57 protein-coding genes and 1 pseudogene are annotated in these 53,875 nt (G+C 67.0%); 33 read left to right on the forward strand and 25 right to left on the reverse strand.

The features are described 5' to 3' along the window. Positions 1-134: 134 nt before the first annotated feature. The gene (locus ACGRVM_RS15780; RefSeq protein ID WP_377172925.1) at positions 135-1,313 is read right to left on the reverse strand and encodes a phosphoserine transaminase; all 1,179 of its coding nucleotides are present in this window, start codon (positions 1,311-1,313) and stop codon (positions 135-137) included. 153 nt (positions 1,314-1,466) lie between these two features. On the opposite strand from ACGRVM_RS15780, the gene serB reads away from it, so the two are divergent. After that, positions 1,467-2,333 (forward strand): phosphoserine phosphatase SerB, encoded by an 867-nt coding sequence (gene serB, locus ACGRVM_RS15785; RefSeq protein WP_377172924.1) that lies wholly within the window; start codon positions 1,467-1,469, stop codon positions 2,331-2,333. Here the strand turns inward: serB and ACGRVM_RS15790 are convergent. Next, positions 2,330-3,340 (reverse strand): asparaginase, encoded by a 1,011-nt coding sequence (locus tag ACGRVM_RS15790; protein WP_377172923.1) that lies wholly within the window; start codon positions 3,338-3,340, stop codon positions 2,330-2,332. The genes serB and ACGRVM_RS15790 overlap by 4 nt on opposite strands. A gap of 207 nt (positions 3,341-3,547) precedes the next feature. On the opposite strand from ACGRVM_RS15790, the gene ACGRVM_RS15795 reads away from it, so the two are divergent. Then, on the forward strand, positions 3,548-4,087 hold the full coding sequence (locus ACGRVM_RS15795) for an invasion associated locus B family protein (protein WP_377172922.1): 540 nt from the start codon (positions 3,548-3,550) through the stop codon (positions 4,085-4,087). A gap of 84 nt (positions 4,088-4,171) precedes the next feature. On the opposite strand, the gene ACGRVM_RS15800 is transcribed toward ACGRVM_RS15795, so the two are convergent. After that, a complete protein-coding gene (locus ACGRVM_RS15800) occupies positions 4,172-4,621 on the reverse strand; it encodes a hypothetical protein (protein ID WP_377172921.1) in 450 nt (149 codons plus the stop codon). Positions 4,622-4,856: 235 nt separating this feature from the next. On the opposite strand from ACGRVM_RS15800, the gene rlmN reads away from it, so the two are divergent. The 3 genes from rlmN to ACGRVM_RS15815 all read left to right on the forward strand — a co-directional run bounded on the left by rlmN (position 4,857) and on the right by ACGRVM_RS15815 (position 6,726). Next, positions 4,857-6,035, forward strand: a complete 1,179-nt coding sequence (gene rlmN / locus ACGRVM_RS15805; protein ID WP_377172919.1) for a 23S rRNA (adenine(2503)-C(2))-methyltransferase RlmN — start codon at positions 4,857-4,859, stop codon at positions 6,033-6,035. 93 nt (positions 6,036-6,128) lie between these two features. After that, positions 6,129-6,350, forward strand: a complete 222-nt coding sequence (locus tag ACGRVM_RS15810; RefSeq protein WP_377172918.1) for a hypothetical protein — start codon at positions 6,129-6,131, stop codon at positions 6,348-6,350. A 184-nt stretch (positions 6,351-6,534) separates the two neighbouring features. After that, positions 6,535-6,726, forward strand: coding sequence for a hypothetical protein (locus ACGRVM_RS15815; RefSeq protein ID WP_377172917.1), 192 nt, complete (start codon positions 6,535-6,537; stop codon positions 6,724-6,726). 10 nt (positions 6,727-6,736) lie between these two features. Here the strand turns inward: ACGRVM_RS15815 and ACGRVM_RS15820 are convergent, their stop codons facing one another. Next, positions 6,737-7,564 carry an LOG family protein gene (locus tag ACGRVM_RS15820; RefSeq protein WP_377172916.1) on the reverse strand — a complete coding sequence of 276 codons (828 nt, stop codon included), beginning with the start codon at positions 7,562-7,564 and terminating at the stop codon, positions 6,737-6,739. Between the two features lie 173 nt (positions 7,565-7,737). Between ACGRVM_RS15820 and dapD the strand changes: the two genes are divergently transcribed. The 3 genes from dapD to ACGRVM_RS15835 are packed head-to-tail and all read left to right on the forward strand — an operon-like array spanning position 7,738 to position 10,104. Next, complete coding sequence (dapD, locus tag ACGRVM_RS15825; protein WP_377172915.1) at positions 7,738-8,565, forward strand: 2,3,4,5-tetrahydropyridine-2,6-dicarboxylate N-succinyltransferase; 828 nt, start codon at positions 7,738-7,740, stop codon at positions 8,563-8,565. Between the two features lie 55 nt (positions 8,566-8,620). Beyond that, positions 8,621-9,649 (forward strand): sodium:calcium antiporter, encoded by a 1,029-nt coding sequence (locus ACGRVM_RS15830; RefSeq protein WP_377172914.1) that lies wholly within the window; start codon positions 8,621-8,623, stop codon positions 9,647-9,649. Between the two features lie 47 nt (positions 9,650-9,696). Continuing rightward, the gene (locus ACGRVM_RS15835) at positions 9,697-10,104 is read left to right on the forward strand and encodes a hypothetical protein (RefSeq protein WP_377172913.1); all 408 of its coding nucleotides are present in this window, start codon (positions 9,697-9,699) and stop codon (positions 10,102-10,104) included. Here the strand turns inward: ACGRVM_RS15835 and ACGRVM_RS15840 are convergent. Next, positions 10,101-11,195: a Hint domain-containing protein gene (locus tag ACGRVM_RS15840; protein WP_377172912.1), complete on the reverse strand. Its 1,095-nt coding sequence runs from the start codon at positions 11,193-11,195 to the stop codon at positions 10,101-10,103. The two genes, ACGRVM_RS15835 and ACGRVM_RS15840, sit on opposite strands and share 4 nt — an antisense overlap. Beyond that, positions 11,195-12,796: a Hint domain-containing protein gene (locus ACGRVM_RS15845; RefSeq protein WP_377172911.1), complete on the reverse strand. Its 1,602-nt coding sequence runs from the start codon at positions 12,794-12,796 to the stop codon at positions 11,195-11,197. The genes ACGRVM_RS15840 and ACGRVM_RS15845 overlap by 1 nt, the downstream gene beginning before the upstream one ends. 294 nt (positions 12,797-13,090) lie before the next feature. Between ACGRVM_RS15845 and dapE the strand changes: the two genes are divergently transcribed. Genes dapE through rnr form a run of 3 tightly spaced genes read left to right on the forward strand, consistent with a single transcriptional unit; the run spans position 13,091 to position 17,138 of the window. Continuing rightward, the gene (gene dapE, locus ACGRVM_RS15850) at positions 13,091-14,245 is read left to right on the forward strand and encodes a succinyl-diaminopimelate desuccinylase (protein WP_377172910.1); all 1,155 of its coding nucleotides are present in this window, start codon (positions 13,091-13,093) and stop codon (positions 14,243-14,245) included. Further along, positions 14,245-14,826: a TIGR04282 family arsenosugar biosynthesis glycosyltransferase gene (locus tag ACGRVM_RS15855; RefSeq protein WP_377173078.1), complete on the forward strand. Its 582-nt coding sequence runs from the start codon at positions 14,245-14,247 to the stop codon at positions 14,824-14,826. Before dapE ends, ACGRVM_RS15855 begins: the two co-directional genes overlap by 1 nt. Positions 14,827-14,864: 38 nt before the next feature. Beyond that, positions 14,865-17,138 (forward strand): ribonuclease R, encoded by a 2,274-nt coding sequence (rnr, locus tag ACGRVM_RS15860; RefSeq protein ID WP_377172909.1) that lies wholly within the window; start codon positions 14,865-14,867, stop codon positions 17,136-17,138. A 3-nt stretch (positions 17,139-17,141) separates the two neighbouring features. Here rnr and ACGRVM_RS15865 read toward each other — a convergent pair whose 3' ends face one another. The 3 genes from ACGRVM_RS15865 to ACGRVM_RS15875 all read right to left on the reverse strand — a co-directional run bounded on the left by ACGRVM_RS15865 (position 17,142) and on the right by ACGRVM_RS15875 (position 19,001). Continuing rightward, on the reverse strand, positions 17,142-18,215 hold the full coding sequence (locus tag ACGRVM_RS15865; RefSeq protein WP_377172907.1) for a 5-(carboxyamino)imidazole ribonucleotide synthase: 1,074 nt from the start codon (positions 18,213-18,215) through the stop codon (positions 17,142-17,144). Then, positions 18,208-18,696, reverse strand: coding sequence for a 5-(carboxyamino)imidazole ribonucleotide mutase (purE, locus tag ACGRVM_RS15870; protein WP_377172906.1), 489 nt, complete (start codon positions 18,694-18,696; stop codon positions 18,208-18,210). The genes ACGRVM_RS15865 and purE overlap by 8 nt, the downstream gene beginning before the upstream one ends. Before the next feature lie 83 nt (positions 18,697-18,779). After that, complete coding sequence (locus ACGRVM_RS15875) at positions 18,780-19,001, reverse strand: YdcH family protein (protein WP_377172905.1); 222 nt, start codon at positions 18,999-19,001, stop codon at positions 18,780-18,782. A 170-nt stretch (positions 19,002-19,171) separates the two neighbouring features. On the opposite strand from ACGRVM_RS15875, the gene ACGRVM_RS15880 reads away from it, so the two are divergent. From ACGRVM_RS15880 to ACGRVM_RS15895, 4 genes are all read left to right on the forward strand, one after another. Further along, positions 19,172-19,591 carry an Hsp20 family protein gene (locus ACGRVM_RS15880; RefSeq protein WP_377172904.1) on the forward strand — a complete coding sequence of 140 codons (420 nt, stop codon included), beginning with the start codon at positions 19,172-19,174 and terminating at the stop codon, positions 19,589-19,591. A 23-nt stretch (positions 19,592-19,614) separates the two neighbouring features. Further along, positions 19,615-19,842 carry a DUF1150 family protein gene (locus ACGRVM_RS15885; protein ID WP_377172903.1) on the forward strand — a complete coding sequence of 76 codons (228 nt, stop codon included), beginning with the start codon at positions 19,615-19,617 and terminating at the stop codon, positions 19,840-19,842. A gap of 129 nt (positions 19,843-19,971) precedes the next feature. Continuing rightward, positions 19,972-20,835, forward strand: coding sequence for a hypothetical protein (locus tag ACGRVM_RS15890; RefSeq protein WP_377172902.1), 864 nt, complete (start codon positions 19,972-19,974; stop codon positions 20,833-20,835). Between the two features lie 85 nt (positions 20,836-20,920). Beyond that, positions 20,921-21,379, forward strand: a complete 459-nt coding sequence (locus ACGRVM_RS15895) for a hypothetical protein (RefSeq protein WP_377172901.1) — start codon at positions 20,921-20,923, stop codon at positions 21,377-21,379. 37 nt (positions 21,380-21,416) lie between these two features. On the opposite strand, the gene ACGRVM_RS15900 is transcribed toward ACGRVM_RS15895, so the two are convergent. From ACGRVM_RS15900 to trxB, 4 genes and pseudogenes are all read right to left on the reverse strand, one after another. Further along, a complete protein-coding gene (locus tag ACGRVM_RS15900; protein ID WP_377172900.1) occupies positions 21,417-23,132 on the reverse strand; it encodes a bifunctional sulfate adenylyltransferase/adenylylsulfate kinase in 1,716 nt (571 codons plus the stop codon). 428 nt (positions 23,133-23,560) lie between these two features. Continuing rightward, positions 23,561-24,103 (reverse strand): annotated as a pseudogene (locus ACGRVM_RS15905) (MBL fold metallo-hydrolase); the annotation flags it as partial. Further along, positions 24,100-24,426 carry a hypothetical protein gene (locus tag ACGRVM_RS15910; RefSeq protein WP_377172899.1) on the reverse strand — a complete coding sequence of 109 codons (327 nt, stop codon included), beginning with the start codon at positions 24,424-24,426 and terminating at the stop codon, positions 24,100-24,102. The pseudogene ACGRVM_RS15905 and the gene ACGRVM_RS15910, both read right to left, overlap by 4 nt. After that, positions 24,423-25,406, reverse strand: a complete 984-nt coding sequence (gene trxB / locus ACGRVM_RS15915; RefSeq protein ID WP_377172898.1) for a thioredoxin-disulfide reductase — start codon at positions 25,404-25,406, stop codon at positions 24,423-24,425. Before trxB ends, ACGRVM_RS15910 begins: the two co-directional genes overlap by 4 nt. Before the next feature lie 201 nt (positions 25,407-25,607). Here trxB and ACGRVM_RS15920 point away from each other — a divergent pair, with 201 nt between their 5' ends. Further along, positions 25,608-26,108 carry an Lrp/AsnC family transcriptional regulator gene (locus ACGRVM_RS15920; RefSeq protein ID WP_377172897.1) on the forward strand — a complete coding sequence of 167 codons (501 nt, stop codon included), beginning with the start codon at positions 25,608-25,610 and terminating at the stop codon, positions 26,106-26,108. A gap of 12 nt (positions 26,109-26,120) precedes the next feature. On the opposite strand, the gene ACGRVM_RS15925 is transcribed toward ACGRVM_RS15920, so the two are convergent. From ACGRVM_RS15925 to lgt, 5 genes are all read right to left on the reverse strand, one after another. Further along, the gene (locus ACGRVM_RS15925; RefSeq protein WP_377172896.1) at positions 26,121-26,939 is read right to left on the reverse strand and encodes a Hint domain-containing protein; all 819 of its coding nucleotides are present in this window, start codon (positions 26,937-26,939) and stop codon (positions 26,121-26,123) included. A 28-nt stretch (positions 26,940-26,967) separates the two neighbouring features. Continuing rightward, positions 26,968-27,162: a hypothetical protein gene (locus tag ACGRVM_RS15930; protein ID WP_377172895.1), complete on the reverse strand. Its 195-nt coding sequence runs from the start codon at positions 27,160-27,162 to the stop codon at positions 26,968-26,970. Between the two features lie 190 nt (positions 27,163-27,352). Then, positions 27,353-28,108, reverse strand: a complete 756-nt coding sequence (pgeF, locus tag ACGRVM_RS15935; RefSeq protein ID WP_377172894.1) for a peptidoglycan editing factor PgeF — start codon at positions 28,106-28,108, stop codon at positions 27,353-27,355. A gap of 4 nt (positions 28,109-28,112) precedes the next feature. After that, positions 28,113-29,177 carry a class I SAM-dependent methyltransferase gene (locus tag ACGRVM_RS15940; RefSeq protein WP_377172893.1) on the reverse strand — a complete coding sequence of 355 codons (1,065 nt, stop codon included), beginning with the start codon at positions 29,175-29,177 and terminating at the stop codon, positions 28,113-28,115. Next, positions 29,174-30,058 (reverse strand): prolipoprotein diacylglyceryl transferase, encoded by an 885-nt coding sequence (gene lgt / locus ACGRVM_RS15945; protein WP_377173076.1) that lies wholly within the window; start codon positions 30,056-30,058, stop codon positions 29,174-29,176. The genes ACGRVM_RS15940 and lgt overlap by 4 nt, the downstream gene beginning before the upstream one ends. A 125-nt stretch (positions 30,059-30,183) precedes the next feature. On the opposite strand from lgt, the gene ACGRVM_RS15950 reads away from it, so the two are divergent. The 6 genes from ACGRVM_RS15950 (at position 30,184) to ACGRVM_RS15975 (ending at position 34,681) form a co-directional block, all read left to right on the forward strand. Continuing rightward, entirely contained in the window at positions 30,184-30,435 is a 252-nt protein-coding gene (locus tag ACGRVM_RS15950) for an accessory factor UbiK family protein (RefSeq protein ID WP_377172892.1), read from the forward strand. 482 nt (positions 30,436-30,917) lie between these two features. Then, entirely contained in the window at positions 30,918-31,418 is a 501-nt protein-coding gene (locus ACGRVM_RS15955) for a type III secretion system chaperone family protein (protein ID WP_377172891.1), read from the forward strand. A 41-nt stretch (positions 31,419-31,459) separates the two neighbouring features. Further along, positions 31,460-32,275, forward strand: coding sequence for a pyrroline-5-carboxylate reductase (gene proC / locus ACGRVM_RS15960; RefSeq protein ID WP_377172890.1), 816 nt, complete (start codon positions 31,460-31,462; stop codon positions 32,273-32,275). Continuing rightward, positions 32,268-32,609, forward strand: a complete 342-nt coding sequence (locus ACGRVM_RS15965) for a tRNA-binding protein (RefSeq protein WP_377172889.1) — start codon at positions 32,268-32,270, stop codon at positions 32,607-32,609. Before proC ends, ACGRVM_RS15965 begins: the two co-directional genes overlap by 8 nt. Then, positions 32,606-33,559: a 2-hydroxyacid dehydrogenase gene (locus ACGRVM_RS15970; protein WP_377172888.1), complete on the forward strand. Its 954-nt coding sequence runs from the start codon at positions 32,606-32,608 to the stop codon at positions 33,557-33,559. The genes ACGRVM_RS15965 and ACGRVM_RS15970 overlap by 4 nt, the downstream gene beginning before the upstream one ends. Positions 33,560-33,562: 3 nt before the next feature. Next, positions 33,563-34,681 (forward strand): beta-ketoacyl-ACP synthase III, encoded by a 1,119-nt coding sequence (locus tag ACGRVM_RS15975; protein WP_377172887.1) that lies wholly within the window; start codon positions 33,563-33,565, stop codon positions 34,679-34,681. Here ACGRVM_RS15975 and ACGRVM_RS15980 read toward each other — a convergent pair. Together ACGRVM_RS15980 and ACGRVM_RS15985 are read right to left on the reverse strand one after the other, a co-directional pair. Continuing rightward, complete coding sequence (locus ACGRVM_RS15980; RefSeq protein WP_377172886.1) at positions 34,645-34,872, reverse strand: hypothetical protein; 228 nt, start codon at positions 34,870-34,872, stop codon at positions 34,645-34,647. The two genes, ACGRVM_RS15975 and ACGRVM_RS15980, sit on opposite strands and share 37 nt — an antisense overlap. A 9-nt stretch (positions 34,873-34,881) precedes the next feature. Continuing rightward, positions 34,882-35,853 carry a GlxA family transcriptional regulator gene (locus tag ACGRVM_RS15985; protein WP_377172884.1) on the reverse strand — a complete coding sequence of 324 codons (972 nt, stop codon included), beginning with the start codon at positions 35,851-35,853 and terminating at the stop codon, positions 34,882-34,884. A 123-nt stretch (positions 35,854-35,976) separates the two neighbouring features. Here ACGRVM_RS15985 and ACGRVM_RS15990 point away from each other — a divergent pair, with 123 nt between their 5' ends. The 7 genes from ACGRVM_RS15990 (at position 35,977) to ACGRVM_RS16020 (ending at position 44,442) form a co-directional block, all read left to right on the forward strand. Next, positions 35,977-36,885 carry a BKACE family enzyme gene (locus ACGRVM_RS15990; RefSeq protein WP_377172883.1) on the forward strand — a complete coding sequence of 303 codons (909 nt, stop codon included), beginning with the start codon at positions 35,977-35,979 and terminating at the stop codon, positions 36,883-36,885. Beyond that, positions 36,882-37,646, forward strand: coding sequence for an SDR family oxidoreductase (locus ACGRVM_RS15995; protein WP_377172882.1), 765 nt, complete (start codon positions 36,882-36,884; stop codon positions 37,644-37,646). Before ACGRVM_RS15990 ends, ACGRVM_RS15995 begins: the two co-directional genes overlap by 4 nt. A 21-nt stretch (positions 37,647-37,667) precedes the next feature. Continuing rightward, positions 37,668-39,086 carry a carnitine 3-dehydrogenase gene (locus ACGRVM_RS16000; RefSeq protein WP_377172881.1) on the forward strand — a complete coding sequence of 473 codons (1,419 nt, stop codon included), beginning with the start codon at positions 37,668-37,670 and terminating at the stop codon, positions 39,084-39,086. Position 39,087: 1 nt separating this feature from the next. Next, a complete protein-coding gene (locus ACGRVM_RS16005) occupies positions 39,088-40,215 on the forward strand; it encodes an aromatic ring-hydroxylating oxygenase subunit alpha (RefSeq protein ID WP_377172880.1) in 1,128 nt (375 codons plus the stop codon). Beyond that, positions 40,212-41,372, forward strand: a complete 1,161-nt coding sequence (locus tag ACGRVM_RS16010; protein WP_377172879.1) for an acyl-CoA dehydrogenase family protein — start codon at positions 40,212-40,214, stop codon at positions 41,370-41,372. Before ACGRVM_RS16005 ends, ACGRVM_RS16010 begins: the two co-directional genes overlap by 4 nt. Positions 41,373-41,620: 248 nt before the next feature. Continuing rightward, positions 41,621-43,660, forward strand: a complete 2,040-nt coding sequence (locus ACGRVM_RS16015; RefSeq protein WP_377172878.1) for an acetate--CoA ligase family protein — start codon at positions 41,621-41,623, stop codon at positions 43,658-43,660. Continuing rightward, the gene (locus ACGRVM_RS16020) at positions 43,657-44,442 is read left to right on the forward strand and encodes a carnitinyl-CoA dehydratase (protein WP_377172877.1); all 786 of its coding nucleotides are present in this window, start codon (positions 43,657-43,659) and stop codon (positions 44,440-44,442) included. The genes ACGRVM_RS16015 and ACGRVM_RS16020 overlap by 4 nt, the downstream gene beginning before the upstream one ends. A 33-nt stretch (positions 44,443-44,475) precedes the next feature. On the opposite strand, the gene ACGRVM_RS16025 is transcribed toward ACGRVM_RS16020, so the two are convergent. Together ACGRVM_RS16025 and ACGRVM_RS16030 are read right to left on the reverse strand one after the other, a co-directional pair. Beyond that, complete coding sequence (locus tag ACGRVM_RS16025) at positions 44,476-45,501, reverse strand: ACP S-malonyltransferase (RefSeq protein ID WP_377172876.1); 1,026 nt, start codon at positions 45,499-45,501, stop codon at positions 44,476-44,478. Further along, positions 45,498-47,678: a thiamine pyrophosphate-dependent enzyme gene (locus ACGRVM_RS16030; protein WP_377172875.1), complete on the reverse strand. Its 2,181-nt coding sequence runs from the start codon at positions 47,676-47,678 to the stop codon at positions 45,498-45,500. The genes ACGRVM_RS16025 and ACGRVM_RS16030 overlap by 4 nt, the downstream gene beginning before the upstream one ends. Positions 47,679-47,789: 111 nt before the next feature. Between ACGRVM_RS16030 and ACGRVM_RS16035 the strand changes: the two genes are divergently transcribed. From ACGRVM_RS16035 to ACGRVM_RS16050, 4 genes are all read left to right on the forward strand, one after another. Further along, positions 47,790-48,539 carry an energy-coupling factor ABC transporter ATP-binding protein gene (locus ACGRVM_RS16035; protein WP_377172874.1) on the forward strand — a complete coding sequence of 250 codons (750 nt, stop codon included), beginning with the start codon at positions 47,790-47,792 and terminating at the stop codon, positions 48,537-48,539. After that, positions 48,514-49,110, forward strand: coding sequence for an energy-coupling factor transporter transmembrane protein EcfT (locus ACGRVM_RS16040; RefSeq protein WP_377172872.1), 597 nt, complete (start codon positions 48,514-48,516; stop codon positions 49,108-49,110). Before ACGRVM_RS16035 ends, ACGRVM_RS16040 begins: the two co-directional genes overlap by 26 nt. 83 nt (positions 49,111-49,193) lie before the next feature. Beyond that, a complete protein-coding gene (locus ACGRVM_RS16045; protein WP_377172871.1) occupies positions 49,194-49,736 on the forward strand; it encodes a biotin transporter BioY in 543 nt (180 codons plus the stop codon). A 152-nt stretch (positions 49,737-49,888) separates the two neighbouring features. Then, on the forward strand, positions 49,889-50,974 hold the full coding sequence (locus tag ACGRVM_RS16050; protein WP_377172870.1) for a TRAP transporter substrate-binding protein: 1,086 nt from the start codon (positions 49,889-49,891) through the stop codon (positions 50,972-50,974). 69 nt (positions 50,975-51,043) lie between these two features. Here the strand turns inward: ACGRVM_RS16050 and ACGRVM_RS16055 are convergent, their stop codons facing one another. The 3 genes from ACGRVM_RS16055 to ACGRVM_RS16065 all read right to left on the reverse strand — a co-directional run bounded on the left by ACGRVM_RS16055 (position 51,044) and on the right by ACGRVM_RS16065 (position 53,714). Then, positions 51,044-51,472, reverse strand: coding sequence for a DUF4399 domain-containing protein (locus tag ACGRVM_RS16055; protein WP_377172869.1), 429 nt, complete (start codon positions 51,470-51,472; stop codon positions 51,044-51,046). Positions 51,473-51,738: 266 nt separating this feature from the next. Next, the gene (locus tag ACGRVM_RS16060; RefSeq protein WP_377172868.1) at positions 51,739-53,130 is read right to left on the reverse strand and encodes a TRAP transporter large permease; all 1,392 of its coding nucleotides are present in this window, start codon (positions 53,128-53,130) and stop codon (positions 51,739-51,741) included. Next, positions 53,130-53,714 (reverse strand): TRAP transporter small permease subunit, encoded by a 585-nt coding sequence (locus tag ACGRVM_RS16065; protein WP_377173075.1) that lies wholly within the window; start codon positions 53,712-53,714, stop codon positions 53,130-53,132. The genes ACGRVM_RS16060 and ACGRVM_RS16065 overlap by 1 nt, the downstream gene beginning before the upstream one ends. Positions 53,715-53,875: the final 161 nt, after the last annotated feature.

Consider the following 53,875-nt stretch of genomic DNA (forward strand, 5'->3'; position numbering starts at 1 on the left):
TGCCGCGATCGCGGAAGATCTGGACGGCGGTTTCACTCAGCTTGTCGGAAACGAGTACCTTGGGAGCCATTTTTGGGCGTCCTTCATGCAAATAGGGGAGGGGGCGGGCCATGAGCGGCCCGCCGAAAAAAGGCTCAGAGAGCAGCGCGCTCGGCGTGATAGGCCCAGTCGATCCAGGGCATCAGCGCCTGGATATCGGATGTCTCGACAGTGCCGCCGCACCAGATGCGCAGGCCCGCAGGCGCGTCGCGGTAGGAGCCGATATCATAGGCCACGCCCTCGGCCTCGAGCCTCTTGGCGACCGCCTTGGCGAAGGCCGCGCCGTCCGCGATGCCGGGATCGGTGAACTTGAGGCAAACGGACGTGTTCGAGCGTGTCGCGCGGTCCTTGGCGAGGTTCGCGATCCAGTCGTTCTCGGCCACGAAATCGGCGATCACGCCCGCATTCGCATCGGCCCGGTCCATGAGGCCGGCGAGGCCGCCCACGGACTGCGCCCAGTCGAGTGCCAGCAGGTAATCCTCGACCGCGAGCATGGAGGGCGTGTTGATCGTCTCGCCCTTGAAGATCCCCTCGATCAGCTTGCCGCCCTTGGTGAGGCGGAAGATCTTGGGCAGGGGCCATGCGGGGCTGTAGCTCTCGAGCCGCTCAACGGCGCGGGGCGACAGCACGATCATGCCATGCGCGGCCTCGCCGCCAAGTACCTTCTGCCAGCTGAAGGTGGTGACGTCGAGCTTGTCCCACGGCAGATCCTGCGCGAAGGCGGCGGAGGTCGCGTCGCAAATGGTCAGACCGGCGCGGTCCGCCTTGATCCAGTCGCCGTTCGGCACGCGCACGCCCGAGGTGGTGCCGTTCCAAGTAAAGACGACGTCATTGTCGGTATCGACGGTGCTCAGATCCACGATCTTGCCATAGTCGGCGGTCTTGACCTCGGCATCGAGCTTGAGCTGTTTCACGGCGTCCGTGACCCAGCCCGCGCCGAAGCTCTCCCATGCCAGCATCTCGACGCGGCGCGCGCCCAGCATGGTCCACATGGCCATCTCCACCGCGCCGGTGTCGGAGGCGGGCACGATGCCGATGCGGTAGTCTTCGGGAATGTTCAGGACGGCGCGGGTGCCGTCGATCGCGGCCTGCAGCCGCTCCTTGCCCACGGCGGCGCGGTGGCTGCGTCCCAGCGGGGCGCCGGACAGTTTTTCGAGTGCGAATGCGGGGGGCTTGGCGCAGGGGCCGGAGGAGAAGCGCGGGTTCGCCGGTTTCAGATCGGGCCGCACGCGAGTGTTGCGCGCATCGCTGCGCGCGAGGTCTTCGGTCGTCATATGCTATCCTTCCAGATAAGCGCCCTTCGTTGGGGAAGGGTGTCCCGCCGACAGAGCTAGGCCGGCGCGCGCCCTTTCGCAAGCGAAAAAATGACGCTATAGCGGCGCTTCGTGAATTATTCGCGACGCATTCATCCTTCGGAGCGCCTGGACATGCCTATCGCCACCCTCATCGCGGCCCCGGGCGGGCTGGAGCCCAGTCTGGCCGAGAGCCTGCGCAACGCTTGGGGCGGCGGCGCCGTCCAGTGGCTCGCGCCGGATCAGGCGGCGGAATTCTCTTTGGAGGATGTGCCCGGCAACCTGTGGCAGGTCTGGGAGGATCTGCAAAAGCTGTGCGTCGATCTCGCCGTCCAGCCTGCGGAAGGCCGGCGCAAGCGTCTGCTCATCGCCGATATGGACAGCACCATGATCGGGCAGGAATGCATCGACGAGCTGGCCGAGGCGGCGGGCGTGGGCGCGCATGTGCGCGAGATCACCGCGCGCGCGATGAATGGCGAGCTCGATTTCGAGGGCGCGCTGCTGGAGCGCATGGCGCTGCTCAAGGGGCTGCCGGAGGCGATGATCGCCGAGGTTCTTTCCAGCCGCATCACCCATGCGCCGGGCGGCGCCGCGTTGGTCTCGACGATGCGCGCGCATGGCGCGCATACGGCCCTCGTCTCGGGCGGGTTCACCGCCTTCACCGGCCCCGTCGCCGAGGCGCTCGGCTTCGACGAGCATCGCGCGAACGCGCTCGGCATCGAGAACGGCGTGCTCACGGGCGACGTGGCGCGCCCCATCCTCGGCCGTCAGGCCAAGGTGGATGCGCTCGACGAGATCACCGCGCGGCTCGGCATCACCCCCGCGGAGGCCATCGCGGTCGGAGACGGGGCCAACGATCTGGGCATGCTCGGCCATGCGGGGGCGGGCGTCGCGCTGCACGCCAAGCCCAGCGTCGCCGCCCAATGCGATCTGCGGATCAACCACGGCGATCTGACCGCGTTGCTCTTCCTGCAAGGCTATGCGCTCGACGACTTCGCCTAGCGCAGGAGGCCCGGCGCCGGCCGGATCGCGCCGGTCTCCAGGCCGCGGCAATTGGTGATGACCTCGTTCATGAACATCCGCGCCGAGGGGTGGTCGGCCTCGAGCGCCCCGAGCCGCACCAGCAGCGCCGTGATCGCGCATTCCGCGCCGCGCGTTCCGCCATCCGCGATCTTGACCGCAATGCCCAGCTTGCGCTCGGGCAGGATGGCGATGAAGAACCCCTCGGCCCCGGTCTTGAGCGCCACCGGCTCGGTGCAGGCGCGCATCAGAAGCGTGCAGGCCCGACCCTCGCCGGCGACAAGCTCGGGATGCGCGATCATCGCGTCCCTGAGCCGCGCGGCCGCGCTCCGGCGGGTGTCGCCGCCGTCGCGCGCGGTCGCGAAATAAGACATCGCGCGCCCCATGCCGCGCAAGCTCGTCAAGAAGTTGGGGGCCGAGCAGCCGTCGATGCCGTATCCGGGGCTGCGCTCCTCGGTGACCTCCTCGAAGGCGGCGAGGCAGGCGCGCTGCACCGGATGGGCGGGCTCCACATATTCGGCGTGTCCGCCCAGATGCCGGTTGAGCGTGAGGAACCCCGCATGCTTGCCCGAGCAATTGTTGTGAAGCTGGCAGGGCTTTTCGCCGCTGCGGATCAGCTCATGCGCGGTCTGCTCGCCATAGGGCATGTGGCTGCCGCAGCGAAAATCGCTCTCGCCGAGGCCGAGGCCCGTCACCCATGTCTCGACCCGCTCGGTATGGACCCGGTCGCCCTGATGCGAGGCGCAGGCGAGGGCCAGATGCTCGGAGCCGAGACCCGCCGCCGCGGCCGCGCCGCTTTCGATCAGCGGCAGCGCTTGGATCATCTTGGCCGAAGAGCGCGGATAGACCACCGTATCGGGATCGCCCCAGGCCTCGATCACCTCGCCATCCGCCCCGCAGATCACCGCATGGCCCGTGTGCACGCTCTCGGCGATGGGGCCGCGCCAGATCTCGGTCAGGGGGGCGGGGGCGGTCTTGGGTCGGATCATCTGGGGTGGTCTCCTTGGGGGTCGAACGATGTGCGGGTTTCCGCCAATTCATTCTTTCGTTTCTGGCGCGTTTCGGGCTAAAGTTGCACTGTCGAGAAGATCAGCGCGATTGCCAAGCGGAAATCCCCGGCGACATCATGCCCAAGAGGGCTGGCTGGCGCGCGCGACGAAATTGAGGCTCAAGGACAGCTTGGAGGCTGCACAAGAATGGCATCTTACGCAATGCGCGGCGCGCTCGGCGCAGCGATACTGACCGCAACCACCCTTTTCTCCGGCCCCGCCCTAGCCCAGAGCGAAAGCACCAATCAGGTGGCCGCCAACACGGCCTGGAGCGTCTTCACCGAGGACTCGCCCAAGGAATGCTGGACCGTGTCGGCGCCGACCGAGACGGTCAACACGCGCGGCGGGCAGGTGGTCGCAGTGCGGCGCGGCGAGATCCTCCTGATGACGTTCTTCCGGCCCGATGCGGGCGTGCGCGGCCAGGTCGCCTTCACCGGCGGCTATCCCTTCGCCGACGGCTCGACCGTCGAGCTGGTGGTCGGCACAGATACGTTCGAGCTTTATACCGAGAAGGAATGGGCGTGGCCCGCCAGCGCGGACGAGGACGCCAAGATCATCGCGGCCCTCAAGCGAGGCGCCGATGCGGTGCTGACCGCCCGATCCTCGCGCGGCACGCAGACCAAGGACACCTTCTCGCTGATCGGCTACACGGCGGCGATGGAAGAGGCCGAGAAGCGCTGCCAGTAGGGCGGCGGGTCGCTATGGACAGAAGGCGCTCCGTGTTCGGGGCGCCTTTTCTATGTAGAGCAGGTCGCGGGCGAGCCTTTGCGTCTATTCGAAAATGCTGTCGAGATTTCCGATGATGCTGACCAGCAAGGCGATGCCGCCTATCAGGATCGCCAACCAGAAGACATAGTGCATCACGAATGCCGAAACCCCGATGCCCACGGCCATGTACGGAAGCCTGTAGGGCTCGTGCCGATACAGGCCAACGGCGCCGAGGATGGCCGCAAGGCCCGCAGCGCAAAGCGCGACTATAGAGATGAGGCGTGTGTTGTCGCGTGGGAGCGGAGCGGGTTCCGGAGCTTCCTCACCGGCAAGCGCACGTGATGCCGACAGTTTTATATCTGCCGCGATCTCTCCGATGATCGATCCACTCGTTTTCTCCTGCGGCTCGAAAAACGCGGAGAGCTGCATCAAGATGACGATGAGGCTGGCAACGCCGAGGATGAATCCGATCAAGCCGAAATGCGCAGGCCGTCTTTCAGTTGTCTGTTCCATGCCATGACTCCGTCGTTGGCTGTTGGCGTCGGGGTACATGAAAGATTGGACCGAATTGAGGCGCTGGGTTTCGATCGCAGCGGCCGGGACTGCGTTTCGTTGATATGTCAGAGTGAAACAGCGATCGCTCGATGGGCTGACAGCATCCCAGCCGCCGCTTGTCGCACTCGCCCCCCTTTGGCATTGCCGCGCGAATCCTATATGGGACCATATCCGCAGCGAGAAGGCCCGAGCCATGACCAGCACCGCACCGATCACGCAAGATCTCGTGACCATTCCGCGCAAGGCGCCGGAGGGCAAGCCGAACCTGATCGGCCTCACGCGGGACGCGCTGCGCCAGGCGCTGATCGACCACGGCACGCCGGAAAAGCAGGCCCGGATGCGGGCGGGGCAGATCTGGCAGTGGATCTACCAGTGGGGCGTGCGGGATTTCTCGCGAATGACCAACCTCGCCAAGGCCTATCGGCTCGAGTTGGAAGAGAACTTCCGCCTCGATACGCCCGAGGTGGTCAGCCGCCAGGTGAGCAGCGATGGCACGCGCAAATACCTCGTGCGCATCGCGGGCGGGCATGAGGTCGAGGTCGTCTATATCCCCGAAGAGGGGCGCGGCACGCTCTGCATTTCCTCTCAGGTCGGCTGCACGCTGACCTGTTCCTTCTGCCATACCGGCACGCAGAAACTGGTGCGCAACCTGACGGCGGGCGAGATCGTCGGCCAGATCATGGTCGCGCGCGACGATCTGGGCGAATGGCCCACCCAAGGCGCGCCCAAGGACGAGACGCGCCTTCTGAGCAATATCGTGCTGATGGGCATGGGCGAGCCGCTCTACAATTTCGAGAATGTGCGCGACGCGATGAAGATCGCGATGGACCCCGAGGGTATCCAGCTCAGCCGCCGCCGCATCACGCTTTCGACGTCGGGCATCGTGCCGGAAATCCATCGCACCGCCGCCGAGATCGGCTGCATGCTCGCCGTCAGCTTCCACGCGACGACCGACGAGGTGCGCGACCGCCTCGTGCCGATCAACAAGAAGTGGAACATCGCGGCGCTTCTCGATGCGCTCAAGGCCTATCCGAAGGCCAGCAACTCCGAGCGGATCACCTTCGAATACGTGATGCTGGACGGGGTCAACGACAGCGACGAGGATGCGCGCCGCCTCGTCAAGCTGATCGAGGGTATCCCGGCCAAGATCAACCTCATCCCCTTCAACGAATGGCCCGGCGCGCCCTACAAGCGCTCGAGCAACAACCGCATCCGCGCCTTCGCCGACATCATCTACAAGGCGGGGTATGCCAGCCCAATCCGCACGCCGCGCGGCGAGGACATCATGGCGGCCTGCGGCCAGCTCAAATCCGCGACCGAGCGCGCGCGCAAGTCCCGCGCGCAAATCGAGGCCGAAGCGCGGCAGGGCTGAGCGGCGCGCCGAATACCCCGCTTTCGCTGAATTTGCGTCCCCTTGCCGCCACTTTTTGCGGCCATGCTGAGAAGATCGGCTGAGGAGGCGCGAATGGTCTATGTCCACAAGGATCCATTGATCGAGGCGGATGTGCTCGCGATCGTTCTGGGCGAGGCGCGCCGCGCCCCGGACGCACGCGCCTGGGCCGAGGCCCTTCGCCAGCGCGGCTACGCGCTAAGAGGCAGCGGCGCGGGCGCCATCGTCACCACCATGCCGCACGGCGTCGAGATCTGCCGTCTGCCCTGCGCGCCCAGCTTCGGCCCCGCCGCCTGAGCATCTGCCCGCCGAGGGCGTTTCCATCTTCAACCGTAGTCCAAGCCGCCCCGCGCTCCCGCCGGGCGGCTTTCGCGCGTTTCTGGCGCGAAAAGACCCTGTCTCGGCCCCAATCCGTGCCGATTGTCGCCGCAATGGCCGACTATCCAAAGATCATCGAATTATTGTCAAAAGGCATGAAACAATGAGCAAAGACATTTCCGATATCCTTCTCATCGCCGCGCGCGAGCGCCGCATGGCTGTCTCGGACCGCGAGTGGCAGCACCGGCTGCGCGGCTATGGCTACGGCGTGCGCGATACGGACGAGGGGCGCGTACTGACCTCGCTGGTCAAGAACACGCCGCTCTGCGCGCTTCCGGCCGATCTCGCGGCCTGAGCCGCGAGGCTCAGTCCTCGATGCGGGCGGCGTCCCATTCGTCGATGATGCGTACCGCGTCGGCGGCGGTCTCGACGAACTGGAAGAGGTCCAGATCCTCGTCGCTGATCGTGCCGGCATCGGCGAGCGCTTCCCAGTTAATGATGCGCCGCCAGAATGCTTCGCCGAAGAGCAGGAAGGGCATGCGCTTCATCCGGTCGGTCTGAATCAGCGTCAGCGCCTCGAACATTTCGTCGAGCGTGCCGAACCCGCCGGGAAAGACGCAGACCGCCCGCGCGCGCATCAGAAAGTGCATCTTGCGGATCGCGAAATAGTGGAAGTTGAAGCACATGCCGGGCGTGACGTATTCGTTCGGCGCCTGCTCGTGCGGCAGAACGATGTTGAGGCCGATCGAGGCCCCGCCGGCATCCGCCGCACCGCGGTTGCCCGCCTCCATGACGCCCGGCCCGCCGCCCGTCGCGATCACGTAGTCGCGCCCGTAGGCGGCCAGCGACTTTTCGGTCATCAGCCGGGCGAATTCGCGCGCCTCGTCATAGTATTTCGACAGCTCCGCCAGTGTCTCGGTCCGCGCGCCGGCCTTCTCCTTCGGCTCGGGAATGCGCGCCCCGCCGAAGAGCACGACCGTGCTGCGGATGCCGCGCTCGTTCAGGATCATCTCGGGCTTCAGAAGCTCGAGTTGCAGACGCACCGGGCGCAGCTCGTCGCGCAGCATGAAATCGGTGTCGTTGAAGGCCAGCCGGTAAGCGGGCGCGCGGGTCTGCGGCGTGTCCGGCACCGCCTCGGCGGTGCTGCGGTCCGTGCCCGCGTCGCGAAACTGGCTGGTGCGGTCTTCACTCATCTGGCTGTCCTTCGAGCTGAAATCCAAAGCTGTTCCAGCACTACCCGCTCGCACCATGCTTGACCAGCGCCCGGCGCGCGGCGGCGCGGCGGCGGCAGGCGATCCGGATGGATTGCGCGGCAGGGCGCCACCGCCTATACGGGAGCCCTAACGAATGCGCGAGGAGTGCCGCCATGTCCAATGCCCAGCTTGAGACCGCCATCGAAGCCGCATGGGAGGCGCGCGACACGATCAGCCCCGCCACCGGCGGCGAGACGCGCGAGGCGATCGAAGCGACGCTGAACGCGCTCGACAGCGGCAAGCTGCGCGTGGCCGAGCGGGGCGAGGACGGCACCTGGCATGTCAACCAATGGGCAAAGAAGGCCGTGCTTCTGGGCTTCCGCATCAAGGACATGGAACCTCAATCGGGCGGCCCGCAGGGCGGCGGCTGGTGGGACAAGGTCGACAGCAAGTTCCTCGGCTGGGGCGAGACCGAGTGGAAGGCCGCGGGCTTCCGCGCGGTTCCGAACTGCATCGTGCGCCGCTCGGCCTATATCGCGCCGGGTGTGGTGCTGATGCCGTCCTTCGTCAATCTGGGCGCCCATGTGGATAGCGGCACGATGGTGGACACATGGGCCACGGTCGGAAGCTGTGCGCAGATCGGGAAGAACGTGCACCTGTCGGGCGGCGTCGGCATCGGCGGCGTGCTGGAGCCCATGCAGGCCGGTCCCACGATCATCGAGGACAATTGCTTCATCGGGGCGCGCTCCGAGGTGGTCGAGGGCTGCATCGTCCGCGAGGGCAGCGTCCTCGGGATGGGCGTCTATATCGGCCAGTCCACCAAGATCGTGGACCGCGAAACGGGCGAGGTCATGTATGGCGAGGTGCCCTCCGGCTCGGTCGTCGTGTCGGGCTCGATGCCGTCGAAGAACGGCGTGAACCTGTATTGCGCGGTCATCGTCAAGCGCGTGGACGCGCAGACCCGCTCCAAGACGTCGATCAACGAGCTTCTGCGCACCTGACAGGCTTTTCGCGCGCGCCGGGAACCTGCGGGGCACCGGCGCGCGTTGGGCTCTCATGATCGCCGCCCTGCCGCTGCCTTACCTGCTGATCGCGACGTGCCTTGCAGGGGCCGCGGTGGTGATCGCATCGATCCGCGCGACGCGCCTTGCCGACATCATCGCGGACCGCACCCGGATGGGCGAGGCGCTGATCGGCGGTCTCATCCTCGGGGGCGCCACCTCCATCGCCGGGGTGATCGTGTCGGTCGATGCCGCAGCCTCGGGCGATGCGAGCTATGCCTTCTCGAACGCCGTGGGCGGGATCGCGGCGCAGACGCTCTTCCTCGCGCTCGCCGATCTTCTGCACAAGCGCGCCAATCTCGAGCATGCAGCGGCCGAGCCCGCCAATCTCTTTCAGGCGGTGATGCTGGTCATCCTTCTCAGCATCCCCTTCGCGGCGATGGCCGGGCCGGATATGGCCTATTTCGGCGTGCACCCCGCCTCGATCCTTCTCTTTCTCGCCTATCTTTACGGCGTGCGCCTGTCTTCGGAAGTGCGCGAGCGGCCGATGTGGGAGGCCGTCGATACCGACGAGACCCGCGCCGACGAGCCGGAGGACCCCGCCGAGGCCCGCCGCTCGGCGCGCAAGCCCGCGCTCGCCTTCATCGGCCTCGTGCTGGTGATGGGCGCAGGCGGCTGGGTGATCGGGCAATCGGGGCAGGCGCTGATCGAGGAATACGGCCTCGCCTCGAGCCTCGTGGGCGCGCTCGGCACGGCGGTCATCACGTCGCTGCCCGAATTGGTCACGACCCTCGTCGCGGTCCGGCGCGGGGCGCTGCAACTGGCCGTGGGCGGTATCATCGGCGGCAACACTTTCGACACGCTCTTCCTCGTCGGGGCCGATATCGCCTATCGCGACGGCTCGATCTATCACGCGGTCGAGCCGAACGATCTTTATTGGCTTGCGACCGGCCTGATGATGACCGGCATTCTTCTCGCGGGCCTCATTGTGCGCCAGCGGCAGGGACCGGGACGGATCGGAATGGAGAGCGTGCTGATGATGGCGGTCTACGCGCTCGCGCTCGGCGTCGAGGTGCTGGGCTGAGCGCCTCCGCGATTGACCGCGCGGCGCCGCGTCTCTAAGGCGGGCGCATGAGCGAGACAGACAAATCCCAAGGCGGCAAGAAACCGGCCAAGCCCAAGCGGCAGGAGGTCTTTACCCTTCTGGTCGAGATCGGGCGCAAGAAAGGCGATGGCCTGCCCAAGGGCGCCACGGGCGCCGCGCTTCTGATCTATGCAAGCGGCGTGGACGAGGCCGAGGCCGTGCGCGAGACCGTGGCGATCCTCAAGCAGGCGGATACCGCCCCGCTCGATGTGACGGGCTACGGCACGCTTGCCGAGCGCGAGGCGCAGGGCCATGAGATCGGCGACGAGGACCGCGCCCTGATGCGGCGCGCGCTCGATGAGAACGCGGTGATCGTCGCGCAGATGACGCCCTTCTTCGATGAGGCGGGCCGCAGCGAGGCGCTCGATCTCGATCCCGAGGAGGACGAGGGCTAGGCCGCGCGCTGCATCGCGAGCGTGCGCGCCTCGAAGGGTTTCAGAACCGGCCAGATGGGGCGCGCATGTTCGGGCAGGCGCGAGGCGTCGAGCCCGGCGAGGGGCGAGGCCTCGAGCGCCGCGCGGTTGCGGCGCAGGCGTCCGATATAGAGGCTCTCGACCGGGCAGCCGGCGGCGACGATGGCCTGATGCTCGGGCAGCAGCATATGATGATAGGTCACGAGGTCCGGACCCTTGGCGTGGTAGGCCGAGGAGCCGTTGACGAGGTGGCGCGCCGGGACCAGCACCGCCTCGGTGCCGAACATGTACTCGACCTGGCTTCCGCCGATGACGAGGCGCTGATGCGGGCCGATCACGATGTCGCGCTGAAGCCCGAAGAAGGGCGCGCGCAATCGCACGGGCCTGAGCGAGCCACGGGCGGGCACCGTCTGCGAGATCATCCGCAGGATCGGCACGACCTCGCCCTCGGCGGTCAGCACCGTGTCCCCGCGCCGCAGCCTCGCCACCGGCACCGGGCCGCGCGGCGTCGCGATGGGCGTGGCCGCCGTCAGTCCGGGCATGGCGCCGATGGGTTCGACCGCGTCCGAGACGGCGATGAAACTCACATCCGGGTCCATGACGCGATGCGCGGGAAAGCGGGTGAGCATGCGCAGATCCTCGAGCGCGACGGCGTGGCCGGGCGCCACCGGCGCGCGGCGGATCCGCCCGCTCGACAGATGCTTGAGCGTGAGCGATCCCTCGGCCCCGGCGCGCCACGAATAGCGCACGCGGACCTGTTCGCTGCGCCCGTCCAGATCATGGTTGAGCGCGGCGTGGCGCACATCGCCCGCCTGCGCGTCGATCAGAACGATACCCCCCGTCGGCACGACCTTGAGCGCCAGCATGCCGTCCCCGCTCGCCGCGCGCTGAAAGCTGAGAAGGGTCTGGGGCCGCGCGTCGGGCGACAGGTAGGTGTCGATCAGGATCGTTCCGGCCTCGGCATGGCCTGTCAGCGGCGTCGCGGGATCGGCGCCGCGCGCGGCGCTTCGCCGCCCCAGCCCCTCGGCATCGAAGCGTCCCTCGCTGTGATTGGCGATCCCGATCCAGCCCATCAGGCGGCCTTCGCGGTGGCGAGCAGAAGCTGCGCCTCATAGGATTTCAGCGTCCGGCGCGCGGCGGGGCTGTAGCCCTTGCCCGTCTCGCGGCAGATATGCGGGAAGATCGCGCAGATCTCGTCGACGATCTCGGCCTCGAAGCTGCGGGCGGTCTGCGGGCCGGGCAGGAAGCTTTCGGTCTCGAGCCCCTCGGAATAGACCACCTGGTGACGGTCGAAGAGGATATGGACGTATTCCACCTCCCCGCCCGGCACGCGCCGCACGGAGCGCCCGTTGACCAGATCGCGCGCGGCGACCAGCACCTCGCGCTCGCCGAAAAGAAGTTCGGCCAGACCGTCGCGGATCAGAACGCGGTGCAGCGGCGACAGCGCCAGCGCGCCGTGCGTGCCGAAGGTGTTCGCGTCGATATGGATGGGGGCGAAATCGCCCGCCGCCGCGATGCGCCGCGTGCCGATCCAGCGCAGCGGCTGCGCGCCCTCGTCGCGTGTCACCACCAGATCGCCGGGCGAGAGGCTTTCGACGGGCCGCTGGCCGCCCGGCGTCCGGATCATGGTCCCCGCCACGAAGCAGGGCACGCTGTCCACCAGAACGAAGCCCGTATCGCTCACGCCGCCGCCGTTCTCGGCGGTGTAGGTGAACGAGAATTCCTCCTCGTCGCCGTCGCCCGCAAGGCCGAGCGTTCCATCGGCGTTGAGCTGCACCGTCTGGCCGCTGCGCAGGGTCACGCTGTCGCCGACGCTGACCGACTGCCCGTTGATATGCGTGATCGTCAGGCTGCCCGCGCCGTTATTGGTGTCGTTGGCGAGCACATCGACCGATCTCGAGCCATCCGGGTCGAGCTTGATGACATCGTCATTGGCCAGCACCGTGCTCTGGATGCTGCCCCCGGCGATGATGAGCGTGCTGTCGTAGCGATCGTCCGTCACGTCCGCGATGCCGATACGGATCGAGTTCAGCTGCCCGGAATTCACCGGGATCTTGAGCGTGAGCGCGACGGTGAAGCCGTCCATTTCGGTGTTGTACTGATCGCCGGTGTTGTCGACGAAGAGGTTGCCGTTCGAGCCGGCGTTGAGGTTGTTGGGATCGACGTCGCCGTCGCCGACGCTGAGATTGACCTGCTGCCCGTTGATCCAGACGCCGACGAAATCCTGAAAGGCGCCGATGGCGTATTCGGGATACTCGTCCGACGCGAAAACGAACTGCATCGAGAGCATGTCGCCCGATGGCGTGAAATCCACGTCGATGAAGGACGCATCATACGTGGGCGCGCCCGCCGTGGCATCGAAATCGGAGATCTGATCGGCGTAGCTGTCCGGCCCGCTCGAGGCGGTCGTCTGGCTGTTGCTGGTGTTCGATCCGCCCTGCCACCAGCGCGCGCTGCCCGTGAAGCCGCGCAGATCGCCCGTCGAGAACATGACGCCGGTATCGCCGGGCATGACGCCGGGCGAGATCGCATCGCCGTTGGTGTAGATGCCGGAACTGTCGTTGTCGCCCGTGTAGGAGGCGCGTTCGATCACGACACCGGGGCCGAACATCTCCTGCGCCATCTGCTCGGGCGTCGCATTCCTGTTGATCGGTATCTCGGTGCCTTCGACCATCCGTCTTTCCCTTGCCTTCGCCTCGGACAGGTGCAAACGGCCGCGATCCGCGGGATCCCCTCGGGGAGCCGCGATCGGGCGCGGCGCAAGGGCGCCTCGCCATATGTCGGGGGCCTGCTCGTGCCCCCTTGCCTGTTGCCCTGCCTCGGGTCTGTCTTTTTATGGCCTCAGTTTTACCTATCTTTCGCGCCTGCGCTAACTTTTTTCCCGCGCCTTGCGCAAAATTTGCAAAGGCGTTGCAATAGGGTTAGCCCTTGGCTCCGACCGATATCCCCCGCATTCCGCCGAGGCCCCATGATGCATTCGCCCATCGACCCCGCCGCGCTGACTGCCGCGCTGATCCGTTGCCCTTCCGTCACCCCCGAGGAAGGCGGCGCGCTCGGCATTCTCGAGGACGTGCTGAAGGATGCGGGGTTCACCTGCCGGCGCGTGGATCGGAACGGGATCTGCAATCTCTTCGCGCGCTGGGGCGAGAAGGGCGCGGCGCGCAGTTTCGGCTTCAACGGGCACACGGATGTGGTGCCGCTGGGCGACGAGGCGGCGTGGAGCGTCGCGCCGTTCGGGGCCGAGATCCGGGACGGCATGATGTGGGGACGGGGCGCCACGGACATGAAATCGGGCGTCGCCGCCTTCGCCGCCGCCGCCGTCGATTTCGTGCAGCAGACGCCGCCCGACGGGGCCGTGATCCTCGCCATCACCGGCGACGAGGAGGGCGATGCGCTCGACGGCACGACCGCGCTTCTCGACTGGATGACCGCGACGGGCGAGGCGATGAGCGTCTGCCTCGTGGGCGAGCCGACCTGCCCCGAGGAGATGGGCGACATGATCAAGATCGGGCGGCGCGGCTCGCTGACCGCGTGGCTCACCGTCACCGGCAAGCAGGGCCATTCCGCCTATCCGCACCGCGCGGTCAACCCGCTCCCGGCGATGGCGCGGCTGGTGGACCGGATCAGCGCGCACCGGCTCGACGAGGGGACCGAGCATTTCGATCCGTCGACGCTGGCGGTTGTGACCATCGACACCGGCAATGCCGCGACAAACGTGATCCCTGCCGCCGTGCGCGCGACGGTCAATATCCGATACAACGATCTGCACAGCGGCGGCAGCCTGACCGATTGGCTGAAAGGCCAACTCGATGCGATCTGCGAGGAGATGGGCGTGACGGGCGCGCTTACCGTCAAGAATTCCGGCGAAGCGTTCCTGACGCCGCCGGGCGATTTCTCGGACCTCATCCAGCGCGCGGTCGAGGCCGAGACGGGGCGAACGCCCGTCCTTTCCACCTCGGGCGGCACATCGGATGCGCGCTTCATCAAGGATCATTGCCCGGTCGTGGAATGCGGCCTCGTCGGCAAGACGATGCATCAGGTGGACGAGAATGTGAGCGTCGAGCAGATCCATCAGCTCAAGGCGATCTATGGCCGCATCCTGCGCGACTATTTCGCCGGATGATACGCCCCACGCTGGTCATCATGCTGAAAGAGCCGCGGCCGGGCCGGGTGAAGACGCGTCTTGGCCGCGAGATCGGCATGACCGTCGCCGCGTGGTGGTTCCGCCACCAGACTGCCCGCCTGATCCGGCGGCTCGAGGATCCGCGCTGGCGCCTCGTTCTGGCGGTGGCGCCCGACCGCGCGGGGATGGAGAGCCGCGTCTGGCCTGCGCATCTGCCGCGCGTCGCGCAGGGGCGGGGCGATCTTGGGTTGCGCATGGCGCGCCTCCTGCGCGGGCTGGGGCAAGGGCCGATCTGCATCGTCGGCGGCGATATTCCCGGCATGACGCGCGCGCATGTCGCGCGGGCCTTCGCGGCGCTCGGGCCGCATGACGCGGTATTCGGGCCCGCGCCCGATGGTGGCTATTGGCTGATCGGGCTGAAGCGGAGCGGGGGCATACCGGCTGGATTGCTCGAAGGCGTGCGCTGGTCCAGCGAACATGCATTGAGCGACAGCATGGCGACGCTTCCCGGCGCGCGGATCGCTTATGTCGACACGCTGCGCGACGTGGATACCGCCGCTGATCTGGGCCTCGCGCGATAGCTGTTTCGGCGCGCCCGGCGCCGTGATACGAAACGCGCATGAACCAGATGCCCAGCAAAGCCGAGATCCTGCAATGGATCGCAGATAACCCCACCCTCGGCGCCAAGCGCGAGATCGCGAAGGCGTTCGGTATCAAGGGCGCCGCCCGGATCGAGCTCAAGCGCGTCCTCAAGGAGCTCGAGGCCGAGGGGCATCTGGAAAAGCGCAAGAAGACCTATCGCGATCCGGACCGCCTGCCGCCCGTCTCGGTGCTGCAGATCATGGGCACCACGCCGGATGGTGAGCAACTGGCCAAGCCGCTCGAGTGGCATGGCGAGGGCGTGGAGCCGGTCGTCTTGCTGATCCCGCGCGCCGCCGACCCCGCTCTGGGCCAGGGCGAGCGCATCCTTGCCAAGCTGCAACAAGTCAAGGGCGAGGCGCATCATTACGAGGCGCGGCTGATCCGGCGCATCGGGCATACGCCATTGAAGGCGCTGGGCATCTTCCGCAAGGGCGCCGAAGGGGGCCGCATCCTGCCCATCGACAAGGGACAGGCCAAGGAATGGCAGGTCGAGGCCGCGCAGACGCATGGCGCGCAGGACGGCGAGCTGGTCGAGGCCGAGCAGGCGGGGCCACGGGGCCGCATGGGCCTGCCGCGCGCGCGCATCACGGCCCGGCTGGGCGATCCCTCGGGGCCGCGCGCCGTGTCGCTCATCGCCATTCACCAGCACGGCATCCCCGACGATTTCCCGCCCGAGGTGATCGCCGAGGCGGACAAGCAGAAGCCCGCCGGCCTCAAGGGCCGTGAGGATCTGCGCCACCTGCCGCTGGTCACCATCGATCCATCGGATGCGCGCGATCATGACGATGCCTGCTATGCCCATCCCGACGACACGCCCGGCAACGAGGGCGGTCATGTCATCTGGGTCGCCATCGCGGATGTCGCGCATTACGTGACGCCGGGCAGCGCGCTCGACACCGAGGCGCGGCTGCGCGGCAATTCGAGCTATTTTCCCGACCGCGTCGTGCCGATGTTGCCCGACCGCCTCTCGGGGGATCTCTGCTCGCTCCATGAAGGCGTGCCGCGCGCCTGCATCGCCGTGCGGATGCGCATCGACGAGTTCGGCACGAAACTCGATCAGAGTTTCCATCGCGGCATCATGCGCTCGGGCGCGTCGCTGACCTATCAGGAGGTTCAGGCGGCGATGGACGGCCAGCCGTCCGAGCGCTGCGCCGAGATGATGGACGAGGTGATCCGGCCTCTCTACGCCGCCTATGCCGCCTTGAAGCACGCGCGGGGCACGCGCCAGCCGCTCGACCTGGACCTGCCCGAGCGCAAGGTCGTCCTCAGCGAGGAAGGCAAGGTTCTGAGCGTCAATTTCACCGAGCGGCTCGATGCGCATAAGCTGATCGAGGAATTCATGGTGCTGGCCAATGTCGCGGCCGCCGAAACGCTGAGCGCCAAGAAGTCGCCGCTCCTCTTCCGGGTTCATGAGGAGCCGTCCGAGGAAAAGCTCGACGCGCTGCGCGAGGTGGCCGAGGCGGCAGGGCTGGTGCTGGCGAAGGGGCAGGTTCTGCGCACCTCCCATATCAACGCGCTGCTGCACGGCGCGGCGGGCACCGACCATGCCGAGCAGATCAACATGAGCACCCTGCGCGCCATGACGCAGGCCTATTACGCGCCCGTCAATTTTGGCCATTTCGGGCTGGCGCTGCGCTCCTACGCGCATTTCACCTCGCCGATCCGGCGCTATGCCGACCTCGTCGTGCACCGCGCCCTGATTTCGGCGCATGGCTGGGGCAAGGACGGTCTGACGCCCGACCAGATCGAGGCGCTGGATGCGACGGCCAAGCATATCTCCGACACGGAGCGGCGCTCCATGATGGCCGAGCGGGACACGAACGACCGCTATCTCGCCGCGTTCCTGAGCGAGCGCGTGGGCGAGGAATTCACCGGCCGTATCAGCGGTGTCGCCAAGTTCGGCGCCTTCGTGCGGCTGGACGAAACGGGCGCGGACGGCCTCATCCCGGTGCGCAATATCGGCAACGAGTATTTCCACTTCGACGCCGACAGCGCGACCCTGATGGGATCGGATTCGGGCCGGATCATCACGCTCGGCCAGCGCGTCACCGTGAAGCTGGCCGAAGCGCTGCCCGTGACAGGCGGCATCGCGCTCGAGCTCATCACGGTCGAAGGCAAGGAAATGCCCGAAGGCGGCCGGGGCGGCGGGCGTGGCCGCAGCCGTGGCAAGCCGCCCAAGCGCAAGCTCGGTGCTGCCAAGAAAAAAGCGGCCAAGACCGGGCGCAAGGTGGAACGCAAGCGGCGCGGTTAGGGCTCAGGCCGGGCCGGTCACGCGGTTCACATGGCCCATCTTGCGGCCCGGCTTGACCTCGGCCTTGCCATAGAGGTGCAGCGCGCAGGCGCCATCGCGCGCGAGGTCCGGCACGCGGTCCATGTCGTCCCCGATGAGGTTCTCCATCACGACGTTCGAATGCCGCTTGCCATCGCCGAGGGGCCAGCCCGCGACCGCGCGGATATGCTGCTCGAACTGATCGACCGTGCAGCCGTTCTGCGTCCAATGGCCGGAATTGTGCACGCGCGGCGCGATCTCGTTGACGATCAGCCCTTCGGCGGTCACGAAAAGTTCGACTCCCATGACACCGACATAATCGAGCTTGTTGAGGATCTGCGCGGCCAGAAGCACCGCGTCGCTGCGCTGCGCCGGAGAGAGCCTCGCCGGAACGGTGGTCGTGCGCAGGATGCCGTCCTTATGCACGTTCTGCCCCGGATCGAAGGCCGCGACATCGCCCGCCGCGTTGCGCGCGGCGATCACCGACACCTCATGCGTGAAATCGACGAACCCCTCGTAGATCGCGGGCGCGCCGCCCATGTCGGCCAGCGCGGCCTCGGCATCGTTCGGGCCTTTCAGCCGCACCTGCCCCTTGCCGTCATAGCCGAAGCGGCGGGTTTTCAGGATCGCGGGCAGACCGATCTCGGCCATCGCCTCGGTGATGTCGACGCCGTCATCCACGGCGGCGAAAGGCGCGGTCTTGAGGCCCAGATCGTTCAGAAACGCCTTTTCCACCAGCCGGTCCTGGCTGACGCGCAGCGCCTGCCGGCCGGGATAGACGGGGCGCAGCGTCTCGAGAATGTCGAGCGCGGAGGTGGGGATGTTCTCGAATTCGTAGGTGATGACGTCGCAGGCCTGCGCGAAGATGCGCAGCGCGCCCTCGTCCTCATAGGGCGCGGCGATATGCCGGTCCGCGACATGGGCGGCGGGGCAATCCGCGCCCGGCTCGAAGATGCAGGTGCGAAACCCCAGCCGCGAGGCCGCGACCGAGAGCATGCGGCCGAGCTGGCCGCCGCCGAGAATGCCGATGGTGGCGCCGGTCCTGAGCGGGTCAGTCATCGGAAGGCTCCTCGGGGATCGAGGCCGAAAGCGCGGCGCGCCATGCATCCAGCCGCTCGGCCAGCGCCGCATCGCCATTGGCGAGGATCGCGGCAGCCATGAGCCCCGCATTCGCGGCGCCGGCGCTGCCGATGGCCATCGTGGCGACGGGGTAGCCCTTGGGCATTTGCACGATCGAATAGAGGCTGTCGACACCCGAGAGCGCCTTGGTCTGAACCGGCACGCCGATGACCGGCACCCGCGTCTTCGAGGCCATCATGCCCGGCAGATGCGCCGCGCCCCCGGCGCCCGCGATGATCGCCTTGAGACCGCGCCCCGCCGCCTCGGTGCCGTAGGACCAGAGCCGATCGGGCGTGCGATGGGCCGAGACGATGCGCGCCTCGTAAGGCACCCCGAGCGCGTCCAGAATATCCGCCGCTTCCTTCATCGTGGGCCAGTCCGACTGGCTTCCCATGATGATCCCGACCTCGATTTTCGGCATCCCTCGCCCCCTCATGAATCAGGCGCGAACCATAGGCGGGCAGGGGCGGGGCGTCCACTACCCCGGCGCCGCAAAAAATCGATTCAGGCGATGATGTCGGGCAGGAGGCGATCCTCGATATAGGCGATGCGATCCTTGAGCCGCAGCTTCTTCTGCTTGAGGCGTTTGACTGTCAGCGGATCGCGGCCCAGCTCCTCCAGTGCCTCGATGGCGGCGTCGAGATCGCGGTGCTCGCGCTTGAACTGCTCGAGCTCGACCCGCAGGACGTCATCGGACTTCATCGAAAGGTCGCTGTAGGCGTTCATCGGGGCATGATTCCTGTGGGTGGGCGGCTCGTTGATAATATAGGGAAAACCGCCAGCCGCCTAGCCCTTGCACCCATGCCTCCGAGCGCCCATATTTCTGCCAAGGCTCCGCCGCCGATCCCTTGGGGCGGGCCATGATCGACCAGTCGCTTGACGCAAGGACGTGGCACATGACGAAACTGACGCTGGGGGCGCACCCCTATATGCTGGGCTTCGACCAGCTCGAACGCCTGCTGGAGCGTAGCGCGAAATCCGGCAACGAGGGCTATCCGCCCTTCAATATCGAGCAGACCTCCGAGAATTCCTATCGCATCACGCTGGCCGTCGCCGGCTTTGGCGAGGATGACCTCTCGGTCACGGTCGAGGATCGCCAATTGGTGATCCGGGGCCGTCAGGGCGCCGACATGAATGACCGTGTTTTCCTGCATCGCGGGATCGCGGCGCGGCAGTTTCAGCGCAGCTTCGTTCTGGCCGACGGGGTCGAGGTGGGCACGGCGATCATGGAGAACGGACTTCTGCATATCGACTTGACCCGCGCCCAGCCCGAGACAGTTGTTCAGACAATCAAGATCAATAAACGGGGCCAGTAAAAGCCGTCTGAAGGAGGGAAGAAATGGATACCGAATTCGAATTCCCGCATGAAGCGGGCCACCGCATCGCCTATGTCCGCTCGGTCGCGGTCAAGGACCTGCCCGAAGAGGTGAAGTCCCAGGTGGGCGATCTGGAAACGCTTTACGCCGTGCATAGCGAAGAGGGCGAGCGTCTCGCGCTGGTTAGCGACCGCCGCATGGCCTTCGTGCTGGCCCGCCAGCATGATCTGGACCCGGTCACGGTGCACTGAGCGCCTGGCCCCGTGGCGGGCCGGGCCTTGAGTATTTCCGCCAAGATGAAGCAAGGGGGCGCGCATGGGCAGGTTGCCGGTGCGCGCCCTCTGGCGTAAGGGAGGGGGCGATTTTCGAGGAGCCGCGCGATGTCCCAGCCCGCACCCAAGGTGGCGATCCTGCCGCATGAGATGAAGCTCGGGCTGCGGCCTGGCCGCATCGCGCTCGACCGGCTGATCTGGCCTCTGGGCAAGCCTGCCGGGATCGACGGCAAGACGCTCGCCGATCTCGAGCCGCGCGATCATCTGATCGTCTTTCCGCGCAAGACCCTGCATTGGCGCCCCGGCTTCGGCATCCGCGCGCGCGTGTCGATCATGGTGCTCGAGCCCGAGGCGATCCATGGCGGGCAGATCGCGTCGCTCCGCCGTTCGCATGGGCGCTTCCACAAGGTTCTGACCGCGCATGAGGGGTTGCTTGGCGCAATCCCCAATGGCGTGTTCTTCCCCTTCGGCAGCACCTGGGTGCCGGAGTGGAAAAACCTTGACGTGACCAAGACCCGGATGATGTCGCTGATCGCGTCGATGAAACGCTCGCAGGAGGGGCACCGGCTCCGGCACGAGATCGCGGCCTGGGCCAAGGGGCAGGGCAAGGATCTCGATGTCATGGGGCGCGGCTATACGCCCTTCGCCGCCAAGTCCGAGGGGCTGGCCCCCTATCGTTACTCGGTCGTTATCGAGAATGTGCGCGAGCCAAACTATTTTACCGAGAAGCTGGTCGACGCGATCCTCTGCCGCTGCGTGCCGATCTATTGGGGATGTCCGAATGTCGGTGATTTCTTCGACACGTCCTGCATGATCATCTGCGAGAGCGAGGCCGAGTTGCGGGCGGCGATTGAGGCGGCGTCGATCGAGGATTACGAGGCGCGGGCGGTCAAGCTGGATGCGATGCGGGACGTCGCGGCGGAGTACGGCGATTTCTACAGCCGCGCGGCGCGGGCAGTGCTGGGGGCGTGACGCGCACGCTGCAAGATGACATTCGTGCCTATTGAAAATAATGAGTATTCAGACTAGAACAAATAATGAACAAAGAGGGGCCGACATGACAGACCTCAAGACATACAGGGCGAAATCGGGTCGGCTGGTACCAGTCTATACGCTGGAGGTGCAAACCTTGGCGGAGGATACCGACCGCATTCTGGATGAGGTGATCAAGGTCCACCCTCTGGCTTTCGGGCGCTACCAGCGCAATGCCAGCATATCGGCAGTGGGGCGGGAGACGGCACGGCCCGAGCCCGGCTCGACCACGACGACCCATGTGGATGGCTTCGAGGCGGGTGCGACGGAGACCTATCCCATGGTCGAGCTGAAGATTTCGATCGAACGTGACCTGGAGCAGTTGGCGGCAGTGATGGACGCCATCATCCATGCCCATCACTACGAAGAGCCGGTGATTTTCGTGCGCGAGGATTGGGCCAGCCGCGCGGCGTATGACCCGAACAGCGAAAATCCGAACCGTTGGTGGAACAACGGCAAGGGTCTGCCCGCGCGGATCGAGTGACAGACTGGCCGCACCTATCGGTGCGGCCCTTATCCTTTTACCCGGCGATCAGCCCCATCTGCTCCAGCTTCAGGATGACCTGATGCGCGCAGTTGTCGACGTCGACATTCTCGGTTTCGACGCTGAGCTCGGGGTTCTCGGGCACATCGTAAGGGTCGGAGATGCCGGTGAATTCCTTGATCTTGCCCTCCCGCGCCAGCTTGTAGAGGCCCTTGCGGTCGCGGCGCTCGCATTCCTCCAGAGACGTCGCGACATGGACCTCGACGAAGGCGCCGAAAGATTCCACATCCTCGCGTACGGCGCGGCGGGTGGTGGCATAGGGCGCGATGGGCGCGCAGATTGCGATGCCGCCGTTCTTGGTGATCTCGGAGGCGACATAGCCGATGCGGCGGATGTTCAGATCGCGGTGCTCCTTGCTAAAGCCCAGCTCGGACGAGAGGTTCTTGCGCACGATGTCGCCGTCGAGCAGCGTTACGGGGCGCCCGCCCATCTCCATCAGCTTGACCATCAGCGCGTTGGCGATGGTGGACTTGCCCGAGCCGGAGAAGCCGGTGAAGAAGACGGTGAAGCCCTGCTTGGCCCGCGGTGGGCGGGTGCGGCGCAGCTCGTTCACCACCTCGGGGAAGCTGAACCATTCGGGGATCTCGAGCCCTTCCTGAAGGCGGCGGCGCAACTCGGTGCCCGAGATGTTGAGGATGGTGACATTGTCCCTGTCCTCGATCTCGTCCATCGGTTCGTATTGGGCGCGCTCCTGCACATAGACCATGTGCTTGAAATCGACCATCTCGACGCCGATCTCGGACTGGTACTCGCGGAAGAGGTCCTGCGCGTCATACGGCCCGTAGAAATCCTCGCCCGCCGAGTTCTTGCCGGGGCCCGCGTGATCACGCCCGACGATGAAATGCGTGCAGCCGTGATTGGCGCGGATGAGCCCGTGCCAGACCGCCTCGCGCGGGCCGGCCATGCGCATGGCGAGGTTCAGAAGGCTCATCGCGGTCGTCGAGCCGGGATACTTGTCGAGCACCGCCTCGTAGCAGCGCACGCGGGTGAAGTGATCGACATCGCCCGGCTTCGTCATGCCGACGACGGGATGGATCAGAAGGTTGGCCTGCGCCTCCTTGGCGGCGCGGAAGGTCAATTCCTGATGCGCGCGGTGGAGCGGGTTGCGCGTCTGGAAGGCGACGACCTTGCGCCAGCCCAGCTTGCGGAAATAGGCGCGCAGCTCGTTCGGGGTGTCGCGGCGGCCGCGGAAATCGTAATGCACCGGCTGCTGGATGCCGGTGATCGGCCCGCCGAGATAGACCTTGCCCGCGGTGTTGTGCAGGTAGTTGACGGCCGGATGCGCAGAGTCGTCGGCACCGAAGACCTTCTCGGCCTCGCGCGCCTTGTTGGGCACCCAGCGGTCGGTGACGGTCATCGTGGCGAGGATCACGCCCTCTTGGTCGCGCAGCGCGATGTCCTGGCCCAGTTCGAGCTTCTCGGCGAAGGCCTCGCTCACGTCGAGCGTGATCGGCATGGGCCAGAGCGCGCCCGAGGTGAGGCGCATGTTTTCGACGACGCTGTCGTAATCCGCTTCGCTCAGGAACCCCTTGAGAGGGTTGAAACCGCCGTTCATCAGAAGCTCCAGATCGCAGATCTGGCGCGGCGTCAGATCGTGGCTGACGAGGTTGCCCGCCTCGACCTTCAGCTTCTGGGCCGACTCGTGGCTGACATAGAGTTCGGGGATCGGGGTGAGGTTGTTCTGCTGCGTCATGGGATCACTCTCGAAAAATGCCTGTCGAAATTGCGTCTGCTCGCGGCGCTGGGGCTGGCCGGTTGGGCGCGGATTAGCGCGCGAATGCGGCGAAAGTCTAGCGAGGAGGGCATATTCGCGCGCGAAAGGACCGTTTTTTCGTGAAACGGGGCGGGGATGCCGCATCCGTTCGGCGCTCAGGCCGAATGGGCGTCCGAATTGACCAGAAGCGCGACGCCGGGCTGGACTTCGGCGCGGATCACCTCACCCGGTCCGGGAGGCGGCCCCATCAAGAGATCGCCGAGGCAGACCGTCAGGCGCTCCAGCACCCCCGCGCCCAGCTCGGGCGGCACCGCCGCATCGGGGCTCGGGGCATCGCCATGCGCACCGAGAATGCGAACCGTTCCGGGCAGCATCGCGGAAAGGCGCCCCGCCGTTTCGAGATAGGCCGACAGCGACGCGCCGGGCACCTGCGCGTAGAGATCGCCGTGATAGAGAAAATCGGCGGCAAAGAAGAGCCCGCCGGCCTCGTCCCAGAGCGACACGCTGTCGGGCGAGTGTCCCGGCGTGTGCACGAGCCGCAGCCGCCGCCCGCCGAGATCGATCGTGCTGCCGGGCGCAAGCCATTCCGCCACGGCGAAGCCGGGCGCCTCGCGCTCCTCGCGGTCGCCGAGAAAAAGCGCGGCGGAGGGTGTGACCAGACCGCCCGCCTCGCAGGCGCGCAGCACGGGAAGATCCGGCAGGACGATCCGCTCGAAGCCGAGGATATTGCCGAGATGGTCGTAATGCATGTGCGAAGGAAGAACGGTCAGCGGCAGGTCCGTCAGCCCCGCGATGACCGGCGGCAGCGTGCCGTAATAGGAGCCTGTATCGAAAAGGAGCGCGGCCTCGCTGCCGCAGATCAGGTAACTCCAGTTCTGCTGGTGATAGCGCGGCTCGCCGATGGCGGTGACGCCGGGGGCGATGCCCCGCAGCGCATACCAGTCGCTCACCCCTCGAACCCCCAGCCGTCCGGCAGGAACCCCAGCGGCAGAAGCATGCGCGTCGCCGCCTCCTCGCCCAGCCAGACCGACATGGCGGTCGCGGGCTGATCCGGCAGGCGGGCGGCGAGATAGGGGCGCGCGTCCTCGTCCTCGACGCGCGCGGTCTCGAACCCGGCCTCGTTCAGCGCGGCTTCGGCGCCGTCCCAGTCGGCGCCGTCGCCCGGCACGAAGGCATAGTCGATATCCGCCACGTCGGGCAGCTCCGCCGCCTCGGCGATCTCGTCCCAGACGGCGTAGGTCTCCGCCTTCTGTGCCGCGAAATCGTGGCTCATTCCGCAGCTTCCGTGTTCACCGCGTCCTCGTTCTCGGCCATGCCGTGCTCGGCCAGCCAGCGCTCGGCCTCGAGCGCGGCCATGCAGCCCATGCCGGCGCTGGTCACGGCCTGCCGATACTTGTGATCGGTCAGATCGCCCGCCGCGAAAACGCCGGGCAGGGAGGTCTCGGTGCTGTCGGGCTTGGTCACGACATAGCCGCCCATATGCGTCTCCAGCACATCCTTGACCAGCTCGTTCGCCGGCGCGTGGCCGATCGCGATGAAGACGCCCTTGGCGGGGATGTCCGCAATCTCGCCGGTCTTGGTGTGTTTGACTTTCACGCCCTCGACACCCAGCGGGTTCTCCGTGCCGTAGATCTCTTCGATCTCATGGAACCAGAGCGTCTCGATCTTGGGGTTTTTCTCGAGCCGGTCGACGAGGATACGCTCGGCGCGCAGCTCGTCCCGGCGATGCACGAGCGTGACCTTGGAGGCGAAATTGGTGAGGAAGAGCGCTTCCTCGACAGCGGTGTTGCCGCCGCCCACGACGACGATCTCCTGACCGCGATAGAAGAATCCGTCGCAGGTAGCGCAGGCCGAGACGCCGAAGCCCTTGAACTTCTCCTCGCTCGGAAGGCCCAGCCACTTGGCCCGCGCACCGGTGGCGAGGATGATCGCATCGGCCACGTATTCTGTGCCGCTGTCGGATTGGCAGACGTAAGGCCGCTTGGAAAAATCAATGCTGCTGATGATGTCGCCGATGATCTCGCAGCCCATCGCCTTGGCATGGGCCTCCATCCGCACCATCAGATCGGGGCCCTGAACCTCGGTATCGCCGGGCCAGTTCTCGACCTCGGTGGTGGTGGTGAGCTGGCCGCCCGGCTCGATCCCCTGAACGAGGACCGGCTCGAGCATGGCGCGGCTGGCATAGACGGCGGCGGTATAGCCCGCGGGGCCGGAGCCGATGATAAGAACCTTGGTCTTTTTCGTGCCGGCCATGTGCGTCGCCCCTTGGATGGAAGAATCTTGGCTTGATATAGACCCCGAGAGCAGGCGGCGAAACCCCCGGCAAAGCGGGGTTGCAGCCGAGGCCGCTGTCGCGGTATGACGCGCAACGATCTTGCGCATCCGCGAAAGATTGTTGCGCAAACCTGCGCGGCTGATATAACAATCGCGAAATTGAACGAGAGCAGAGACCATATGGCGACGACCCGTCTGGACCCGATCGACCGCAAGATCCTGGCCGAGCTTCAGGCCGATGGCCGCATGACCAACGTGGAGCTGGCCAAGCGCGTGGGCATCTCCGCGCCGCCCTGTCTGCGCCGGGTGCGCACGCTCGAGGAAGCGGGGTATATCCGCGGCTATCATGCCGACGTGGATCCGCGCGAGCTGGGCTTCGAGGTTCAGGTCTTCGCCAATGTCGGCTTGCAGAGCCAGGCCGAGGCGGATCTGAGCGCCTTCGAGGCGCGTTGCCGCGACTGGCCGCTGGTGCGCGAGTGTCACATGCTGAACGGCGAGGTCGATTTCATTTTGAAATGCGTGGCGCCCGATCTGAGCACGTTCCAGCGCTTCCTGACCGAAGAGCTGACGGCGGCCGCCAATGTGGCCAGCGTCAAGACGGCGCTCGTCATTCGCGGCGCCAAGGACGAGCCGGGCGTGCCGTTCGAAATTCTCGAGGAGCGCCTGTCGCGCGACGCCTGACCCGGTCAGGCCTCAGGTGATGGCGCGGCGCATGTCGCCGAGCGCCGCGCGCGGATGCGCGAGCGCGCCGAAATCGGCGGGGCGCATGACATGCGGAAAAAGTCCGGTGAATTGCGCAAGCTGCTGGTAGGTCAGTTGAGTCTCGAAGCCGGGGCCGGGGTGGTAGGTCTCGAAATCGAGGCCGCCTGCGGTGATCGTCGCGTGGCGGCGCAGCGCGATGTGGAAAAGCTCGATATCGCCCGGCGGGCTGAGCGCGATCACATGCGTTCCGTCGATCATGTCATGCACGGGGCGCAGCACGAGGTCGGCGCCGCCCGAGCCGCTGCGGCCCTCGCCGCGTTGGAGCGTGCGGGCGCCGGGGCCGGTCACCAGGTCCGTCATGGGCCGCTCTAGGCCGAAAGCGCCGCTTTGGACGCGCGTGAGCCGCGCTGTGGGGGCGCCCGCGCCCGCATCGCGCCCGCCCGGCCAGGTCATGCGCCCGATCCAGAGAATGGGCGAGGGGCCGCGCTCCTGGGTCACGACGCTCATGCCGGGGTCGAGATCCTCGACGGCGACGGGTCCGCGCGTGGTGGTGATGAGCGTGCCGCGCGCGAAGGCCGAGAAGGCGGCGTCGAAGACGGGATGCGCGGGCACACGCGCGCCGATCCATGCGATTCGGGCATCGCGGCGCAGGTAGGCGACTTCGCATTCCCTGAGGCGCGCGGGCGCGCTCTCGGGCGCGCGGGCGCCCGGCCTCGGCGGCTCGAGGCTGCGCGCTCGGGCCTCGTTCGGCTCGCCGGTCGCGGCGCGCAGGTTCTGCGCGAGGCTTTGGGCGGAAGGCGTATAGACCATGCGTGTCGCGTCCCGGTCGGGCCGCCGATCAGGCGGCGCGGAAGCGCAGAAGGGGCGCTGCGTCGCGTTGCGCGAGGGGCTTGCGCTGGCCGCGCTGGAACGGAAGGGCGGGGGCGCCGCGCGCCGCGGTCTTGAGGGCGGTGGCCATCCAACGCTTCTGCGGTTTGCCGGTGCTGCTCATCTCGAAATCTCCTGTCATGCCCGCCTTGCGGGTCTGGCTCATTGCTCGTCCTGCCAATCTGGCGGCAGTTTGCGGCAGGGATTGGGCCATGCGGTGACATTCGCAGCGGTGAATCGGGCCATTTCGGGCCGATGGGCGGAGCGCCTGCGAAGGGCAAGGACCCGCTGCGCAAGGCCCGCATGCCGCGCTGCGCCGTGATTTGAGGCAGGTTTGTGGCGCGCGCCGCGTGCGCCTAGAGCCGGATCGACGCGATCAGGCGCCCGTAATCGGCCTCGCCGCGATGGGTGGTGCGGCGATAGGAATAAAAGCGGTCCTCGTCGCCATAGGTGCAATGACCGGTCCATTCCGCGTGGCCGATCCCCGCCGCGCGCAGCCGGTCAAGGCCGAAGGCGGGCAGATCGAACTGCATCCGTTCCGCGTCATTGGGCACGAAATAACGCGCGTGGTCCGTATTCTCGGCCACGAAGGAGGCCATGAAATCCGGGCCGACCTCATAGGCGGTCTGGCTGATCGACGGGCCGATGACGGCGGTGATGCTCTCGCGCGCCGCGCCGAGCGCGATCATCGCTTCGACGGTCGCCTCGAGCACGCCATCGAGCGCGCCGCGCCATCCGGCATGGGCGGCGCCGATCACGCCCGCCTCGGGATCGGCGAAAAGAACGGGCTGGCAATCGGCGGTGAGGATGGCGAGCGCGAGGCCCGGCCGCCGCGTCACCATCGCATCCGCGCGGGGCCGCTCGGCGAGCGGCGCATCGAGCGTGACGACATCGGCCGAATGCACCTGATGCACGCTTTGCAGATGATCGGGCGCGACGCCCATCGCCTCGGCCACGCGGGCGCGGTTGATGGCCACGATCTCCTGCTGATCGGACGATCCTTGACCGCAGTTCAGGCCCGCGAAAATGCCCGAGGACGCGCCGCCGCGCCGGGTGAAGAACCCGTGGCGCAGGTTCGAGAGGCTGTCGGCGGTGAGGATCTCGAGCGTCATCGGATCATCCTTGCAGGCCGGGCGGCGGCGCCGCGCCTTCGGGATGAAGGGCCAGCACCTTGAAGAGCGTCCCCATTTCCTCGGGATGGGTCAAGCGCCGATGTGCGGCGACATGCGCGCTCAAGGCGTCGCCGCTCAGCTTCGCGGCGAGGGCCTGCGCGCGCTGCGTGATCCCGAGCCGCTCGAGAAAGACGCCCTGTGCCGTCAGGCGGCTGTGGCGTGCGGGGAAGGCGGCACGGGCCAGCGCCTCGAAATCGACATGCGCGGTGAGATCCGCCTCGCCCGGCGCGTCGTAAGGATCGGTGGGCGCATGGGCGCGCAGCGCCTGAAACGTGTCCCCGAGGCTGCGCCAATCGCCGTAATCGACGATCAGCGCCGCGCCGCCCTGCGCCGCGATCTTTGCCCCGAGGCTCGCCGCGATGCGCGTGCCGGCGGGGCAGAATTCGACCACCTCGCCCTCGCGCGTATCTTCGAGCCGATGCGCCAGCATCGGCAGGAGCGTCGGCGCGCTCAGCGCGGGGATGAGCCGCTCGCCCTGCCGCGTGACCATCCGCTCGCGCCAGGTCTCGCCGCTGCGCTCGGCCTGGCGGATCGGCAGCGCGTCGAAAAACTCGTTCGCGGCCAGAAAGAGCGGAAGGTCGGGGAGCGTCTCGACGCTTTCATGCCAGTCGGGCGCATGGCCCGCCAGCGTCTCGGCCTGAAGGGCGCGGAGCGTCCGCGAGGTCTCGACGAGGTGGATGCGCGCGGCCTCGTGAAATCCGGGCACGGCGCGGGTCGCGCGCAGCATGTCGGCCATGAGCGTGCCGCGCCCCGGGCCGAGCTCGGCCAGCGCGAAGGGCGCGGGCGCGCCCTGATCGAGCCAGGTCTGCGCGAGGCAAAGGCCCAGCATCTCGCCGAATATCTGGCTGATCTCGGGCGCGGTGGTGAAATCGCCCGCCGCCCCGAACGGATCGCGCGTCGCGTAATAGCCGTGTTCGGGGTGCATCAGGCAGACGGTCATGTACTCGGCCAGCGTCATCGGGCCGTCCGCGTCGATCTGCGCGACAAGGAGGCGCGCGAGCGGGCTCATGCCGGGCGGGCGCGCGCCAGCAGAATGACCCCGATCACGATCATCGGCAGCGACAGGATCTGTCCCATGCTGAGCCCGTATCCCGCCCCAAGCTCGAGCGCGTGGCCGAGCGGGTTGCCGGGCGTGACGAATTGCGCATCGGCCTGCCGCACGAACTCGACGGCGAAGCGCGCCGCGCCGTAGCCGATGAAGAAGACGCCCGCGATGCGCCCCGGCGCCCGCAGCGCGCCGCGCCGCCACGCCATCCAGATCAGCACCGCGCCGAGGATCACCCCTTCGAGCAGCGCCTCGTAGAGCTGCGAGGGATGGCGCGCGCAAAGCCCCACCACGTCCGGGCAGTCCTGCGCCGCGCCGCCCGGGAAGATCACGCCCCAGGGCAGATCGGTCGGTCGGCCCCAAAGCTCGGCATTGATGAAATTCGCGATGCGCCCCAGCGCCAGCCCGATGGGCGCGGCCATGGCCAGAAGATCCCCGACCGACAGCATCCGCAGCTTGTGCCGCAGCGAGTAGAAGACGCAGGCCAGCAGCACGCCGAGCATGCCGCCGTGAAAGGACATGCCCCCTTGCCAGACCTGCAATATCTCGGCCGGGTGCGAGAGGTAATAGCCCGGCTGATAGAAGAGCACGAAGCCGAGCCGCCCGCCGATGATGACGCCGAGTATCGCCCAGAAAAGCAGATCCTCGACCTGCTTGTCGTTCATCGCGGCGCCGTCCTCGCCCCAGAGCGCCGGGCGGCGCACGGCCGCCAGAACCAGCCGCCAGCCGAGCAGGATGCCCGCGATATAGGCCAGCGCATACCAGCGCAGGGCGAATTCCATCCCGAAAACGGAGATGGAGAAAAGCTCGGGCGAGACGTCCGGGAAGGGAATGGCGGCGATCATGCCGCCGACATGGCCGCGCGGGGGCGGGGAAGTCAACCGGCTCCGCGCATCTTGCACGCCCGGGGGGCGCGGCCCATATTGAAACCAAGGCGCATTTTTCGCGCGACAGGCCACAGGAGACCGACATGCAGACCCGCAACAAGGTGATGGACGACATCTCGCAGCTGATGACCAACGCGATGGGCGTGGCCCAGGGCGCGCGTCAGGAGGCGGAGACGGCCATGTCCTCGATGATCGACCGCTGGCTCGCCGACCGCGATTTCGTCACCCGCGAGGAGTTCGACGCGGTGCGCGCGATGGCCCAGAAGGCCCGCGAAGAAAACGAGGCGCTCAAGGCGCGTCTCGATGCGCTGGAAGGCGCCAAGGATCGCCGCTGAGCCTGCGAAGGCCCAAGCTTGGCTGATTTTGTCGCCTTGGGTCGCCCCCTGGCCCGGATGATGCGCCCGAGCGCTCCTATCCGAGCGGGCGCGGCGCCGCTCATCATGCGCGGCGCGTTGCACACTTTCCCTGAAATGAGCTCAATGTCCGTCGCGGGACCTCCCGCATGGCCGTGTCTGAGCGCCGGGCCGGGCGATTTGGGCCTCTCGGTGGGCCACCTGCGCCGGATCGAATTCTGCACGGCAAGAGCGTTAACCGGGCGGATGACGGGCGCTCCAAAGCGGGCCTCCTCTCTCTTGCGTCCACCTGCGATCCATCCACAACTTATTGCGGTTATCCCCAATAAATTGCTTTACAGGTCGCCCATGGTGGCGCACCATATCTGGTAACAGAATGGGGCAGAACCCCATCCGGTAGAGCAGTCATCCAGTGTTTGGGGGCGCCAGATCCCCTCGGCCGGAGCGAACCCAAAGGTGACGACATGGCATTGTCCGAAGAGTTCCTCACAGACGATCTGCACCCCATCGACATGGTCGAAAATCTCGCCGAACATTACGACTGGCAATTCGACCGCGTCGGCGATGACCAGATCGCGATGGCTGTCGAAGGGCAGTGGCGCACCTACTCGGTGACGCTGGCCTGGTCGGCGCATGACGAGACGCTGCGCCTCATCTGCACCTTCGAAATGGAGCCTCCCGGCGAAAAGCTGCCGGCGCTCTACGAGGCGCTCAACGAGATCAACGACCGCTGCTGGGCGGGCGCCTTCACCTACTGGGGCGAGCAGAAGCTGATGGTCTATCGCTATGGCCTGCTGCTGCATGGCGGGCAGATCGCCTCGGCCGAGCAGATCGACGGCATGATCTCCTCCGCCGTGCTCGCCGCAGAGCGGTATTACCCCGCGTTCCAGCTCGTGGTCTGGGGCGATCGCAGCCCGCGCGACGCGATGCAGGTTGCCATTGCAGAGGCCTATGGGCGCGCTTAACCTGATCCCCTGAACCTGCAAAACAGGCGAAAGGGATTTCAATGGATATGGATTTCGTGGCCGAGAAGGGCCTTGTCCTTCTGGGATGCGGCAAGATGGGCGGCGCGATGCTCGAAGGTTGGCTCGATCGCGGGCTGCCGCCCTCCTCCGTCTGGGTGATCGACCCCAAGCCCTCGGACTGGCTGCAATCGACGGGCGTCACCATCAACGGCGATCTGCCCGAGGCGCCCGGCATCGTCCTGATCGCGGTCAAGCCGCAGATGATGGGCGATGCGCTCCCGGCGCTCAAGGACATGGGCAACGGCACGACGCTCTTCATCTCGGTCGCCGCGGGCACGCCGATCTCGGCGTTCGAGGAGGCGTTGGGCGCGCACAGCCCGATCATCCGCGCCATGCCCAACACGCCCGCCGCGGTGGGCCGGGGCATCACCTCGATCATCGGCAACGCGCATGCCAGCAGCGGCCAGCTCGATCTGGCCGAGACGCTGCTGAAGGCCGTGGGGCAGGTCGTGCGGCTCGAGAACGAGGATCAGATGGACGCCGTGACCGGCGTGTCCGGCTCGGGGCCGGCCTACGTTTTTCACATGATCGAATGCATGGCCAAGGCCGGCGAGGCCGAGGGGCTGTCCCCGGAGCTCGCCATGCAACTCGCGCAGGCCACCGTCGCGGGCGCGGGCGCGCTGGCCGAGGAGGCCAAGGAAAGCCCCAGGGAGCTGCGCGTCAACGTGACCAGCCCCAACGGCACAACGCAGGCCGGACTCGAGGTTCTGATGGACGAGGAGAACGGGCTGCCTGCCCTCATGCGTCGCACGGTCGGCGCGGCGGCGAACCGCTCGCGGGAGCTCAGGAATGGCTGACGAGATCACGTTCGACGATTTCCTGAAGGTCGATATCCGCGTGGGCCGCGTGACCCGCGCCGAAGCCTTCCCCGAAGCGCGCAAACCGGCGATCAAGATGTGGATCGATTTCGGCCCCGAGATCGGCGAGCGCAAGACATCGGCGCAGGTCACGAAGCACTACACGCCCGAGACGCTGACGGGGCGCATGGTGATGGGCGTGGTCAACTTCCCGCCCCGCCAGATCGGCCCCTTCATGTCCGAAGTGCTGGTGCTGGGCGTCGCCGATACCGAGGGCGAGGTGGTGCTCCTTTCGCCCGATCAGGACGTGCCCATCGGCGGGAGGATGCATTGAGCCGCATCCTGATTTCCCGCCCGCTGCCGCAAACCGTGATCGCCGCCGCCGAAGCGCATTTCGACGTCGAGGTGCGCGAAAGCACCCTGCCGATGAAGCCCGGCGAGATGCGCGCGGCCCTCGCGCTGCATGACGGCGTGCTGCCGACGCTGCGCGACGATTTCGACGCCGGGATCTTCGAGGGCGGCGGGCATCGCTGCAAGATCCTCGCGAATTTCGGTGTCGGCTACAATCATATCGACGTGGCCGCCGCCCGCGCCCGTGGCATCACCGTCACCAACACGCCCGGAGCCGTGACCGACGCGACCGCCGATATCGCCATGACGCTCATCCTGATGAGCGCGCGCCGCGCGGGCGAGGGCGAGCGCATGCTGCGCGGCGGCGGCTGGGAGGGCTGGCATCCGACGCAGATGCTTGGCCTGCATCTCGGCGGCAAGACCGTGGGCATCGTCGGAATGGGCCGGATCGGGCAGGCGATCGCCAAGAGGTGTCATTACGGCTTCGGCATGAAGGTGATCTACCAGAACCGCTCGGAAAAGGATTTGGACCTGCCCGCCGAGCGGATGGAGAGCGTCGAGGCGCTGGCGGCGCGCGCCGACGTGGTCGTCCTGGCCGTGCCGGGCGGGCCGGCGACCCATCATCTGATCGGCGCCGAGGTGTTCGAGGCGATGCAGCCCCATGCGCATTTCATCAATATCTCGCGCGGGGACGTGGTGGATGAGACGGCGCTGATCGCGGCGCTGAAATCCGGGGTTATCGCGGGGGCGGGGCTCGATGTCTACGAGTTCGAGCCGAAAGTGCCGCCCGCGCTCATCGCGCTCGAAAACGCGGTGCTTCTGCCGCATCTCGGCACGGCCGCCCTTGAGGTGCGCGAGGCGATGGGTATGCTGGCGGTCGAAAACCTGCGCGCCTTCTTTGCCGGAGACGCCCCTCCGAACGCGGTGACCTGATCCATGAATTTCCCGAGTATTACCGGCGCGGGCGTCTTCACGCCCCCCAACGTCATCACCAATGACGAATTGGTCGCCGCCTTCAACGCCTATGCCGATCGCTGGAACGCCGACAACGCCGAGGCGATCGATGCGGGCGATCTGGCCGCCAAGGCGCATTCCAGCAGCGCGTTCATCGTGCAGGCCTCGGGCATTCATCAACGCTACGTGATGGAGAAATCCGGCATTCTCGATCCCGAGGCGATGCATCCGCGCCTGCCACCGCGCGGCGACGATCAGCCGAGCCTCATGGCGGAAATGGCGCTCGATGCCTGCCGCAAGGCGCTGGCGCAGGCGGGGCGCGAGGCCGGCGAGGTCGATCTGATCATTTGCGCCGCCTCCAATCACGAGCGCGCCTATCCCGCGATGGCGGTCGAGATCCAGCAGCTTCTGGGCGCGGGCGGCTTCGCCTTCGACATGAACGTCGCCTGTTCCTCGGCCACATTCGGGATCAAGGCGGCGGCGGACATGATGCAAAGCGGCGGCGCGCGATGCGCCATTGTAGTCAGCCCAGAAATTTGCAGCGCGCATCTCGAGTGGCGCGACCGCGATTGTCATTTCATTTTCGGCGATGTCTGCACGGCGGTGGTGATCGAGCCCGAGGAGCATGCCAAGGGCGCGCATTTCCGCATCCTCGGCACGCGATGCGCGACGCAGTTTTCCAACAACATCCGCAACAATGACGGCTTTCTGCGCCGCGCCCATGGCCAGATGGAAGACCGGCGCGACATGCAGTTCATGCAGGAGGGCCGCAAGGTCTTCAAGGAAGTGCTGCCGCTTGTCTCGGCGCATATCGCGGATCATCTCGATGCCGCCGGGATCGAGGCGACCGCGCTGAGCCGGCTATGGCTGCATCAGGCGAACAAGTCGATGAACGACTTCATCGGGCGCAAGGTGATGGGCCGCGTGCCGGAGCCGCATGAGCAGCCGAACATCCTGCAGGATTACGCCAACACGTCCTCGGCGGGCTCGATCATCGCCTTCGCGCAATACTCGGACGATCTGCCGACGGGCGCGCTGGGCATGATCTGTTCGTTCGGCGCGGGCTATTCGGTGGGATCGGTCCTCGTCGAGCGGTCCTGAGCCTTGCCCTGCCACGCGCGCACGCCGTTCGCGGCGATGCGCGCGCCGGGCCATGCGATGCTGAAGCCGAGCACTATGGACACCAGGACGACCCAGAGCGCCGGATAGCCCAGCGCCACGCAGATCGCGATCAGCGCGCCGGATATGGCGGTGCCGCTCAGGATCCCGAAAAAGACCGTCAGCTTGTCCATGTCATCCCCTTACATCTGCGCGCTCAACGCACCGGGAGCGGGGGCGTTCCCGTCGCCGCGCGCCGGCCCCGATCTCAGCGCGCTCGGGGCGGCGCCGTACCTCGCGCGCATGGCGCGCGCCATCGCGGCGGGCGAATCGTAGCCGCAGCGCACCGCGATCTCGCCCACTTGCAGCGATGTGCTCTCGAGAAGCTTGCGCGCTTCGGAAAGGCGCAGATGGCGGTAGACCGTGCCGGGCGGCGCGCCGAGGGCGCTGCGGAAATGCCGGTCGAGCGTGCGGGGCTGGCATTTGAGCCGCCGCGCGATTTCCGGCAAGGGCAGGGGCCGCTCGACATTGGCGCGCATCTGCATCAGCCCGCCCCGCACCAGCGCATCGTCCTGCGGCGCGTTCGCCTGCGGCAGCGCCGCCGAGGTGTCCGAGCCGTGCATGAACTGGTCCTCGACATCCAGCCTCGTGGCCATGCCGCCATGATGCGCGATCAACTCCATCATCAGATCGAGCGCGCTCATCGCCCCCGCGCAGGTGATGACCGGCCCGTCGCGGATGACGCGCGCGCGCTCGACCTCGACATCCAGAAACCGCTCGGCGAAGGCGTCCTGCAAATCCCAATGGAGCGTCGCGCGCCGCCCCCCGAGAAGCCCGGCCGAGGCCATGAGCCACGGCGCCGCATCCATCCCCACGACGCGCCGCGCTTGTTTCGATGCGGCCCGCAATGCCCGGCGCGCGGCGGCGGTATCGTGGCGGATATGATCGTAACTTACCAGAATGAATAGGTAATCGCAGTGTCCGAGTTGCCGCAGCGCGTCATGGGGCAAAACCTGCATCCCGCTCGAGCTGCGCGCGGGCGCGCCGTCGAGCGTGGCGATGCGCCATTCGAACAACGCGCTGCGGCTGACGGAATTTGCGGCGCGCAGAGGCTCGAGGCAATTGGCGAGGCAGAGGTTCGAGAATCGGTCGAAGAGCACGAAGGCGATCGACACGGCGGGGCCCCGTGGATTTGTCCATTTCTGCATCATTCCTGTCTGATACTGCACGATTGGCGCCAATGCCAGCGTTACGATACCGGCAATCTTCGAGTCAGACAGATCCCGAAAGGACGCTTCATGCCCCTCACGATGAACCGCGACGTCTTCATCACCTGCGCCGTCACCGGCGGCGGCGGCACGCAGGACCGCAGCCCGCATGTGCCGCGCTCGCCCGAGCAGATCGCCGCGAGCGCCATCGCCGCGGCCGAAGCGGGCGCGGCCATCGTCCATTGCCATGTGCGCGACCCCGAAACCGGCGCGCCGAGCCGCGATCTGAAGCTCTACCGCGAGGTGACCGACCGCATCCGCGCCTCGGGCACCGATGTCGTGCTGAACCTGACCGCCGGGATGGGCGGCGACATGATCTTCGGCGCGCCCGAAACCCCGCTGCCCCTGAGCGACAAGAGCGACATGGTCGGCGCGTCCGAGCGCGTGGCGCATGTGCTCGAATGTCTCCCCGAGATCTGCACGCTCGATTGCGGCACGATGAACTTCGCCGAGGCAGATTACGTCATGACCAACACGCCCGGCATGCTCCAGGCGATGGGCGGCATGATGACCGAGGCGGGGGTCAAGCCCGAGATCGAGGCGTTTGACACCGGGCACCTGTGGTATGCCAAGCAGCTGGTCAAGGACGGCATTCTCGAGGCGGATGCGCTGGTGCAGCTCTGCATGGGCGTGCCTTGGGGCGCGCCGAACGACATGAACACTTTCATGGCGATGGTGAACAACGTGCCCGCCGATTGGACCTGGTCGGCTTTCAGCCTCGGCCGCGACCAGATGCCTTACGTCGCCGCCTCCGTTCTCGCCGGCGGCAATGTGCGCGTGGGCCTCGAGGACAACCTGATGCTCGACAAAGGCGTGCTGGCCGAAAATCACCAGCTCGTCACCCGCGCCCGCGAGATCATCGAGCGGATGGGCGCGCGCGTGATGTCGCCTGCCGATGTACGCGACAAGCTGAACCTGAAGAAGCGCGCCCCGAAATGAGCCAGCGCGTCCTCATCACCGGGGGCGCCTCGGGTATCGGCTTCGGCCTCGCGCGCCGCTTCGCGGAGCGGGGCGACCGGGTCGCGCTTTGCGACAGTGATCCCGCCGCCGTCGCCCGCGCCGCCGATGCGCTGCCGGGGGCCATCGCGCGGCAGGCCGACGTCACCGACGAGGCGCAGATGGCGGCCTTTCTGGACGAGGTCGAGACGGCTTGGGGCGGCGTCGATGTCGTCTGCGCCAATGCCGGCACCGGCGGCCCGGCGGGCCGGATCGAGGATCTGGACTATGCCGATTGGCGGGCCTGCCTCGATGTCAATCTCGGTGGCGCCTTCCTCACCTGCCGGTGGGCCGCGCGGATTATGCGCGCGCAGGGCGCGGGCCTCATCATCATCACGTCGTCGACTTCGGGCCAGTGGGGCCATCCCTTCCGCTCGCCCTATGCGGCGGCGAAATGGGGCCTCGTCGGCCTCACCAAGACGCTCGCGATGGAGCTCGGTCCCGTGGGCGTGCGCGTCAACGCCATCTGCCCAGGCGCGGTCGAGGGCGACCGCATGGACCGCGTGGTGGCGATGGAGGCCAGGGCCTCGGGCCGCCGTGAGGAGGAGGTGCGCGAGCAATATGTGCGCGGCGTGAGCATGCGCACCTGGGTCACGGTCGACGATCTGGCCGATACCGCGCTCTTCCTCGCCTCGCCCGCCGCCTCGAAAATGTCCGGCCAGATCATCGCGATCGACGGCCACACCGAAACCAACGCGCCCTGATGGGCAGATGAGAGACCCGATATGACCAAGAAACTGACAGCCGCCGTCATCGGTGGCGGCGTGATCGGCGGCGGATGGGCCGCGCGCTTTCTGCTCAATGGCTGGGATGTGCGCATCTTCGATCCCGACCCGGAGGCGGAGCGCAAGATCGGCGAGGTTCTGGGCAATGCGCGCCACGCGCTGCCGATGCTTTATGATTACGCCATGCCCGCGGAAGGCGCTTTGACCTTCCAGGAGACCGTCGCCGAGACGGTCGAAGGGGCCGACTGGATCCAGGAAAGCGTGCCCGAGCGGCTCGATATCAAGCACAAGGTCTACGCCGAAATCCAGGGCGCCTGCGACGCGGCCGCCATCATCGGCTCCTCGACCAGCGGCTACAAGCCGAGCGAGTTGCAGGAAGGTGCCGCGCGCCCCGGCCAAATCATGGTCTGCCATCCGTTCAACCCGGTCTACCTGCTGCCGCTGATCGAGGTGGTGGCGACGGACGCGAGCGACGCTGCCACCGTGGACCGAGCCTGCGGCATGCTCACCTCCGTCGGCCTCTATCCGCTGCGCGTGCGCAAGGAAATCGACGCGCATATCGCGGACCGCTTTCTCGAGGCCGTCTGGCGCGAGGCGCTCTGGCTCGTCAAGGACGGCATCGCCACGACCGAGGAGATCGACAACGCGATCCGCTACGGCTTCGGCATCCGCTGGGCGCAGATGGGCCTTTTCGAGACCTACCGCGTCGCGGGCGGCGAGGCCGGGATGAAGCATTTCATCGACCAGTTCGGCCCCTGCCTCAAATGGCCCTGGACCAAGCTGATGGACGTCCCCGATCTGACCGACGAGCTGGCCCAGATGATCGCCGATCAGTCCGACGCGCAATCGGGCCATCTGACGATCCGCCAGCTCGAGCGCAAGCGCGACGGCAATCTCATCGCGATGATGCGCGCGCTGAAACAGCAGGGCAACGCCTCGGGGCGGCTTCTCAACGAGCACGAGAAGACGATGCGCCCCACGCTCGAGGCGGGCACGCCCATGCTCAGCCTGCGGCGCACGATCCCCGTCGACTGGACGGATGTGAATGGGCACATGAACGAGGGGCGCTACGGCCAGATCTTCTCGGACGCCTCCGAAGAGGTGATGGCCTATGTCGGCGCGGATGACGCCTATATCGCGGGCGGCCTCAGCTACTTCACCGTCGAGACGACGACGAAATATCTGGCCGAGACCCATGCGGGCGAGGCCGTCGAGGTCCATAGCCGCGTCACCGAAGGCAAGGGCAAGAAACTGCGCTGCCTGCACGAGATGCGCCGCGCCTCGGATGGCGAGGTCATGGCGACCTGCGATCAATTCATGCTGCATGTCAGCCTGGAGACCCGCCGCACCTGCGATCCCTCGCCGCAGGTGCAGAAAAATGTCGAACGCCTCGCCGCGTTGCATTCAGAAGGATCATGACATGACCGACCAATCCATCGGCCCGGCGGCAGCGGCGCAGCGCGCCTTGCCCGCTCGGTACTATGCGGACGATGACGTTCTGACGCGCGAGCGCGCGATGCTGATGGACCATTGGCAATTGGTCGGCCATCGAAAGCAATTGGCGGAACGCGGCGCGTTCCTCACGGTCACCCTGAACGATCAGGATTTTTTCTTGATCCGCGGACAGGACGATGTGGTACGCGGTTTCGCCAATGTCTGCCCGCACAGGGGGCACAGACTGGTCGAAGGGCAGGGCGTCAAGGCGCGCATAACCTGCCCGTATCATGCGTGGACCTTCACCCATACCGGCGCTTTGATGGGAATGCAGCGCACCCGGACGACCGAGGCCCCGAACCGCGCGGAGATCGGTCTGACCGAGGTGAATGTCGACACGCTGGGCGGGTTCCTCTTCATCAATCCGAACTGCAATGCGCCCGCGTTGGACGATTACGCTCCCGGCCTCGCGGCGCAGCTCGAGCAGCATTGCCCCGATTTGCCGCAGTACGCGATCGAGGACGGCCCGGCGCTCGGTCACAGCTATACCTGCGATGCCAACTGGAAGGTGCTGATCGACAACTACCTCGAATGCCATCATTGCGGCGTCGCTCACGACACGTTCAACGACATGATGGATATCGCGGCCTCGAGCTTCGAGCTTTTCGACACCTATACGTTCCAGACGGCGCCCACGGCGGGCCGCGCCGACAACCGCGCCTTTCCGCTCGATCTCGACCATGATGTGACGGTCGGCCATTTCTGGTTCCTGTTCCCCAACACCGTTTTCGGTCAATTTCCCGGCGCGCAGGGCTTCTACGCCTCGCGCTTTGACGCCGTGAGCCCGCACCGGACCGAGCGGCGCACCTTCTCGCTGATCGCGGATCCTCCGACCGATCCGGGCATGGCCGAGCGCAACCGCCTGCGCGGCATCTGGTCGTCCGAAGTGGTCAGCCAGGAGGATCGCCGTCTTTGCGAGAACGTGCAGCGCGGGATGCGCCAGCACGCATTCACCCAAGGCTGGTACGTCACCGACCCCGACGCGCATGGCATCTCCGAACATGCGATGCGCCACTTTCACCAGATGTATCTAGAGGCATTGGAGAGCACATGAATTTCGGACTGACCGACGAGCAGGAGATGATCGTCTCGACCGTGCGCAGCTTCGTCGAGAACGAGATCTATCCCCACGAGGCCGAAGTGGAGCGCACCGGCGAGGTGCCGCCCGAGCTGGCCGAAAAGATCAAGCAAAAGACGCTGGATCTCGGCTTCTACGCCTGCAACTTTCCCGAGGATGTGGGCGGCGCGGGTCTCAATCACCTCGAATTCGCGCTGGTCGAACGCGAGCTGGGGCGCGGCTCGATGGCGCTGACGCATTTCTTCGGGCGCCCGCAGAACATCCTGATGGCCTGCAACGAAGAGCAGCGCGAGCGCTATCTTCTGCCCGCCGTGCGTGGCGAGCGGATGGATGCGCTCGCCATGACCGAACCGGGCGCCGGATCGGATGTGCGCGGCATGAAATGCACGGCCAAGCGCGACGGCGGCGACTGGGTCATCAATGGGACCAAGCATTTCATCTCGGGCGCCGATCACGCCGACTTCATCATCGTCTTCATCGCCACGGGCGAAGACGACACGCCCAAAGGCCCGAAGAAGCGCATCACGACCTTCCTCGTCGATCGCGGCACGCCGGGCTTCACCATCCGCGACGGCTACAAGTCGGTCAGCCATCGCGGCTACAAGAACATGATCCTCGAATTCGACGATTGCCGACTGCCCGACGCACAGGTTCTGGGCGAGGTCGATGGCGGCTTCGAGGTGATGAACGAATGGCTCTACGCGACGCGCATCACGGTCGCCACCATGTCCGTCGGGCGCGCCCGGCGCTGCTTCGACATGGCGCTGAACTACGCCGCCGAGCGCAAGCAGTTCGGCCAGCCCATCGGCAAGAATCAGGGCGTCAGCTTCCAGCTCGCGGACATGATCACCGAGATCGACGCCGCCGACTGGCTGACCCTCGCCTCCGCCTGGCGGCTCGATCAGGGCCTGCCCGCCAACCGCGAGATCGCGAGCGCCAAGCTCTATGCGAGCGAGATGCTGGCGCGCGTGACGGATGCGACGCTCCAGATCTATGGCGGCATGGGGCTGATGGACGACTTCCCGATCGAGCGGTTCTGGCGTGACGCCCGCGTCGAGCGGATCTGGGACGGCACCTCCGAGATCCAGCGCCACATCATCAGCCGCGATCTGCTGCGGCCCCTTGGCGCCTGAGGCGGCGCGTGCTCCGGAAGGATGTCGCCTTCGGCGAGGATATTTGGAGCAAGAAGAAAGAGGGGGGGCCTCTCCGGCGCCCCCCTCGAAAAGGAAGATCCCTTTCTCCTTGCACGGTCATCGGCGTCCCCGCCTGTACCGTGATCCCACTTTGGCCCGGACTGGTTAAGAATGCGTAACGCCCCATTTCTTCTTGCTGAAAATATCCCCGCCGGAGGCATGAAAACCCTTTCGGAGGCACGGCCGACATGACGCGCGATCTCTCCCGTCTTATCCGGCCCTCCTCCATCGCCGTGGTCGGCGGCGGCGTCTGGTGCGCGTCGGTGATCGAGCAATGCCGCCGCATGGGCTTCGCCGGCGAGGTCTGGCCGGTGCATCCCACGCGCACCGAGGTGGCCGGGCTGCCCGCCTTCGCATCCGTTGAGGATCTGCCCTCTGCCCCCGATGCCAGTTTCATCGGCGTGAATCGCTCGGCCACGATCGACACGGTCGCGCGGTTGTCGGCGATGGGCGCGGGCGGGGCGGTCTGTTTCGCCAGCGGCTTCCGCGAGGCGCAGGCCGAGACGGGTGACGGCGATGCCCTTCAGGCGCGGCTTCTGGAGGCGGCGGGCGCGATGCCGATCATCGGCCCCAATTGCTATGGCTTCATCAACTATCTGGACGGCGCGCTCCTCTGGCCTGACCAACATGGGGGCGAGCGCTCTGTGCGGGGCGTCGCGCTCATCACGCAAAGCTCCAATATCGCGATCAACCTGACCATGCAGGCGCGCGGCCTGCCGCTCGCCTACGTCGCCACCGCCGGGAATCAGGCGCAGACGGGGCTGGCCGAAATCGGTTCGGCGCTTCTCGAGGACAGCCGCGTCACCGCGCTCGGCCTTCATATCGAGGGGATCGGCGATCTGCGCGCCTTCGAGGCGCTGGCGACGCGCGCGCGCGATCTGGGCAAGCCCATCGTCGCGCTGAAGGTGGGCAAGTCGGACCAGGCGCGCTCGGCCGCCGTGTCGCATACCGCCTCCCTCGCGGGGAGCGATGCGGGCGCGCGGGCGCTGCTTGCGCGGCTGGGCGTCGCGCAGGTCTCGACGCTGCCCGCGCTTCTCGAGACGCTGAAGCTTTTGCATCTCGCCGGGCCGCTGCCCTCGGGGCGGGTCGTGTCGATCTCCTGTTCGGGCGGGGAGGCGAGCCTCATGGCCGATGCCGCCGTGGGCCGGGGCATAAACTATCCGCCGCTCGAGCCCGTGCAGAAGGACGCACTGCGCGAGGCCCTCGGCCCGATGGTGGCGCTGGCCAATCCGCTCGATTACCACACCTTCATCTGGAACGACGTGCCGCGCATGGGTCAGGCCTTCGCCGCCGCGATGCTGGGGGACGTGGCGATCGGCTGCCTTGTCGTCGATTACCCGCGCCTCGATCGGTGCAGCGACGCCGCGTGGGAATGCACGCTGAGCGCCGGTGCCGAGGCCGCGCGCGCCTCGGGCAAGCCGCTCGCCATCGTCGCGACCCTGCCCGAGAACCTGAGCGAGCGCATGGCCGCCCGCATCGTCGAGGCCGGTATGATCCCGCTTCTCGGGATCGAGGAGGCGATCACGGCGATCGAGGCCGCTGCCGCGCTGGGCCGCCGGGGCGCCGCGCCCGCGCCGATCCTCCTGCCCGGACCGGGCGGCGAGGCCGAGGTGCTGAGCGAGGCCGACAGCAAGGCGGCGCTCGCCGCGCTGGGCGTGGACGTGCCGCAGGCGATGCGCATCGAGGCGAAGGATCTGGAGAGCGCCGCCGCGCGTATGGCGCTTCCCGCCGTGCTCAAGGGCGAGGGGTTCGCCCACAAGACCGAGGCGGGCGCCGTGGCGCTGAACCTCGCCTCGTCCGAGGCGATCATCGAGGCCGCCGGGCGGATGAACGCGCCCGCCTATCTTCTGGAAGAGATGATCGCGGGCGGCGTCGCCGAACTTCTGGTCGGGGTGGTGCGCGATCCGGCGCATGGCTTCGTGCTGACGCTCGCCGCGGGCGGCACGCTGACCGAGATCTTGCAGGACAGCGTGTCGCTCATCCTGCCGGCCGGCGACGAGGAGGTGGCCGAAGCGCTCGGCCGCTTGCGCATCGCGCGCCTTCTGGCGGGCTATCGCGGCCAGCCGGGCGCGGACCGCGCCGCGATCCTGCGTGCCGTCCGCGCGGTTCAGGACTATGTTGCGCGGAACGCCGAGACGCTCGAGGAGGTCGAGATCAACCCGCTCATCTGCACGCCCGCCCGCGCCGTCGCGGCCGATGCGCTCATCAGGAAAGGAAAGACGACATGACCGACAGCCCGATCAGGACCGAGACACGGGGCCACGTCCTCGAAGTGACGCTCGACCGGCCCAAGGCCAATGCGATCGACCTCAAGACCAGCCGTCTCATGGGCGAGGTTTTCCGCGCCTTCCGCGATGATGACGCCCTGCGCTGTGCCATCATCACAGGCGGCGGCGAAAAGTTCTTCTGCCCGGGCTGGGATCTCAAGGCCGCGGCGGATGGCGATGCGGTGGATGGCGATTACGGCGTCGGCGGCTTCGGCGGCATTCAGGAGTTGCGCGATCTGAACAAGCCCATTGTCGCGGCGGTCAACGGCATTTGCTGCGGCGGGGGTCTTGAGCTGGCGCTGGGCGCCGATATCATCCTCGCCGCCGATCACGCGCAATTCGCGCTGCCCGAAATCAACTCGGGCACCGTGGCCGATGCGGCGAGCGTGAAGCTGCCCAAGCGCATTCCCTATCACATCGCGATGGAAATGCTGCTGACGGGCCGTTGGATCGACGCCGAGGAGGCCGCGCGCTGGGGGCTCGTCAATCGGGTCCATCCCGCCACCGACCTGATGAACGAGGCGCGCGCGCTGGCGGAAAAGCTCGCCGGTGGCCCGCCGCTCGTCTATGCCGCGCTCAAGGAAATCGTGCGCGATGCGGAAGGCCGCGATTTCCAGACCGTCATGAACAAGATCGCGCGCAAGCAATATCCCACGGTGGACCGGCTCTATTCGTCGGAGGATCAGCTCGAAGGCGCGCGCGCCTTCGCGGAAAAGCGCGATCCGGTCTGGAAGGGGCGCTGAACGGGGCGGGACGCGCCGGTCAGGGCGCGCCCGTCATGTCACGATGCCGCGCTGCTCGGGATCGCCCATCGACACGAGAAGAGGCGCTTCCTCCTGCCGCGCCTGGAATGCGGCCTTGTCCGACAATCCCTTCCAATCGCACTCGATGAGTGATTGCGCGACGGAGCCGCCCATCGTCGTTCCGGGGCCGGTCACGATGAACATGTCGGGCGCGAATTCGCGCGCGGCGTGGCGGATCGCGCGGGCGAAATCGTAGGTCCGCGTCACCTGCTCGCCGAGCGTGTAGGCGTAAAGCGCGGCGAGGTCCGTCGCGCCGGGCCACCAGATCGCGCCGCGCCCGTCGATCATGGGCAGTCTCGGCTGCCGGAAAAGCGGCGCGGGCAGGGCGGCCCGCCCGGCTTCGGCGATGGGGGCCATGAGATCGGTGTGAAATGCCGCGTGATGCGGCAGGCGCATGGGAAAGCGGTTGTCGATCTCGGGCACCGCCTCGGTGAAGGCCGCAAGCCCCGCATCGTCTCCGGCCAGCACCAGCATTCCGCCGAGATCGATCGAAAGCCGCAGAAGCCCGTCCTGCCCGTCGATTTCCCGCACCAAGCGCAAAAGCTGTGCGCGGCGTGCCGGATCGGGACGCCAATCGGTGCCGGTGCAGGGATAGACGACTTGGCCGCCCGTGCCGCGCTCGTGCATGAGGCGCCCCATCATGTTCACGATCTCGAGGCCGCCCTTGCGCGTCACCGCGCCGGCGGCAGCGAGGGCGCTGTACCAGCCGAGGGAATTGCCGGTGACGGCCACGATCTCGATATCCTCGGCCAGCGCCTGCCGGTCGAGTAGAGTGCAGGCGTAGATGAGCGGCGAGGCATTGTCGCCCGTCACATGCGTGTCGGCCTCGAAGCGGGCGGCGCCGTCGAGCGCGCTCAGCGGCGTCTGGCCCGCCGCGGCGCGCATCGCGTCGAATTCGCCGAGAAGCGGCGCTCCTGCGTGGTGGCGGGCGAGATAGCCCAGCTCGGTCTTGTTGTAAGTGCCCCTGCCAGGGCAGACGAGAACGGCGCGGCAACTCATTCGCAGGCCTCCCGCGCGGCGGCGACGATACTGTGCACGCTCGGCATCGTGGCGGCATAGGCGGGGCCGGTGGCGATGAAGCTGTCCTCGGCCGTCAGGCGCATCACGGGCAGCTCGGCGCGCTCGACCATCAGCGCCATCAGCGCCTCGGCCTGACCGCCGGTGCGGCGGCATTCATCGACGACGAGCACCGACCCGCAGCCGCGCACCGCGTCGAGCAGCGCCTTTTCGGGCAAAGGCGCGATCCAGCGCATGTCGATCACGCGCGCGTCGATGCCTTCCTCGGCCAATGCCTTCTGCGCCTGACGCGAGAGGTGATGCCCGTTGCCGTAGGTCACGATCGCCAGATCTCGGCCTTCCCCGTGGACGCCCACATCGCCCAGCCTGATGCGCTCGTCCGGGGCGGGATAGCCGCCCATCCACGCGCCATCGCCGGGTTCGAACAGATCGCGCATAGGGTAGAGCGCGATGGGCTCGACGAAGACGACGACGCGCTGTTCCTCGCGGGCGAGGCGCACGCATTCGCGCAGCATCATCGCGGCGTCCGGCCCGGTCGAGGGGCAGGCGACGATGAGGCCGGGAATGTCGCGCAGCACGGCGAGGCTGTTGTCGTTGTGAAAATGTCCGCCGAAGCCCTTCTGGTAGCCCAGCCCCGCGATGCGCAGCACCATCGGATTCGCGAACTGGCCGCGCGAGAAGAAAGGCAGCGTCGCGGCCTCGCCCCGCAATTGGTCCTCGGCATTGTGCAGATAGGCCAGGAACTGGATCTCCGGGATCGGCACGAAGCCGTTATGCGCCATGCCGATGGCGAGGCCGAGGATGCTCTGCTCGTCGAGGATCGTGTCGATCACGCGCGCCTTGCCGAAGCGCTGCTGAAGGCGCTGGGTGACGCCGTAGACACCGCCCTTGCGGCCCACATCCTCGCCCATGACCATGAGCTCGCCATGGCTCGCCATGAGATCGGTCAGCGCCCAGTTGATGAGGCGGCTCATCGGCTGGGGCTGGTCCATCTGTTTCAGATCGCTGCCGAAGGCCGCTTCGCGCGCCTCCTCGCTCGGTCCGTTGGTGGGGGCGCAGAGGCGGCGGGGGGGGATGATGCTGGCCATGACGTCCCGCGCGGTTTCGAGATGCGGGCGCGTCGCCACTTCCTCGGCGACGCGGGCCGTACGCGCGCAGGTCTCGTCGTAGATGGCGAGCGCCTCTTCGCGCGGCAAGGCGCCGGCGGCGTTCAGAAGGCGCACAGAATGCAGGAGCGGATCATTCGCCTCCTCCGCCTCGACCTGCGCGGTCGGCATGTAGGTCGTCGGCAGATCGGCACCGGCATGACCGTAAAGGCGCACCATCGTCAGGTGCAGAAACGCGGGCTTGCGGTGGCAGCGCACGTAGGCCGCCGCCTCGGCGGCGACCTCGGCCGTCTCGTAGAGATCGAGCGCGTTGGCGGTGAAGTATTTGATGCCGGGCCGGTGCCGCATGCTGGCCGCGACCCAGCCCTTGGGCGTCGGGGTCGAAATGCCGATGCCGTTGTCCTCGCAGACCATCAGAAGGGGCAGGGGGACGGATTGCACGCTGGTCCAGCCCGCCGTGTTGATCGCGCCCTGCGCGGTCGAATGGTTGAGCGAGGCATCCCCAAAACTGGCGACGGCGATCGCGTCCTCGGGAAGCGCGCGATGCTCGGGCGGGCAGCGGCGGGCAAGGCCGATCCCGTAGGCCGCGCCGAGCGCCTTGGGCAGATGCGAGGCGATGGTGGAGGTCTGCGGCGGGATCATCAGCGCCTTCGAGCCGAGCACCTTGTGCCGCCCGCCCGAGACCGGATCCTCGGACGAGCAGGCGAAGCTCAGCAGCATGTCCCAGAGGATCGACTGGCCCGGCACCTGATCGGCGCGCGCGATCTGGAAGGCCGCGTCGCGGTAATGCAGGAAGGCGATATCGTCGGGGCGCAAGCTGTGGGCGACGGCGGCCATCCCCTCATGTCCCGACGAGCCGATGGTGTAGAAGCCTTGCCCCGCCTTCTGCATCGCCCGGCTGGTGCGGTCGAGCGCGCGGGAAAGGCATTGGGCACGGAAAAGGCGTACGGCGTCATGCGGGGCGAGCGATGGGCGCGGCGCCGCGCCGGTGGGAAGATCGCCCGAGGCGACGCGCGTGCGGAAGTTCTGATGCACGATTTCGGCGCGGTCCATCCCGGCACTCCTTTCGGCGACGCGGGGCGTCGGTCGCGGTTTGGCGCGCACATTGCCCGCGCCCCGCGCGCACCTCAAGCCTTGTTTTCCCGGCGCGCCCCCGGCTACACCATGCGCGGACGGGGAAAGGCGGCGCGCTTGGGCATCACACTGGACATGACGGATGTGTCGCTGACGCGCGAGGGTTGCGCGATCCTGCGCGGCATCAGCGTCCGCGCGGATGAGGCGCGGATCGGCGTCGTCGGGCGCAACGGCTCGGGCAAGAGCACGCTGGCGCGGGTGATCGCCGGGCTCGAGCTGCCGGACGAGGGCCGGGTGCGCCTCGGCGGGACGGACATGGCGCGCGACCGGCGCGCGGCGATCCGGACCGTCGGCATCCTCTTTCAGAATCCCGATCACCAGATCATCTTTCCCACCGTCGACGAGGAGATCGCCTTCGGCCTGCGCCAACTGGGCCGGACGGTTGCCGAGGCGGCGGAGGGCGTGCGCGCCATCCTCGCGCGCTTCGGCAAGGCGCATTGGGCGGGCGCCGCGATCCACCCGCTGAGCCAGGGGCAGAAGCAGCTCGTGTGCCTCATGTCGATCCTCGCCATGCGCCCGCAACTCATCGTGCTGGACGAGCCGCTCTCGGGCCTCGACATCCCCACGCGGATGCAGCTCATGCGCTATCTGGAGAGCGCGGAGGCGCAGCTGATCCATATTTCGCACGATCCGGATGTTCTTCGCGATTACGAGCGCGTCCTGTGGATCGCGGACGGGCGTATCGCGCAGGACGGGGCCGCCGCGCCCGTTCTGGCCGCATTCACCGCCGAGATGGAGCGGCTGGGAGGGATGGATGATATCGCTGACCTCGCCGGTTGAGACGCGCGCGCATGGCTGGCGCGCGGGCGTCAAGCTCGGGGCGCTCTGCGTTGCGACGATGGCCCTTTTCGCAATGACGAGCCTGCTGGGGCATGTCGCGGCCTTTGCCGGGATGCTGGCGCTCTATGCCGCGCCGGGCGGTCTTTTCTTTCGCAGCGGCATGACGCGCCTGCGCGTTCTTTGGCCCTTTCTCGCCATCATCGGCCTTTGGCATGCGCTCACGGGGACGCCGGGGGCGGGGGCGGTGATCGCGCTGCGCCTCGTGACGGCGGTGGGGCTTGCGAACCTCGTGACGATGACGACGCGGCTTTCGGACATGATCGGGGTCGTGCAATGGCTGGCGGCGCCCCTGCGCCGCGCCGGGATCGGGACGCGCCCGCTCGAGCTCGGCATCGCGCTGGTAATCCGCTTCACTCCGATGCTGGCCGCGAAAGGCGCACAATTGGCGCGCGCTTGGCGCGCGCGCTCGGCCCGGCGGGCAAGCTGGCGGATCATCACGCCCTTCGCGCTTTGCGCGATCGACGACGCCGAGCATGTGGCCGAGGCGCTCAGGGCGCGCGGCGGTCTTTGAGGGCGCATCGCCACTTTGATGTTGCCTTGCTGCGACATTCCAGCGCAACTGTCGCCCGAACATCCTGACCGGAGAGCATTCATATGGAACGCAACATCGCCCTCATCGCCCTTTTCGCCGCTCTTATCGCGGCGCTCGGGATCATTCCGCAGGTCACGCTGCCCTTCGGCGTGCCGATCACCGCGCAAAGCCTCGGCGTCATGCTCTGCGGCACGGTGCTCGGCGCCAAGCGCGGCACGCTGGCGGTCCTGCTGTTCATGCTGCTGGTGTGCCTCGGCCTGCCGCTCTTGTCGGGCGGGCGCGGCGGCCTCGGGGTCATCGCCTCTCCGACGGGCGGGTTTTTCCTCGCCTTTCCGGTGGCTGCCTTCGTCGCGGGCTTCATCACGCAAAGCTGGCGCAGCGTTCCCCTCGCGGTGGCGGCGGGCGTCGCGGCGGTGGTCGGCGGCCTCGTGCTCTATGTCTTCGGCATCATCGGTTTGTCGCAAGTTCTGGGCAAGTCGCTGGGCGAGGCCGCGCTTCTCGTGACGGCCTTCATTCCGGGCGACGCGATCAAGGCGGTGCTGGCGGGTCTCATCACCTCGGCGCTCTACAAGGCGCGCCCGCGCGCGGTGCTGTCGCGCGCCTGAAGGCGGGCCGCACAAGGCGGCGCGCGGTGCCTCGGGGGTCATGTAGTGATGGACAACCGCACCGCGCGCTGATTAATTTCACGCATCATGGCGAAGGGCGGCGCGCGATGCGACCGCCCGCGCCTGATCCGACATAACTGGGAGGTTACTTAATGGATCGTCGTTCCTTCATCCGCGCTGGCGCCATCGGCACCGCCGCGACAGCACTGGCCGCACCGGCCATCGCGCAGGGCAATATCACCTGGCGCATGGTCACCACCTGGCCCAAGAATTTTCCGGGCCTCGGTGTCGGCGCGCAGCGCCTCGCGGACCGGATCACCGCCGCGTCGGGTGGCCGGCTGACCGTTCAGGTCTTCTCGGCGGGCGAGCTCGTTCCGCCGCTCCAGAGCCTCGACGCCGTGATCGACGGAACCGCCGAGATGAGCCATGGCGCCGCCTATTACTGGCAGAACAAGTCGACCGCGCTCAGCTTCTTCACGGGCGTGCCCTACGGCATGACCACCGCCGAGCTTGGCGCCTGGGTGCGCTTCATGGGCGGTCAGGAGATCTGGGACGAGATCTATGACCAGTTCGGCGTGCAGGGCTTCCTTTCGGGCAACACCGGCAACCAGGCCGGCGGCTGGTTCCGCGAAGAGCTGACCGGCCTCGCCGACGTGCAGGGCAAGCGCTTCCGCACCCCCGGCCTCGGCGGGCGCGTGTGGGAGAAGATGGGCGCGACCGTGACCAATATGGCCGGCGGCGAGATCTTCCAGGCACTCCAGTCGGGCACGCTCGATGCGGCCGAATTCGTCGGACCCTACAACGATCTGGCGCTGGGCTTCCATCAGGTCGCCAAGCATTACTACCTGTCGAGCTTCGTCGAGCCGGGTCTCGCCACCGAGATCGTCGTCGACAAGGCCAAGTATCAGGAGCTGCCGGACGATCTTCAGGCCATCGTGCGTGACGTGAGCCAGGCAGAGTACGACATGGTCTCGGCCGATTTCGTCGCCAACGATCCGCGCGCGCTGCAGACGCTCATCAACGATCACGGCGTTCAGGTGCACCAGTTCCCCGACGACATCATGGAAGCCGGTGCCAAGGGCGCGATGGAGCTGATCGAGGAGCTGCGCGCGAGCGAGGACCCGCTCGTCAAGAAGACGACCGAGAGCTATCTCGAGGCGCTCAAACTTGTGCGCTCGCGCACCGAGCAGATCGACATGCCCTTCCAGAAAGCGCGCCAGACATATCTGAACCTCTGATTAATCGGATCACGTACAAAGAAAGGCCCGGCAGAGATGCCGGGCCTTTTTCGTTGGGGGGTGCGGCGCCTAGTTGACCGTGATCGTGATGGCCTCGCTCAGCACGGGCGGGTCGTGCGGCACATGGCTCCAGTCGCCGAGCAAAAGTTGCAGGCTGTGCGTGCCGGGCGGCAGATCTTTCGTCACTTGGGTTTGTCCCCCGCCGAAATGCACGATCTGTTCGGTGGCGGGCAGGCTCGTATCGAGATCGAGCTCGTTGGGGTCGGTGTTGATCAGCAGGTGATGGTGGCCGGTATTGTCCATCTCGACATTGGCCGGCGCGATGCCCATGCCGTCGAGACCGAATACGATGGTCACCGGGTTGCTGACGGTCGCGCCATCCGCTGGTGACACGATATAGGCCCGCGCATTTTCGGGCGCCGGGCTGCGGTGGCCGTCCGCGAAAGACGGACCGGCCAGCAAGAGCGCCGTCGCCGCGCCGATTGAGAAACGCTTCATGATGTCCTCCCTTGTTGTTATCGAAGCAAAACCTTCGTTTCATTGGTCGGAATTGAATGCAGGAGACCCAGCATAGCACGGTTTGCGTTCGAACCGATCGTCAATGTGACCGCGTGCGCCCGTCCTGCCGAAATGCGCGGTGCTTGGCGCGAATTGCGCTGCGGGTTGCTGCGGAGCAGGGCCGATGATGCAGACGGATCGCCGCACGGCAAAAAAGGCCCGGCATCGCTGCCGGGCCTTTCTCGTCCGTGTCTCTCACCCGATCGCTAGCCCGCGATCACGCTCGGCAGCCAGGTCACGATCTCGGGGAAGATGAAGAGGATCGCGATCGCGAGGATCTGGAGCATGACGAAGGGCAGGATGCCCTTGTAGATCGCCGAGGTCGGCAGATCGGGCGGGGCCACGCCGCGCAGGTAGAAGAGGGCGAAGCCGAAGGGCGGCGTGAGGAAGGAGGTCTGAAGGTTCACGCCCACGATCACTCCGAGCCAGATCGGGTCCACATCCATCATCAGGAGCACCGGGGCGGTGATCGGGATCACGATGAAGATGATCTCGAACGTGTCGAGGATGAAGCCGAGGAAGAACATGATCGCCATGACCATCGCGACCGCCGTCAGCGTGCCGCCGGGCAGGGTGCTCAGGAATTCGTGGACGAGATTGTCACCGCCCATCAGGCGGAAGACGACCGAGAAGACCGAGGCGCCCAGAAGGACTATGAAGACCATCGAGGTGATCGTCGCCGTCGCGATGACCGTCTCGCGCAGGATCGTGATGTTGAGCCGCCAGCGCAGCGCCGCCAGCACCATCGCGCCCACCGCGCCCACCGAGGCCGCTTCGGTCGGGGTGGCGATGCCGCCGAGGATCGAGCCGAGCACGGCGAGGATGAGCAGCAGCGGCGGCAGAAGCGCCGAGAAGACTTCGCGCAGGAGATCGCCGCGCTCTTCCTCGGGCACGGGCGTGGCGGGGCAGGATTGCGGATCGGTCAGCGCCTTGAAGATCGTGTAGAGAAGGTAGAGCCCGACCAGCAGGAAACCGGGCAGGAGCGCGCCGGCGAAGAGATCGCCCACCGAGACCGGCGTCGGCGCGAAATTGCCCTTCTGCATCTGCACCTGGCTGTTGATGCCCGAAAGCATGTCGCCCATGAAGATCAGCACGGTCGAGGGCGGCACGATCTGGCCCAGCGTTCCGCTCGCGCAGATGACGCCGGTCGAGAGCTTGGGATCATACCCTGCGCGCAGCATCGCGGGCAGCGAGATGAGCCCCATCGTGACGACCGTGGCGCCGACGACGCCCGTCGAGGCCGCCAGCATCGCGCCCACCAGCACCACCGATATGCCGAGCCCGCCGCGCAGGTTGCCGAATAGCTTGCCCATCGTCAGCAGAAGCTGCTCGGCGATGCGCGAGCGCTCCAGCATGACGCCCATGAAGATGAAGAGCGGAACCGCGACCAGCACCTCGTTCGTCATGAAGCCGATATAGCGGTTCGGAAGCGCGCCGAAATTCGAGGGATCGAACACGCCCAGCCAATAGCCGACAAGGCCGAACATGAGCGACACGCCCGCGAGCGTGAAGGCCACCGGAAAGCCCATCAGCAGGAAACCGATGATGCCGAAGAACATGAGCCCGGCGAGGATCTCGCCGATCAGAATGGGGTCCATCAGTGCGATCCCTCGATGGCTGCGGCCGCCGCGTCATTCGCGCTGACCGGGTATTGAATTCGGCGCGGCACCAGATCGGTGCGCCCGCGCAGGACGAGGATCGACCGGCAGATCATCGCGATGCCCTGAAGCGCGAGAAGCGCGGCGAAGCCGATGATGAAGGTCTTGAGAATGTAGAGACCGGGCATGCCGCCCACATTCGCCGACGCCTCGGTATAGGACCACGCGCGCTGCACGAAGGGCATGGAGTAGACATAGACGATGCCGGTGAAAGGCAGCAGGAAGATGATGGAGCCGACGAGATCGACGAGCGCGCGGCGCTCCACGGTGGCCGGTCGGTAGAAGATGTCGACGCGCACATGATCGTCTCGCATCAGCGCGAAGCCGGCCACGGCGGTGAACATCGCGCCGCTCAGCCAGATGTAGAGGTCCTGCATCCACACGAAGCTGATGGCGAAGACGTAGCGCTGAACCACCACGGTGAAGCAGACCACGACGATCCCGAGGGCGAGCCAGGAAAAGACCTGTCCGATCACCCAGTTGATCCAGCAGATCACGCTGGCAATTCCTGCAAGCAGTCGCATCATTCGGCTCACCCTCCCCGGCGTCCTCCACGCGGCGTTTCCCCGCCGCTTTGGCTCGCGCCTTAAATCGTGAAGCGCCCTGTCAGTCAACAAAAAGAGGGGCCGCGGACGTAGGGGCAGGCGGCGCGTGGCGCGGCGCGTCCCGGGTCTTGGCCCGCGCG

It is taken from the genome of Roseovarius aquimarinus, assembly GCF_043661195.1.
In the GTDB taxonomy this organism is placed as follows: domain Bacteria; phylum Pseudomonadota; class Alphaproteobacteria; order Rhodobacterales; family Rhodobacteraceae; genus Roseovarius; species Roseovarius aquimarinus.

Bases quoted from the DNA above. Each gene is read 5' to 3' on its own strand.
- ACGRVM_RS15830 (WP_377172914.1), top strand. From the start codon at position 8,621: ATGATCGCCGCCCTGCCGCTGCCTTACCTGCTGATCGCGACGTGCCTT.
- ACGRVM_RS15890 (WP_377172902.1), top strand. From the start codon at position 19,972: ATGTCCCAGCCCGCACCCAAGGTGGCGATCCTGCCGCATGAGATGAAG.
- ACGRVM_RS15780 (WP_377172925.1), bottom strand. From the start codon at position 1,313: ATGACGACCGAAGACCTCGCGCGCAGCGATGCGCGCAACACTCGCGTG.
- ACGRVM_RS15930 (WP_377172895.1), bottom strand. From the start codon at position 27,162: ATGAGCCAGACCCGCAAGGCGGGCATGACAGGAGATTTCGAGATGAGC.
- ACGRVM_RS16020 (WP_377172877.1), top strand. From the start codon at position 43,657: ATGACCGACAGCCCGATCAGGACCGAGACACGGGGCCACGTCCTCGAA.
- ACGRVM_RS16025 (WP_377172876.1), bottom strand. From the start codon at position 45,501: ATGAGTTGCCGCGCCGTTCTCGTCTGCCCTGGCAGGGGCACTTACAAC.
- dapE (WP_377172910.1), top strand. From the start codon at position 13,091: ATGATGCATTCGCCCATCGACCCCGCCGCGCTGACTGCCGCGCTGATC.
- ACGRVM_RS15820 (WP_377172916.1), bottom strand. From the start codon at position 7,564: ATGAGTGAAGACCGCACCAGCCAGTTTCGCGACGCGGGCACGGACCGC.
- serB (WP_377172924.1), top strand. From the start codon at position 1,467: ATGCCTATCGCCACCCTCATCGCGGCCCCGGGCGGGCTGGAGCCCAGT.
- ACGRVM_RS15885 (WP_377172903.1), top strand. From the start codon at position 19,615: ATGGATACCGAATTCGAATTCCCGCATGAAGCGGGCCACCGCATCGCC.
- ACGRVM_RS15980 (WP_377172886.1), bottom strand. From the start codon at position 34,872: ATGGACAAGCTGACGGTCTTTTTCGGGATCCTGAGCGGCACCGCCATA.
- ACGRVM_RS15955 (WP_377172891.1), top strand. From the start codon at position 30,918: ATGGCATTGTCCGAAGAGTTCCTCACAGACGATCTGCACCCCATCGAC.
- ACGRVM_RS16060 (WP_377172868.1), bottom strand. From the start codon at position 53,130: ATGGACCCCATTCTGATCGGCGAGATCCTCGCCGGGCTCATGTTCTTC.
- rnr (WP_377172909.1), top strand. From the start codon at position 14,865: ATGAACCAGATGCCCAGCAAAGCCGAGATCCTGCAATGGATCGCAGAT.
- ACGRVM_RS15815 (WP_377172917.1), top strand. From the start codon at position 6,535: ATGAGCAAAGACATTTCCGATATCCTTCTCATCGCCGCGCGCGAGCGC.
- ACGRVM_RS15810 (WP_377172918.1), top strand. From the start codon at position 6,129: ATGGTCTATGTCCACAAGGATCCATTGATCGAGGCGGATGTGCTCGCG.
- ACGRVM_RS16010 (WP_377172879.1), top strand. From the start codon at position 40,212: ATGAATTTCGGACTGACCGACGAGCAGGAGATGATCGTCTCGACCGTG.
- ACGRVM_RS15840 (WP_377172912.1), bottom strand. From the start codon at position 11,195: ATGGGCTGGATCGGGATCGCCAATCACAGCGAGGGACGCTTCGATGCC.
- proC (WP_377172890.1), top strand. From the start codon at position 31,460: ATGGATATGGATTTCGTGGCCGAGAAGGGCCTTGTCCTTCTGGGATGC.
- ACGRVM_RS15895 (WP_377172901.1), top strand. From the start codon at position 20,921: ATGACAGACCTCAAGACATACAGGGCGAAATCGGGTCGGCTGGTACCA.
- ACGRVM_RS15790 (WP_377172923.1), bottom strand. From the start codon at position 3,340: ATGATCCGACCCAAGACCGCCCCCGCCCCCCTGACCGAGATCTGGCGC.
- ACGRVM_RS15800 (WP_377172921.1), bottom strand. From the start codon at position 4,621: ATGGAACAGACAACTGAAAGACGGCCTGCGCATTTCGGCTTGATCGGA.
- ACGRVM_RS16030 (WP_377172875.1), bottom strand. From the start codon at position 47,678: ATGGACCGCGCCGAAATCGTGCATCAGAACTTCCGCACGCGCGTCGCC.
- ACGRVM_RS15920 (WP_377172897.1), top strand. From the start codon at position 25,608: ATGGCGACGACCCGTCTGGACCCGATCGACCGCAAGATCCTGGCCGAG.
- ACGRVM_RS15990 (WP_377172883.1), top strand. From the start codon at position 35,977: ATGCCCCTCACGATGAACCGCGACGTCTTCATCACCTGCGCCGTCACC.
- ACGRVM_RS15910 (WP_377172899.1), bottom strand. From the start codon at position 24,426: ATGAGCCACGATTTCGCGGCACAGAAGGCGGAGACCTACGCCGTCTGG.
- trxB (WP_377172898.1), bottom strand. From the start codon at position 25,406: ATGGCCGGCACGAAAAAGACCAAGGTTCTTATCATCGGCTCCGGCCCC.
- ACGRVM_RS15835 (WP_377172913.1), top strand. From the start codon at position 9,697: ATGAGCGAGACAGACAAATCCCAAGGCGGCAAGAAACCGGCCAAGCCC.
- ACGRVM_RS15950 (WP_377172892.1), top strand. From the start codon at position 30,184: ATGCAGACCCGCAACAAGGTGATGGACGACATCTCGCAGCTGATGACC.
- ACGRVM_RS16035 (WP_377172874.1), top strand. From the start codon at position 47,790: ATGCGCGGACGGGGAAAGGCGGCGCGCTTGGGCATCACACTGGACATG.
- ACGRVM_RS15940 (WP_377172893.1), bottom strand. From the start codon at position 29,177: ATGAGCCCGCTCGCGCGCCTCCTTGTCGCGCAGATCGACGCGGACGGC.
- ACGRVM_RS16005 (WP_377172880.1), top strand. From the start codon at position 39,088: ATGACCGACCAATCCATCGGCCCGGCGGCAGCGGCGCAGCGCGCCTTG.
- lgt (WP_377173076.1), bottom strand. From the start codon at position 30,058: ATGATCGCCGCCATTCCCTTCCCGGACGTCTCGCCCGAGCTTTTCTCC.
- rlmN (WP_377172919.1), top strand. From the start codon at position 4,857: ATGACCAGCACCGCACCGATCACGCAAGATCTCGTGACCATTCCGCGC.
- ACGRVM_RS15880 (WP_377172904.1), top strand. From the start codon at position 19,172: ATGACGAAACTGACGCTGGGGGCGCACCCCTATATGCTGGGCTTCGAC.
- ACGRVM_RS16000 (WP_377172881.1), top strand. From the start codon at position 37,668: ATGACCAAGAAACTGACAGCCGCCGTCATCGGTGGCGGCGTGATCGGC.
- pgeF (WP_377172894.1), bottom strand. From the start codon at position 28,108: ATGACGCTCGAGATCCTCACCGCCGACAGCCTCTCGAACCTGCGCCAC.
- ACGRVM_RS16040 (WP_377172872.1), top strand. From the start codon at position 48,514: ATGATATCGCTGACCTCGCCGGTTGAGACGCGCGCGCATGGCTGGCGC.
- ACGRVM_RS15875 (WP_377172905.1), bottom strand. From the start codon at position 19,001: ATGAACGCCTACAGCGACCTTTCGATGAAGTCCGATGACGTCCTGCGG.
- ACGRVM_RS15995 (WP_377172882.1), top strand. From the start codon at position 36,882: ATGAGCCAGCGCGTCCTCATCACCGGGGGCGCCTCGGGTATCGGCTTC.
- ACGRVM_RS15900 (WP_377172900.1), bottom strand. From the start codon at position 23,132: ATGACGCAGCAGAACAACCTCACCCCGATCCCCGAACTCTATGTCAGC.
- ACGRVM_RS15965 (WP_377172889.1), top strand. From the start codon at position 32,268: ATGGCTGACGAGATCACGTTCGACGATTTCCTGAAGGTCGATATCCGC.
- ACGRVM_RS16015 (WP_377172878.1), top strand. From the start codon at position 41,621: ATGACGCGCGATCTCTCCCGTCTTATCCGGCCCTCCTCCATCGCCGTG.
- ACGRVM_RS15845 (WP_377172911.1), bottom strand. From the start codon at position 12,796: ATGGTCGAAGGCACCGAGATACCGATCAACAGGAATGCGACGCCCGAG.
- ACGRVM_RS16050 (WP_377172870.1), top strand. From the start codon at position 49,889: ATGGATCGTCGTTCCTTCATCCGCGCTGGCGCCATCGGCACCGCCGCG.
- ACGRVM_RS16065 (WP_377173075.1), bottom strand. From the start codon at position 53,714: ATGCGACTGCTTGCAGGAATTGCCAGCGTGATCTGCTGGATCAACTGG.
- ACGRVM_RS15795 (WP_377172922.1), top strand. From the start codon at position 3,548: ATGGCATCTTACGCAATGCGCGGCGCGCTCGGCGCAGCGATACTGACC.
- dapD (WP_377172915.1), top strand. From the start codon at position 7,738: ATGTCCAATGCCCAGCTTGAGACCGCCATCGAAGCCGCATGGGAGGCG.
- purE (WP_377172906.1), bottom strand. From the start codon at position 18,696: ATGCCGAAAATCGAGGTCGGGATCATCATGGGAAGCCAGTCGGACTGG.
- ACGRVM_RS15865 (WP_377172907.1), bottom strand. From the start codon at position 18,215: ATGACTGACCCGCTCAGGACCGGCGCCACCATCGGCATTCTCGGCGGC.
- ACGRVM_RS15975 (WP_377172887.1), top strand. From the start codon at position 33,563: ATGAATTTCCCGAGTATTACCGGCGCGGGCGTCTTCACGCCCCCCAAC.
- ACGRVM_RS16055 (WP_377172869.1), bottom strand. From the start codon at position 51,472: ATGAAGCGTTTCTCAATCGGCGCGGCGACGGCGCTCTTGCTGGCCGGT.
- ACGRVM_RS16045 (WP_377172871.1), top strand. From the start codon at position 49,194: ATGGAACGCAACATCGCCCTCATCGCCCTTTTCGCCGCTCTTATCGCG.
- ACGRVM_RS15925 (WP_377172896.1), bottom strand. From the start codon at position 26,939: ATGGTCTATACGCCTTCCGCCCAAAGCCTCGCGCAGAACCTGCGCGCC.